The 57037-nt window shown below is 69.4% G+C and carries 50 protein-coding genes, 1 tRNA gene and 1 pseudogene (1 of these 52 cut by a window edge); 26 read left to right on the forward strand and 26 right to left on the reverse strand.

The window, feature by feature from the left end; all coding sequences use genetic code 11:
- Window positions 1-483: type II secretion system protein N (locus F1599_RS01470; protein ID WP_150081938.1), on the reverse strand; the 483-nt coding region annotated here is incomplete at its 3' end.
- A gap of 400 nt (window positions 484-883) precedes the next feature.
- On the opposite strand from F1599_RS01470, the gene gspG reads away from it, so the two are divergent.
- The 11 genes from gspG (at window position 884) to gspF (ending at window position 13091) form a co-directional block, all read left to right on the forward strand.
- Window positions 884-1372, forward strand: a complete 489-nt coding sequence (gene gspG, locus F1599_RS01475; protein ID WP_149317569.1) for a type II secretion system major pseudopilin GspG — start codon at window positions 884-886, stop codon at window positions 1370-1372.
- Between the two features lie 33 nt (window positions 1373-1405).
- Window positions 1406-1945 (forward strand): prepilin-type N-terminal cleavage/methylation domain-containing protein, encoded by a 540-nt coding sequence (locus tag F1599_RS01480; RefSeq protein ID WP_150081942.1) that lies wholly within the window; start codon window positions 1406-1408, stop codon window positions 1943-1945.
- Complete coding sequence (gspI, locus tag F1599_RS01485) at window positions 1942-2367, forward strand: type II secretion system minor pseudopilin GspI (protein WP_149317567.1); 426 nt, start codon at window positions 1942-1944, stop codon at window positions 2365-2367. The genes F1599_RS01480 and gspI overlap by 4 nt, the downstream gene beginning before the upstream one ends.
- The gene (locus F1599_RS01490) at window positions 2345-3028 is read left to right on the forward strand and encodes a PulJ/GspJ family protein (protein WP_149317566.1); all 684 of its coding nucleotides are present in this window, start codon (window positions 2345-2347) and stop codon (window positions 3026-3028) included. The genes gspI and F1599_RS01490 overlap by 23 nt, the downstream gene beginning before the upstream one ends.
- 13 nt (window positions 3029-3041) lie before the next feature.
- Window positions 3042-4061: a type II secretion system minor pseudopilin GspK gene (gene gspK / locus F1599_RS01495; protein ID WP_150081945.1), complete on the forward strand. Its 1020-nt coding sequence runs from the start codon at window positions 3042-3044 to the stop codon at window positions 4059-4061.
- A 420-nt stretch (window positions 4062-4481) separates the two neighbouring features.
- Window positions 4482-5972, forward strand: a complete 1491-nt coding sequence (gene gspL / locus F1599_RS01500) for a type II secretion system protein GspL (protein ID WP_150081947.1) — start codon at window positions 4482-4484, stop codon at window positions 5970-5972.
- A gap of 121 nt (window positions 5973-6093) precedes the next feature.
- Window positions 6094-6720, forward strand: a complete 627-nt coding sequence (locus tag F1599_RS01505) for a type II secretion system protein M (RefSeq protein WP_150081950.1) — start codon at window positions 6094-6096, stop codon at window positions 6718-6720.
- Window positions 6720-7550: a type II secretion system protein N gene (locus tag F1599_RS01510; protein WP_150081953.1), complete on the forward strand. Its 831-nt coding sequence runs from the start codon at window positions 6720-6722 to the stop codon at window positions 7548-7550. The genes F1599_RS01505 and F1599_RS01510 overlap by 1 nt, the downstream gene beginning before the upstream one ends.
- Window positions 7551-7599: 49 nt before the next feature.
- Window positions 7600-9984, forward strand: coding sequence for a type II secretion system secretin GspD (gene gspD / locus F1599_RS01515; RefSeq protein WP_150081956.1), 2385 nt, complete (start codon window positions 7600-7602; stop codon window positions 9982-9984).
- 73 nt (window positions 9985-10057) lie between these two features.
- Window positions 10058-11698 carry a type II secretion system ATPase GspE gene (gspE, locus tag F1599_RS01520; protein WP_223819420.1) on the forward strand — a complete coding sequence of 547 codons (1641 nt, stop codon included), beginning with the start codon at window positions 10058-10060 and terminating at the stop codon, window positions 11696-11698.
- A gap of 172 nt (window positions 11699-11870) precedes the next feature.
- Window positions 11871-13091 (forward strand): type II secretion system inner membrane protein GspF, encoded by a 1221-nt coding sequence (gene gspF, locus F1599_RS01525; protein ID WP_150081958.1) that lies wholly within the window; start codon window positions 11871-11873, stop codon window positions 13089-13091.
- 267 nt (window positions 13092-13358) lie between these two features.
- On the opposite strand, the gene F1599_RS01530 is transcribed toward gspF, so the two are convergent.
- Complete coding sequence (locus F1599_RS01530; RefSeq protein WP_150081961.1) at window positions 13359-14852, reverse strand: NYN domain-containing protein; 1494 nt, start codon at window positions 14850-14852, stop codon at window positions 13359-13361.
- Between the two features lie 311 nt (window positions 14853-15163).
- On the opposite strand from F1599_RS01530, the gene F1599_RS01535 reads away from it, so the two are divergent.
- Entirely contained in the window at window positions 15164-18757 is a 3594-nt protein-coding gene (locus F1599_RS01535; protein WP_150081964.1) for an indolepyruvate ferredoxin oxidoreductase family protein, read from the forward strand.
- An 87-nt stretch (window positions 18758-18844) separates the two neighbouring features.
- Here the strand turns inward: F1599_RS01535 and F1599_RS01540 are convergent, their stop codons facing one another.
- Complete coding sequence (locus F1599_RS01540) at window positions 18845-19459, reverse strand: HD domain-containing protein (protein WP_149317558.1); 615 nt, start codon at window positions 19457-19459, stop codon at window positions 18845-18847.
- A gap of 266 nt (window positions 19460-19725) precedes the next feature.
- Between F1599_RS01540 and F1599_RS01545 the strand changes: the two genes are divergently transcribed.
- The 3 genes from F1599_RS01545 to F1599_RS01555 all read left to right on the forward strand — a co-directional run bounded on the left by F1599_RS01545 (window position 19726) and on the right by F1599_RS01555 (window position 22089).
- Window positions 19726-20073, forward strand: coding sequence for a GFA family protein (locus tag F1599_RS01545; RefSeq protein WP_149317557.1), 348 nt, complete (start codon window positions 19726-19728; stop codon window positions 20071-20073).
- 18 nt (window positions 20074-20091) lie between these two features.
- Window positions 20092-20505 (forward strand): VOC family protein, encoded by a 414-nt coding sequence (locus F1599_RS01550; protein WP_149317556.1) that lies wholly within the window; start codon window positions 20092-20094, stop codon window positions 20503-20505.
- 258 nt (window positions 20506-20763) lie between these two features.
- Window positions 20764-22089 carry an MFS transporter gene (locus F1599_RS01555; RefSeq protein WP_149317555.1) on the forward strand — a complete coding sequence of 442 codons (1326 nt, stop codon included), beginning with the start codon at window positions 20764-20766 and terminating at the stop codon, window positions 22087-22089.
- 16 nt (window positions 22090-22105) lie between these two features.
- Here the strand turns inward: F1599_RS01555 and F1599_RS01560 are convergent, their stop codons facing one another.
- A complete protein-coding gene (locus tag F1599_RS01560) occupies window positions 22106-23077 on the reverse strand; it encodes a DODA-type extradiol aromatic ring-opening family dioxygenase (RefSeq protein ID WP_150081967.1) in 972 nt (323 codons plus the stop codon).
- 325 nt (window positions 23078-23402) lie between these two features.
- On the opposite strand from F1599_RS01560, the gene F1599_RS01565 reads away from it, so the two are divergent.
- Complete coding sequence (locus F1599_RS01565) at window positions 23403-24050, forward strand: DNA-3-methyladenine glycosylase I (RefSeq protein ID WP_149317636.1); 648 nt, start codon at window positions 23403-23405, stop codon at window positions 24048-24050.
- Window positions 24051-24571: 521 nt separating this feature from the next.
- Here F1599_RS01565 and F1599_RS01570 read toward each other — a convergent pair.
- Window positions 24572-25534, reverse strand: a complete 963-nt coding sequence (locus F1599_RS01570; RefSeq protein ID WP_149317553.1) for a DUF808 domain-containing protein — start codon at window positions 25532-25534, stop codon at window positions 24572-24574.
- A 299-nt stretch (window positions 25535-25833) separates the two neighbouring features.
- Between F1599_RS01570 and F1599_RS01575 the strand changes: the two genes are divergently transcribed.
- From F1599_RS01575 to F1599_RS01590, 4 genes are all read left to right on the forward strand, one after another.
- Complete coding sequence (locus F1599_RS01575; protein WP_149317552.1) at window positions 25834-29115, forward strand: hybrid sensor histidine kinase/response regulator; 3282 nt, start codon at window positions 25834-25836, stop codon at window positions 29113-29115.
- Between the two features lie 29 nt (window positions 29116-29144).
- On the forward strand, window positions 29145-29990 hold the full coding sequence (locus F1599_RS01580; protein ID WP_149317551.1) for a CheR family methyltransferase: 846 nt from the start codon (window positions 29145-29147) through the stop codon (window positions 29988-29990).
- A 111-nt stretch (window positions 29991-30101) separates the two neighbouring features.
- Entirely contained in the window at window positions 30102-30770 is a 669-nt protein-coding gene (locus tag F1599_RS01585) for a chemotaxis protein CheB (protein ID WP_149317550.1), read from the forward strand.
- 9 nt (window positions 30771-30779) lie between these two features.
- Entirely contained in the window at window positions 30780-31874 is a 1095-nt protein-coding gene (locus F1599_RS01590) for a hybrid sensor histidine kinase/response regulator (RefSeq protein WP_150081970.1), read from the forward strand.
- A 103-nt stretch (window positions 31875-31977) separates the two neighbouring features.
- On the opposite strand, the gene F1599_RS01595 is transcribed toward F1599_RS01590, so the two are convergent.
- Window positions 31978-32835, reverse strand: a complete 858-nt coding sequence (locus F1599_RS01595; protein WP_150081973.1) for an IclR family transcriptional regulator — start codon at window positions 32833-32835, stop codon at window positions 31978-31980.
- Between the two features lie 154 nt (window positions 32836-32989).
- On the opposite strand from F1599_RS01595, the pseudogene F1599_RS01600 reads away from it, so the two are divergent.
- Both F1599_RS01600 and F1599_RS01610 read left to right on the forward strand, forming a co-directional pair.
- Window positions 32990-34597 (forward strand): annotated as a pseudogene (locus F1599_RS01600) (GMC family oxidoreductase); the annotation flags it as partial.
- Between the two features lie 328 nt (window positions 34598-34925).
- A complete protein-coding gene (locus F1599_RS01610) occupies window positions 34926-36263 on the forward strand; it encodes an MFS transporter (protein ID WP_150081975.1) in 1338 nt (445 codons plus the stop codon).
- Between the two features lie 237 nt (window positions 36264-36500).
- On the opposite strand, the gene F1599_RS01615 is transcribed toward F1599_RS01610, so the two are convergent.
- The 15 genes from F1599_RS01615 to F1599_RS01685 form a co-directional block, all read right to left on the reverse strand.
- Window positions 36501-37271 (reverse strand): DUF6338 family protein, encoded by a 771-nt coding sequence (locus F1599_RS01615; RefSeq protein ID WP_150081977.1) that lies wholly within the window; start codon window positions 37269-37271, stop codon window positions 36501-36503.
- 2 nt (window positions 37272-37273) lie between these two features.
- On the reverse strand, window positions 37274-37453 hold the full coding sequence (locus tag F1599_RS01620; protein WP_023265082.1) for a hypothetical protein: 180 nt from the start codon (window positions 37451-37453) through the stop codon (window positions 37274-37276).
- Window positions 37454-37501: 48 nt separating this feature from the next.
- On the reverse strand, window positions 37502-38404 hold the full coding sequence (locus tag F1599_RS01625; RefSeq protein ID WP_150081979.1) for an Abi family protein: 903 nt from the start codon (window positions 38402-38404) through the stop codon (window positions 37502-37504).
- Between the two features lie 290 nt (window positions 38405-38694).
- A tRNA-Ala gene (locus F1599_RS01630) sits at window positions 38695-38770 on the reverse strand.
- 130 nt (window positions 38771-38900) lie between these two features.
- Window positions 38901-40622, reverse strand: coding sequence for a thiosulfohydrolase SoxB (gene soxB, locus F1599_RS01635; protein WP_150081980.1), 1722 nt, complete (start codon window positions 40620-40622; stop codon window positions 38901-38903).
- A gap of 79 nt (window positions 40623-40701) precedes the next feature.
- Window positions 40702-41211, reverse strand: coding sequence for a TlpA disulfide reductase family protein (locus tag F1599_RS01640; RefSeq protein WP_150082054.1), 510 nt, complete (start codon window positions 41209-41211; stop codon window positions 40702-40704).
- A 63-nt stretch (window positions 41212-41274) separates the two neighbouring features.
- Window positions 41275-41979: a sulfur oxidation c-type cytochrome SoxX gene (gene soxX, locus F1599_RS01645; RefSeq protein WP_150081982.1), complete on the reverse strand. Its 705-nt coding sequence runs from the start codon at window positions 41977-41979 to the stop codon at window positions 41275-41277.
- 19 nt (window positions 41980-41998) lie between these two features.
- Complete coding sequence (gene soxA / locus F1599_RS01650) at window positions 41999-42826, reverse strand: sulfur oxidation c-type cytochrome SoxA (RefSeq protein ID WP_150081984.1); 828 nt, start codon at window positions 42824-42826, stop codon at window positions 41999-42001.
- 105 nt (window positions 42827-42931) lie between these two features.
- Window positions 42932-43390, reverse strand: coding sequence for a DsrE family protein (locus F1599_RS01655; protein WP_149317538.1), 459 nt, complete (start codon window positions 43388-43390; stop codon window positions 42932-42934).
- Between the two features lie 105 nt (window positions 43391-43495).
- On the reverse strand, window positions 43496-43807 hold the full coding sequence (gene soxZ, locus F1599_RS01660) for a thiosulfate oxidation carrier complex protein SoxZ (protein WP_149317537.1): 312 nt from the start codon (window positions 43805-43807) through the stop codon (window positions 43496-43498).
- A 92-nt stretch (window positions 43808-43899) separates the two neighbouring features.
- Complete coding sequence (gene soxY / locus F1599_RS01665; RefSeq protein ID WP_149317536.1) at window positions 43900-44355, reverse strand: thiosulfate oxidation carrier protein SoxY; 456 nt, start codon at window positions 44353-44355, stop codon at window positions 43900-43902.
- A gap of 240 nt (window positions 44356-44595) precedes the next feature.
- Complete coding sequence (locus F1599_RS01670) at window positions 44596-44925, reverse strand: c-type cytochrome (protein WP_149317535.1); 330 nt, start codon at window positions 44923-44925, stop codon at window positions 44596-44598.
- A gap of 127 nt (window positions 44926-45052) precedes the next feature.
- On the reverse strand, window positions 45053-46180 hold the full coding sequence (locus F1599_RS01675; protein ID WP_395894529.1) for a c-type cytochrome: 1128 nt from the start codon (window positions 46178-46180) through the stop codon (window positions 45053-45055).
- Window positions 46181-46223: 43 nt separating this feature from the next.
- The gene (gene soxC, locus F1599_RS01680; RefSeq protein ID WP_150081988.1) at window positions 46224-47630 is read right to left on the reverse strand and encodes a sulfite dehydrogenase; all 1407 of its coding nucleotides are present in this window, start codon (window positions 47628-47630) and stop codon (window positions 46224-46226) included.
- 108 nt (window positions 47631-47738) lie between these two features.
- Complete coding sequence (locus F1599_RS01685; protein WP_149317532.1) at window positions 47739-48137, reverse strand: ArsR/SmtB family transcription factor; 399 nt, start codon at window positions 48135-48137, stop codon at window positions 47739-47741.
- A gap of 316 nt (window positions 48138-48453) precedes the next feature.
- Between F1599_RS01685 and F1599_RS01690 the strand changes: the two genes are divergently transcribed.
- Window positions 48454-49818: a hypothetical protein gene (locus F1599_RS01690; protein ID WP_150081990.1), complete on the forward strand. Its 1365-nt coding sequence runs from the start codon at window positions 48454-48456 to the stop codon at window positions 49816-49818.
- 23 nt (window positions 49819-49841) lie between these two features.
- On the opposite strand, the gene F1599_RS01695 is transcribed toward F1599_RS01690, so the two are convergent.
- The 4 genes from F1599_RS01695 to F1599_RS01710 all read right to left on the reverse strand — a co-directional run bounded on the left by F1599_RS01695 (window position 49842) and on the right by F1599_RS01710 (window position 53505).
- Complete coding sequence (locus tag F1599_RS01695; RefSeq protein ID WP_150081992.1) at window positions 49842-51137, reverse strand: NAD(P)/FAD-dependent oxidoreductase; 1296 nt, start codon at window positions 51135-51137, stop codon at window positions 49842-49844.
- Window positions 51138-51232: 95 nt separating this feature from the next.
- The gene (locus F1599_RS01700; RefSeq protein WP_150081994.1) at window positions 51233-51562 is read right to left on the reverse strand and encodes a c-type cytochrome; all 330 of its coding nucleotides are present in this window, start codon (window positions 51560-51562) and stop codon (window positions 51233-51235) included.
- A gap of 412 nt (window positions 51563-51974) precedes the next feature.
- Window positions 51975-52877: a BON domain-containing protein gene (locus F1599_RS01705; protein ID WP_150081995.1), complete on the reverse strand. Its 903-nt coding sequence runs from the start codon at window positions 52875-52877 to the stop codon at window positions 51975-51977.
- Window positions 52878-53049: 172 nt separating this feature from the next.
- The gene (locus tag F1599_RS01710) at window positions 53050-53505 is read right to left on the reverse strand and encodes a YraN family protein (protein ID WP_223819424.1); all 456 of its coding nucleotides are present in this window, start codon (window positions 53503-53505) and stop codon (window positions 53050-53052) included.
- Window positions 53506-53523: 18 nt separating this feature from the next.
- Between F1599_RS01710 and rsmI the strand changes: the two genes are divergently transcribed.
- Window positions 53524-54423: a 16S rRNA (cytidine(1402)-2'-O)-methyltransferase gene (gene rsmI, locus F1599_RS01715; protein WP_150081997.1), complete on the forward strand. Its 900-nt coding sequence runs from the start codon at window positions 53524-53526 to the stop codon at window positions 54421-54423.
- A 256-nt stretch (window positions 54424-54679) separates the two neighbouring features.
- Here the strand turns inward: rsmI and F1599_RS01720 are convergent, their stop codons facing one another.
- Window positions 54680-55525 carry a septal ring lytic transglycosylase RlpA family protein gene (locus F1599_RS01720; protein WP_395894502.1) on the reverse strand — a complete coding sequence of 282 codons (846 nt, stop codon included), beginning with the start codon at window positions 55523-55525 and terminating at the stop codon, window positions 54680-54682.
- Between the two features lie 301 nt (window positions 55526-55826).
- Between F1599_RS01720 and F1599_RS01725 the strand changes: the two genes are divergently transcribed.
- Window positions 55827-56477, forward strand: coding sequence for an MBL fold metallo-hydrolase (locus F1599_RS01725; protein WP_150082001.1), 651 nt, complete (start codon window positions 55827-55829; stop codon window positions 56475-56477).
- 17 nt (window positions 56478-56494) lie between these two features.
- On the forward strand, window positions 56495-57037 hold the 5' portion of the coding sequence (locus F1599_RS01730) for a 3'-5' exonuclease family protein (RefSeq protein WP_150082003.1). Its footprint extends 243 nt past the window's final position; the window shows 543 of its 786 coding nt (coding positions 1-543); it begins with the start codon at window positions 56495-56497; its stop codon lies off the right edge, out of view.

Raw genomic sequence — 57037 nt, forward strand, 5'->3', positions numbered from 1 at the left:
CGCCAACGGCGCCGGCGTCGCCCGCGGCAGCGTACCGCGCGCCGCCAGCGGCCGGGCCGGCAAGGCAATCGTCTGGCGCGCGCCGTCGCGCTCGATCACGACCGCGCGGTCGCGGATCTCGACCAGCCGGATCTGCGGCGACAGCGCGGCGCCGGCGCGCAGCGCCTTGGGCGGACCGTTGTCGATCGACACCACCGCCGCGCCGCCGCCCACCGGGTCGGCGATCACGCCAAGCAGCTGCACGTCTCGCACGCCGGCTTGCGGACTGCCGCCGAACAGCGTCGCGATGGCGCCGGTCTCGACCGCCTCGGTCTGCGCCACGCGCGCGGTCTTCGGCACGGGGATCGTGTCCATCGCGCTGAAGGTCAGCACCCATCGCGTCGCCAGCGCGCACAGCGCGACGAACAGCAGCAGCGTGGCGATGCGCGGCAGCCAGGCGGCGCCGGCATCGAAACGGAAAGCGGATGGCAGGGACAGTGGCACGAGGTCGCGTCGGGCGGACCGGGATGGCCGCCGCAGGTTGTCGATGGCGGCAAGCGTAACAGAGCGTCATGGCGATTGTCTTGCAACCCGCATGACGGCGGCGGCCGCGGCCGTCGGGGCCGGCGCGGCAACGAACATGGCAGCCGGCGGGGCGACGACGCAGCAGCCGACGTGGCAGCCGGCGGGGCAACGACGCAGCAGCCGACGCGGCAGCCGGCGGCCGCAACGACGTAGCAGCCGACACGGCAACCAACGTGGCCGCCGACGGGGCCGCGATGTCGGTGCTCGTCGGGTACCGAGGCGTCACAAGCCGCGGGTATACTGGACGACCATCCACCGGTGCGCGACGCGGTCGCCGCGCCGGCTTCGACTCCGTCGACAACCTAGGCCTGAAAACCCGATGCGCAGAAACACTCCGTCCAGCTCCGCCCTCGCCCGACCCAGCCAACCCGCCGGCGCCGCCCGCCTGCGCCGCCGCCGTGCCGGCTTCACGCTGATCGAGATCATGGTGGTGATCGTGATTCTCGGCGTGCTGGCGGCACTGGTCGTGCCCAAGATCATGAGCCGCCCGGACGAAGCGCGCATCGTCGCGGCGCGCCAGGACATCTCGTCGATCATGCAGGCGCTGAAGCTGTACCGCCTCGACAACAGCCGCTACCCGACCACCGAACAGGGCCTGGCGGCGCTGGTCACCCGCCCCACCACCGAGCCGATCCCCAACAACTGGAAGGGCGGCGGCTATCTGGAAAAGCTGCCGCGCGACCCCTGGGGCCAGCCGTACCAGTATCTGAACCCCGGCGTGCGCGGGGAGATCGACGTGTTCAGCTTCGGTGCCGACGGCCAGGCCGGCGGCAATGGCAACGACGCCGATATCGGCAACTGGGACTAAGCGTCCCGCCGCCGGCTGACGCCCGTCTTCATCATGGCCACCGGCGCGCACCGCTCGCATCCATCGCAACCACCGTGCCCACCGGGCGCATCCCGTGCGCGGGGTGCATCGCGGAAGGGCTCGCGCGGCTTCACGCTGCTCGAACTGCTGGTGGTGATGGTGCTGGCCGGCATCGTGGTGTCGATGGTGGCGATCAACGCCACGCCCAATGAGCGCGGCCGCATCCTCGACGATGGCCAGAAGGTCGCCCGCCTGTTCGAACTCGCGCAGGAAGAGGCGCAGCTGCGCGCCCGGCCGCTGGCCTGGGAAGCCGATCCGCAGGGCTGGCGCTTCCTCGAGGCCACGCCGTCCGGCTGGATGCCGCTGCTCGACGACGTCTTCGCGCCGGGCCAGTGGCGGCTGCCGCTGGACCAGGTCGCGGTGACCGCCGGCGCCGCCGGCCAGGGCGGCGCCCGGCTGGTATTCGGCCGCGAGTGGATCGACGCGCCGCGGCAGCTGGTGCTGGTACGCGGCAATATCCGCGTAGAGGTGACCGGCGACGGCACCGGCCGCTATTTCGCCAGCGCGCAATGACTCCACACCGCCGCGCCCGCCTTCGCGCGGGAACGCCAAGCCGCCGCCCGCGCGGCTTCACGCTGATCGAGGTACTGGTCGCGCTGACTATCCTGGCGGTCGCGCTGACCGCCGCGATGCGCGCGATGGGCTCGATGATCGAGGCAGGCGGCTCGCTGCAGCAGCGCATGCTGGCCGGCTGGAGCGCCGACAACCAGCTGGTCGCGCTGCGCCTGACCAAGACCTGGCCCGAGCCCGGCACGCGCGGCGCGCCCTGCCCGCAGGGCGGCATCGTGCTCTATTGCGAGCAGACCGTCGCGCCGACGCCGAACCCCGCCTTCCGCCGCGTCGAGATCGCGGTCTATCCGTCCGCCGAGGACCGCTCGGTGCGGCTCGCCTGGCTGGTCACCATCGTCCCCAATGAAACGCGCAACCTGCTCTGAAGCGCGCGGCTTCACGCTGATCGAGATGCTGGTCGCCATCACGCTGCTGGCCGTGATGGCGGTGATGGGCTGGCGCGGTCTCGACGCGATGACGCGCGGCCGCGAGCGCCTGGTCGACCATGACCAGCGGCTCGATGCGCTCAAGCTGCTGTACGGCCAGTTCCAGACCGATTGCGAGAACCTGGCCCGTCCCGAGGCGCTGCAGCAAAGCCCGGTCGAACTCGAGGACGGCCGGCTGCTGCTGGTGCGCGACCGCCGCGAGCCGGGGCTGCCCGGCGCCTGGCAGGTGGTGGCCTACCGGGTCGAGAACGGCGCCGTGGTGCGCGCCGCTTCCCCGCCGCTGGACAACCGCCAGGGCGTGCAGGCGGCGTTGATCGCGCTGCGCCAGCCGGGCGGCGGCGGCGAGCTGGTGCGGCCGCTGGTGCCCAACGCGGAAGGGCTGGTCGCGCGCGCCTGGGTCGAGCCCGGCGGCTGGCGCGATACCAGCGGCGAGCTGCGCGCCGCGCTGCGGATCGGCGCGGCCAGCGCGGTGCCGGCCAGCAATGCGCAGATCGGCGTCCCGGCCGGCGCGCTGCGCGGGCTGGAGCTGGTGGTGCTGGCGCGAATGGGCGACGGCGACACGCCGCGCCGCTTCGACAAGCTGTGCATGACGGGCCAGTGAGCATGAGCACGCCATGAACGGCAGCCCCCGTTTCCCGTCCCTCCGGCCGCGGGCCGGCCGCCAGCGCGGCGCGGCCGTGGTCACCGCGCTGCTGATCGTCACGCTGGCCGTGGTGGTGGTGTCCGGCCTGCTTTGGCGCCAGCAGGTGCAGATCCGCTCGGTCGAGAACCAGCGCCTGGCGGCCCAGGCCGCCTGGATCGAGCGGGCCGCGGTGGATTGGGCGCGGCTGATCCTGCGCGACGACCTGCGCCGCTCCAACGTCGACCATCTCGGCGAGCCGTGGGCCGTGCCGATCGCCGAGACGCGGCTGTCGGACTTCCTCGGCTCCGCGCTGCGCACCGACCGCGCCGGCGAGACCTCCTTCCTGTCCGGCCGCATTCTCGACGCGCAGGCCCGCTTCAACCTGCGCAATCTGATCACCACCACCGCGGGCGCCAACGGCGGCATCTCGGTGACCATCGACCCGGCCGGGCTCGCGGCCTATCGGCGTCTGCTGCGCGTGCTGGGCCTGAACCAGGGGCTGGCGGAGGCGACCGCGCGCCATCTGCTCCAGGCCGAGCGGGCCGGCGCCGGCCGCGCCGGGCTGCGGCCGCCCGACACCCTGGCGGACCTGATGGCCATCCCCGGCTACGAGCCCGACATGCTGCCGGTGCTCGAGCCCTTCGTCGACCTGCTGCCGGACCGCACGCCGGTCAACGCCAACACCGCCGACCCGGAAGTGCTGGCCGCGGTCATCGACAAGCTGCCGCTGGACCGCGCCCGCGAACTGGTGCGCCAGCGCGATCGTGCCTATTTCAACAACGTGGGCGACCTGCAGACGCAGTTGCGCGCGATCGCGCCGCAGGCCGATGCCAGCGTCGGCACCGCGCTGGAAACGCGCTCGCACTACTTCCTGATCTACGGCCTGATCCGCCACGAGCGGGCGATCCGGATGCAGGTCTCGCTGGTGCGGCGCGCGGCGGTCCTGGGCAGCGCCCAGGCGACGCAGGTGGTCTGGACGCGCGACCTCGAGCGGATGCCGGAGTTGCGATGAGGGCGATGACGGCAATGAGCGCGATGAGGGCGGCGACCGGGGCGACGACCGGGGCAACGACCGGGGCGGCGACCGGGCGACGAGCGGGGCGACGAGCGGGGCGATGAAGGCGACGAAAGCGATGGCGCCGATCGACATCCCTTGCCCGGAACACCCGCGCCGCCGGCACTGCGGCCCGCCGCACGCTGCCGAAACGGTTGACGCGAATCCGCCACAAAGGCAAGGTATGCTGATGCCTTGGCGGAAAGGCATTTACCGGCACCCGGCTGTGCGCACGGCGATCGCCGCCGGCACAGCGGGCACCGCCGACACCGGACCGGCCCGTGCCTTCGCACGAAACCGGACCAGCTTGCAGACGCGCCCCCGGGCCGTCGACGATTCCGCCGTCCATCTTTACTGCCGCGCAGCCCCAAGGAAACCTTGAGCACCACCCTGTTCGTCCGCCTGCCGCATCGCCCCCACGATCAACCGCAGCCCTGGCGCTTCGGGGCGCTGCCGTTCGCGCTGGTGCGCGATGCCGCGGCCGCCCAGGGCCGGCGCGAGCGGACCCCGGCCACCGGCCACCTGTTGCGCGAGGGCTACGCGCCGATCGCCGAGCTGCCGCCGGCCGACCGGCTGGTGCTGATCGTCGCCGCCGCCGACGTGCTGGTGACCGCCGCCGCGGTGCCGCCGCTGGCGCCAAACCGGCTCAAGCTCGCGCTGCCGAACCTGGTCGAGGATTCGCTGGCGGCCGATGCGCAGGCCTGCCATATCGCGGTCGGGCCCGAGGCCCCGCAAGCCGGCGCCGATGCCACCAGCGCCGCAGCCGCCGCGCGCGGTCCGCGCCGCCGCCTGCTGATGGTGACCGAACGCGCCTGGCTGCGCGCGGTGCTCGACGCCTTCGCCGAACACCGCCATCGCCGCCGCCATCTGCTGCCCGCGCAGTTCTGCCTGCCGCTGGCTGATAGCGAGTCCGAGGGCGGTGGCACGGCGGCTCCGGCCAACGCATCCGGTCCGGCCGAGCCCTCGGCTGCGCCCGAAGCCGCCTCCCCGTCCGAGCCGCCCGCCACGCTGGCGCTCGAAGCCGCCTCCAGCGCACTGGCCGCCGCCGCGCCCCTGCTCGAAGGGGAAATGGGCACCGGCGGCACCGGCGCCGGCACCGGCCATGCCGCGCCGTTCTGGCAACTGACCGTGCGCACCGAACGCTATCAGGGCTACGGCCTGCTGCTCAGCGACGACGCACTGGCCGCCTGGCAGGCGCTGGCGCCGGCCGGCATCTGGTACGGCGACCGCGAGGCGGCCGCGCTGCCGACGCTGACCTCGGTACGCCCGCTCGGCTGGCCGGTCTGGATCGAAGGGGCGCAGGCGAGCCTGCGCGAGCCCTCGCTGGATCTGGCGCAGTTCGACTTCGCGCAGGGCCGCGCCGACCGCTGGAACCTGCGCGCCTGGCGCGCGCCGCTGGCGCTGGCCGCCGCGCTGCTGGTCGTCCATCTGGTCGCGCTGAACATCCACTGGCTGATGCTGCGCGGCGAACAGGCGCGGCTGCAGCAGGCCCAGACCCAGCTGCTGCGCAGCGCCTTCCCGCGCATGCCGGTGGTGGTCGACCCGCCGCTGCAGATGCGCCGCCAGGTCGAACAGCTGCGCCTGGCCAGCGGCCGCAGCACGCCCGACGATTTCCTGCCGCTGGCCGACCGTTTCGCCCAGGCCGGCCGCCAGTTGCCGCCCGACGCGCTGCTCGCCCTCGAGTACCGCGGCCGCGCACTGCACGCGACGCTCAAGCCGGGCACCGATACCAATGCGCTGCGCCAGGCCGCGCGCCAGGCGGGACTGTCGATGGAAGAAGACCGCGCGCCGGCCGACACGGGCCGCTCCGGCGGCGGCCCCGCGCCCGCCGGCTCGCGCTGGATCATCAAGCCGGGATCGCTGTCGTGATGCGCGCCATTTGCTCCCTCCCCGCCATGTCCGCCATCCCAGCCATGCCCGGCCTCCGCGCCATGTCCGGCCTTTTTGCCATGGCCGCCCTCCCGGCCATGTCCGCTCACCAGGCAACACCATGAACGACCGCGCGCACGATCGGCCCACGTCCGCCGCCGCCTCGCGGACCCGCTCAACCGCCGGCCTGGCCGCGCGGCTCGGCAAGCTGCGCCCGCGCCTGCCCGCCCGCTGGCGCGAGCAGGCCGAGGCCTTCTGGACCGCCCGCAACCCGCGCGAGCAGACCCTGCTGGCGGTCGGCGGCGCGCTGCTGGCGCTGACGATCGGCTACAGCGTGTTGTGGGAACCGGCCGCCGAAGGCCGCGAGCGGCTGCAGAGGAGCCTGCCGCAACTGCGCGCCGAGCTGGCCGAGATGGAAACGCTGGCGCAAGAGGCGCGCGGCCTGTCGGCAAGCCCCGCGCCGGCGTTGCGCGGCGAGGCGCTGGTGCAGGCGCTGCGCGACGGCCTGTCCCAGCATGGCCTGACCGCCAGCCGGGTCGCGCCGACCGGCGACAACACGGTGCAGGTCCAGCTCGACAAGGTGCCGTTCGGCGCGGTGGCCGCCTGGCTGTCGGACGTGCGGCAGCAGCAGCGGCTGAAGGTCACCGACGCCCGCATTGTCTACGTCGGCGCCACCGCCGTCGTCAACGTCACCGCCACCTTGCAGGGACCCGCCGCCGGGCCCGAACGTCCGGGTGGACGTGGCTGATGGCGCGCCTGGAAGCCCTGCGCCTGCGGCGACGCGAGCCGCGGCCTGCCCGCCGCCGCGGCATGCTGCGCTGGGCGCTGCTGGGCCTGGCCACGGTCGCGGTGACGGTGATTGCCGCGCTGCCGGCGGCCTGGATCGCCGACACCGTCGCCAGCCGGACCGAGGGCCGGGTGCTGCTGGCCGATGCCGCCGGCTCGCTCTGGCGCGGCAGCGCCACGCTGGCGCTGTCGGCCGGCGCCGGCAGCCGCACCGCCACGGTCCTGCCCGGCCGCCTGCAGTGGCAGGTCGCGTTCTGGCCGCTGCTGACCGGCTCGCTGCGGCTGGTCGCGCAGCACACCGAGGCGATGCCCGCCCCCGTCACCGTCACGGTGACGCCGGCCGGCTGGCACGCCCAGTCGGGCTCGATGCGGCTGCCGGCCTCGCTGCTCGAGGGCATCGGCGCGCCGTTCAACACGCTGCGCCCGGACGGCGCGATGCGGCTGGACTGGAGCGCGCTGGAGGGCCGCTTTCGCGGGGACAAGTCCGATGGCGGCCGGCCGGCGGGGATGTACGGCCACCTGACGCTTCGCATCGACCAAGTATCATCGGCCGTCAGCCGTCTGCGGCCGCTCGGCAGCTACCGCGCCGAAATCGACTGGAGCGGCGCCACTGGCATGCTCAGGCTGTCGACCGTGGCGGGCCCGCTGCACCTGGAGGGCGGCGGACCGCTGGGCCGCCAGGCGCGCTTCGAGGGCACCGCCCACGCGGACCCGGACGCCGCCAATCAGTTGGCCTCCCTATTGAGCCTGCTGGGAAGACGTGAGAACAATGTGACCAGGCTGCGCTTCTGACCCGGCGCAAGGCACCGCCAAGCACCGGAATGCGCAACCAACCGAGCTTATGACGACAACAGACCGACGCCCCATCCTGCCTACCGCCTGCGCGCGCGCCGTCACGGCGCTGTGCGCCCTGTCGCTGATGGCGCCGGCCCCGCTCTGGGCGCAGGCACCCGGACCGGCGAGCCCCGCCGTGCCGGCGCCGCCCGACGTCACGCCGCGCAACCGCGACCAGGTCGTGCTCAACTTCGTCAACGCGGATCTGGAGGCGGTCGTGCGCGCCGTGGGCCAGGCCACCGGCAAGAACTTCGTGATCGACCCGCGCGTCAAGGGCACCGTCAACCTGGTGACCGAGGCGCCGGTGTCGCGGGCGCAGGCGCTGGAGACGCTGGGCTCGGTGCTGCGGATGCAGGGCTATGCGATGGTCGAGGCCAACGGCTTCACCAAGGTCGTGCCCGAGGCCGACGCCAAGCTGCAGGGCTCGCCCACCGTGGTCGGCGCGGGCGCCAGCCGCGGCGGCCAGGTGGTGACGCAGGTGTTCCGGCTGAACTACGAGTCGGCCAACGCGCTGGTGCCGGTGCTGCGGCCGATGATCGCGCCGAACAACACCATCACGGCCTATCCGGCCAACAACACGCTGGTGATCACCGACTATGCCGACAACCTGCGCCGCATCGCGCGGATCATCTCGGCGATCGATGCGCCCGCGTCGGGCGAGGTCGAGCTGATCCCGCTGAAGTACGCGATCGCGAGCGACGCCGCGGTGGTGCTGCAGCGCCTGCTCGATCCGGGCGCGGCCGGCGGCGCGCCGGGCGGCGCGGCGGGCCCCGCCGTCGATGCCAGCCTGCGCACCTCGGTGGTCGCCGAGCCGCGCAGCAACGCGCTGCTGGTGCGCGCCACCAGCCGGGCGCGCCTGCAGCAGGCGCGCCAGCTGATCGAGAAGCTGGACCAGCCGCACGCGCGCCCCGGCAACATCTGGGTGGTGCCGCTGAAGAACGCCGATGCGGTCAAGCTGGCGCCGACGCTGCGCGCGATCGTCGCCGCCGACGCCAGCTTCAATGTCGCGCAGCAGGGCCAGGGCGGCATCGGCGGCATCGCCGGCGCCGTGGGCGGGGCCGCCGGCATGGCCGGCACGCAGAACATCGCGGCGCCGACCGGGCAGTTCACCGGCGGCACCAGCGGGATGGGCGGCTACGGCCGCACCGGCAGCACCGGCGGCGGCTTCGGCGGCGGCACCGGCGGGACCGGCTCGGCCTTCTCGGCCTCGTTCGCGCCGAACCAGATTCCGACCACCGGCGGCATCATCCAGGCCGATCCGTCGACCAACTCGCTGATCATCACCGCCAGCGAGGCGGTCTACCGCAGCCTGCGCGCGGTGATCGACGACCTCGACGCGCGCCGCGCGCAGGTCTACATCGAATCGATGATCGTCGAGGTGACCTCGACCCAGGCGGCCGAGCTCGGCATCCAGTGGCAAGGCATCCTGAGCTCCTCGGGCGGCAACAACAACTTCTTCGCCGGCACCAATTTCGGCACCGGCGGCAGCAACATCATCAACCTGAGCGGCGCGGTCTACGACATCTCGCAGAACGGCGCGGCGGGGATCGAACGGGCGGCCCAACTGGTGCCCGACATCGGCGGCCTGAACCTGGGCGTGGTCAACCGCGCGCTCGGCCTGGGCGCGCTGCTGCGCGCGCTGGGCAGCCAGGGCAGCGTCAACCTGCTGTCGACGCCGAACCTGATCACGCTGGAGAACGAGGAAGCCAAGATCCTGATCGGCCAGAACATTCCGATCACGACCGGCTCGTACGCGCAGAACAACGCGGTCGGCGGCGGCACGCCGTTCAACACGTTCGACCGCAAGGATGTCGGCATCACGCTGCGGGTCAAGCCGCAGATCACCGACGGTGGGCTGGTCAAGCTGCAGATCTACCAGGAGTCGTCGTCGGTGGTGCCCGGCACGACCAACCTGATCCAGGGTCCGACCACCAATGTGCGTTCGATCGAGACCAATGTGCTGGTCAATGACGGACAGATCATCGTGCTGGGCGGCCTGATCGAGGACAACTACGGCGACGGCGTGCAGAAGGTGCCGGGCCTGGGCGACCTGCCGTGGATCGGCGGGCTGTTCCGCTACGAGAACAAGTCGCGCGCGAAGACCAACCTGCTGGTCTTCCTGCGCCCCTACGTGATGCGCACCTCCGGCGCGACCGACCGCATCACGCAGGACCGCTATGGCTATATCCGCGGCGAGCAGCAGGGCTTCGTCTCGCCGAACATGATGATGCGCGACACGCAGACGCCGGTGCTGCCGCCGGCCGAGGCGCCCACCGCGCCGTTCGTCGACCCGCGCAACAACGGCCCGGTGCCCGGTCCGCTGCCGCTCGAGCAGACGCTGCCGCCGCCGGGCCCGACCTCGCGCGCGCCCAACCAGGGCGAGGGCGCCTGAGCGGCGGGCTCGACCACAGAGGCAAACCACGATGGCGACACTGCCCTCCTCCGTTCCCGGCGCAGCTTCCGGCATGGCTTCCGGCGCAACTTCCGGCGCAACTTCCGGCGCGACTTCGGGCGATATCCTCGGCGATACCCCGGCCGGCACGGTCGGGGGCACGCTTGCCGGTGCCGGTGCCGGTGCCGGTGGCGCTGCAGTTGCCGCTGCCGTTGCCGAAACGCCGCTGTCCTCGCCGATCGCCGCGCGCCTGGTGCCCTACGGCTTCGCGCGCGAGGCAAAGCTGCTGGTCGCGCATCAGCGCGCCGACGGGCTCGAGGTCTGGGTCAGCCGTTCGACCTCGCCGGCGGCGCTGGCCGAGCTGGCGCGCGTGCACGGACCGCTGCATCTGCGCGTGCTTGACCCGCAGGCGCTGGAACACGCGATGTCCGACGCCTACAACCGCCAGGACGGCACCGCCGCGCAGGTGGTCGGCGAAGTCGAGGGCGAGGTCGATCTGTCGCGGCTGATGCAGGACATCCCCGCGGTCGAGGACCTGCTCGAATCGGAAGACGACGCGCCGATCATCCGCATGATCAACGCGCTGCTGACGCAGGCCGCGCGCGAAGGCGCCTCGGATATCCACATCGAGCCGTTCGAATCGGCCTCGGTGGTGCGCTTTCGCGTCGACGGCACGCTGCGCGACGTGGTGCGGCCGAAGAAGGCGCTGCATGGCGCGCTGATCTCGCGCATCAAGATCATGGCGCAGCTCGATATCGCCGAGAAGCGGCTGCCGCAGGATGGCCGCATCACGCTGCGCGTGGGGGGGCGCCCGGTGGACGTGCGGGTGTCGACGCTGCCGACCGGCCATGGCGAGCGCGCGGTGCTGCGTCTGCTGGACAAGGAGGCCGGCCGGCTCGACCTGGCCAAGCTGGGCATGGCGCCCGGCACGCTGACCGCCTTCGACGACCTGATCCGCCAGCCGCACGGCATCGTGCTGGTGACCGGCCCGACGGGCTCGGGCAAGACCACCACGCTGTACGCGGCGCTGTCGCGGCTCGATGCGCGCACCACCAACATCATGACGGTCGAGGACCCGATCGAGTACGACCTCGACGGCATCGGCCAGACCCAGGTCAACGCGCGCATCGACATGACCTTCGCCAAGGCGCTGCGCGCGATCCTGCGGCAGGATCCGGACGTGGTGATGATCGGCGAAATCCGCGACCTGGAGACCGCGCAGATCGCGGTGCAGGCCTCGCTGACCGGCCACCTGGTGCTGGCGACGCTGCACACCAACGACTCCGCCTCGGCCGTGACCCGCCTGGTCGATATGGGGATCGAGCCCTTCCTGCTGTCGTCGTCGCTGCTGGGCGTGCTGGCGCAGCGGCTGGTACGGCGGCTGTGTCCGCACTGCAAGCGCGAGGAGACCATCGCGGTGACGCCCGCCGAGGCGGACACGCTGCTGGCCGAGGGCAAGCCGCTGCAGAAGCTGTGGCACCCGGTCGGCTGCGACAAGTGCGGGCAGTCGGGCTACCAGGGGCGGATGGGCGTCTACGAGCTGCTGGTGGTCGACGACCGCATCCGCACGATGATCCATCGCCAGTCGCCCGAATCGGAAATCAAGCAGACGGCGCTCGCCAACGGCATGCACACGATGCGCGGCGATGCGCAGCGCTGGATCGACAGCGGCGCGACCTCGCTGGAAGAGGTGCTGCGCGTGACGCGCGATTGAAGCCGCGATGGAACGCTTGCGATCGCGCCCCGTGCCGGGTTCCGTGCCTTCGACCTCCGTGGCTTCGACCTCCGTGCCTTCGACCTCCATGCCTTCGACCTCCGTGCCCTCGATCCACGTGCCGTCGAGTTCCGTGCCGGACTCCGCGCCACCGAGCCCCGTGACCTGAGCCATGCCAGCCTATCGCTACGAAGCCGTCGACGCCGCCGGCAAGACCGACCGCGGTGTGATCGAGGCCGACAGCCCGAAGCAGGCCCGCACGCATCTGCGCACCCGCGGGCTGACCCCGCTGACCGTCGACGCGCTCGGCAGCGCGGCGCAGGCCGCGCGTGGCGGCAGCGCGGTGGGCTTCGGCCGCCGGCTGTCGACGCAGGAGCTGGCGCTGTTCACGCGGCAGCTCGCCAGCCTGATCGTCGCCGGCCTGCCGCTGGACGAGGCGCTGGCCGCGCTGGCCGACCAGGCCGAGCGCGCCTATGTGCACGAGCTGCTGGCCGGCGTGCGCGCCGAGGTCATGGGCGGCAGTTCGCTGTCGGTCGCGCTGATGCAGCATCCGCGCGACTTTCCCGATATCTATCGCGCGCTGGTCTCGGCCGGCGAACACTCGGGCCATCTGGGCCTGGTGCTGGAACGGCTGGCCGGCTATATCGAGACCCGCAACACGCTGACCGCCAAGATCCGGCTGGCCTTCACCTATCCGGCCATCGTCACGGTGGTGGCGTTCGCGATCGTGATCTTCCTGCTGTCGTACGTGGTGCCGCAGGTCGTCAGCGTGTTCGCCAACACCAAGCAGAAGCTGCCGATGCTGACGGTGGTGATGCTGGCGCTGTCGGACTTCGTGCGGCAATGGTGGTGGGCCGCGCTGATCGTGCTGGCGCTGGCGGTGATGGCGATCCGCGCGCTGCTGCGCCAGCCCGGCGTGCGGCTCGAATGGCATCGCTGGCTGCTGACCGCGCCGCTGGCCGGCAAGCTGATCCGCGGCTACAACACCGCGCGCTTTGCCAGCACGCTGGCGATCCTGGTGTCGGCCGGCGTGCCGATCCTGCGCAGCCTGCAGGCGGCCGGAGAAACGCTGGGCAACGAGGCGCTGCGCGCCAACGTCGAGGACGCCACCACACGCGTGCGCGAGGGCTCGTCGCTGGCCCGCGCGCTGGCCGCGCAGAACCAGTTTCCGCCGGTGCTGGTGCACCTGATCCGCTCGGGCGAGGCCACCGGCAATCTGCCGACGATGCTGGAGCGCGCCGCGCAGGGCGAGGCGCAGGAACTGGAACGGCGCACGCTGTTCCTGACCAGCCTGCTCGAGCCGCTGCTGATCCTGACGATGGGCGTGGTGGTGCTGCTGATCGTGCTGGCGGTGCTGATGCCGATCATCGAGATCAATCAGCTGGTGCGGTAGCGCGGGGCGTTGCACGGAGCAACACCACCTCCCTCTCCCCGGCCCTCTCCCCCTGAGGGGGAGAGGGAGAACACCGTCGATGTGCATCACGATGTCCCACTCTCTCCCGCTTCAGAAAGCTGACACTCGGTAGAACACCACCGGTTTTCTCCCCTCTCCCGCTTCAGGAAGCTGACACTCGGTAGAACACTGCCGGTTTTCTCCCCTCTCCAGCTTGCGGGAGAGGGGCGGGGGGAGAGGGCAAGCGGCGCCCGCCCCGCGAACGGCTTATTCCGCTGCCGCCGTCTTCTTCGCCGCGCGCTTGCGCGGGGCCGGGCTGCGGCGCTTGCGTGCCGGCGGCGCGGCCTCGGCGGCCTGCACCGCGTCGGCGGTTTCCATCGGTTCCTCCGGCTCCGCCATCGCCGGCGCTTCCGCGCCCGGAACCTCCAGCGCTTCGCTTGCCGCTGCCGGTGCCGCAAATACCGTGCTGTCGATCGGCCATGGCGTGTCGCTCAACTTCACGTCCGGACGGCGCGAGGCGCGGCGGCCGCGCGACGAGCGCGGCGGCGCGGCGGGTTCGGGATTGCCATGGGCGCCATGGCCAGGCTGCTCGGCCGCGGCGGCTACCGCCGGCTCGTCGAACTGCACCGGCTCGGGCGCAGGCACGGGTTCGCTGACGGCCGGCACCGCTTCTGCCGGTTCCGGTGCCGGTGCCGGAGCCGCGTTGCCGCGTCCGCGCTGACCGCCCCGCCCCTGGCCACCCTGGCCCTGACCGCCTTGACGCTGGCCACCCTGCCCCGCGTGGTCCTGTCTGTCGCCCCGCTGCTCGCTTCCGCGCTGTTCACCACCTGGCTGCTCGCTACCGCGCTGCTCGACGCCTCGCTGCTCACTACCGCGCTGCTCAGCACCTCGTTGTTCGGTACCGCGCTGCTCGGCACCCCGCTGCTCGGCACCCCGCTGCTCGCCGCCGCGCTGCTCACCGCCACGCTGCTCACCGCCACGCTGTTCGGTACCACGCTGTTCGCCGCGCCGCTTGAGCCGGACCCAGATGGTCTTGTTGTTGCCGCCGTTGCGGGTCTCGACCTCGAACAGGCCGGTCGCGGCGACCAGCTCCGACAGCTTGCCGTAGCCGTAGTTGCGCGAATCGAACTCGGGCGCCTGCTTGGCGATGTGGGTGCCCATGCTGCCGAGCGTGGTCCAGCCTTCCTCGTCGGACACCGCCTGCGCGGCCGACTGCAGCAGCCGCACCAGTCGCGTGTCCTGCCGCAGCTCGCCGCCGCTGCGGCGGCGGGCCGGCGCGCTGGCCTCGTCGGTTTCGTCGCTGCCGACGTCGCCGCGCAGCAGGTCCGAGTAGATGAACTTGTCGCAGGCGGTGACGAAGGGCTTGGGCGTCTTGCGTTCGCCGAAGCCATAGACCGTCAGGCCCTGCTCGCGGATGCGCGAGGCCAGCCGCGTGAAATCGCTGTCGCTGGAGACAATGCAGAAGCCGTCGAAACGGCCGGAGTACAGCAGGTCCATCGCGTCGATGATCATCGCGCTGTCGGTGGCATTCTTGCCCACCGTATAGCGGAACTGCTGGATCGGCTGGATCGAATGCGACAGCAGGCATTCCTTCCAGCCCGCCAGATTGGGCTTGGTCCAGTCGCCATAGATGCGCTTGACGGCGGCCACGCCGTACTTGGCCACTTCGGCCAGCAGGCCTTCGACGATGCCGGGAGCGGCATTGTCGGCGTCGATCAGAACGGCCAGGGTCGCGGTGCCCTGGCGGGGATTGGTATTCATCGGTTGTCCTGGGGGAGCGCTCGCTCCAGCAGTGGGGGGTTGCACCACCGCGGCCCGGGCGGCATCCCTTGGACGCCGCCCGCTGCCGGGCTTGGATGCAGTGCAGTGTACACGCCAGGGCTTGTCCATTCGGGAAATCGCCGAGCCGGAAGGGGCCCGGGATGCTGCGCCGCAGGGTGCCGTGTCAACGCCGCCGGTGCTACCATGCCGGGCAGAGACACGGTCGCTTCCGCCTTCACAAGAGGCCTGCGCGGCTGCCCACCACTGAAGTGTGTCGGCGATCCCGACAACATGCCCGAAGAGGAGCACATATGAATGCCCCCCTGACCGCCCCGGTCAGCGACGCCATCCGTCGCGCGCTCGCAAACGTTACCCTGGACGACAAATATACGCTCGAACGCGGCCGCATCTACATCAGCGGCACGCAGGCGCTGGTTCGTCTGCCGATGCTGCAGCAGGAACGCGACCGCGCCGCCGGCCTCAATACCGCCGGCTTCATCTCGGGCTATCGCGGCTCGCCGCTCGGCGCGCTGGACCAGGCGCTGTGGAAGGCCAAGTCGCACCTGGCCGGCCACAACATCGTGTTCCAGCCGGGCCTGAACGAGGACCTGGCCGCGACCGCGGTGTGGGGCTCGCAGCAGGTCAACATGTACCCGGGCGCCAAGTACGACGGCGTGTTCGGCATGTGGTACGGCAAGGGCCCGGGGGTGGACCGCACGGGCGACGTCTTCAAGCATGCTAACTCGGCCGGCTCGTCGAAACACGGCGGCGTGCTGGTGCTTGCGGGCGACGACCACTCGGCCAAGTCCTCGACCCTGGCGCACCAGTCCGAACACATCTTCAAGGCCTGCGGGCTGCCGGTGCTGTTCCCGGCCAACGTGCAGGAATATCTCGACTACGGGCTGCATGGCTGGGCCATGAGCCGCTACTCGGGCCTGTGGGTGGCGATGAAGTGCGTCACCGACGTGGTCGAATCGTCGGCTTCGGTCGAACTCGATCCGCACCGCGTGCAGATCGCGCTGCCGCAGGACTTCGCGATGCCGCCGGGCGGTCTCAATATCCGCTGGCCCGATCCGCCGCTGGAACAGGAAGCGCGGCTGCTCGACTACAAGTGGTACGCGGCGCTGGCCTATGTGCGCGCCAACCGCATCGACCGCATCGAAATCGATTCGCCGCACGCGCGCTTCGGCATCATGACCGGCGGCAAGGCCTACCTCGATACGCGCCAGGCGCTGACCGACCTGGGCCTGGACAAGGAGACCTGCGAACGCATCGGCATCCGGCTGTACAAGGTCGGCTGCGTCTGGCCACTGGAAGCGCAGGGCGCGCGCGCCTTCGCCGAGGGCCTGCAGGAAATCCTGGTGGTCGAGGAAAAGCGCCAGATCATGGAGTACGCGCTGAAGGAAGAGCTGTACAACTGGCGCGACGACGTCCGGCCCAAGGTCTACGGCAAGTTCGACGAGAAGGACAATGCCGGCGGCGAATGGTCGATTCCGCAGAGCAACTGGCTGCTGCCGGCGCACTACGAGCTGTCGCCGGCGATCATCGCCAAGGCGATCGCCACGCGCCTGGACAAGTTCGACCTGCCCAGCGACGTGCGCGCCCGCATCGCCGCGCGCATCGCGGTGATCGAGGCCAAGGAGCGCGCGCTGGCCACACCGCGCGTGGCCGCCGAGCGCAAGCCGTGGTTCTGCTCCGGCTGCCCGCACAACACCTCGACCAACGTGCCCGAGGGTTCGCGCGCGCTGGCCGGCATCGGCTGCCACTACATGACGGTCTGGATGGACCGCAGCACCAGCACCTTCAGCCAGATGGGCGGCGAAGGCGTGGCGTGGATCGGGCAGGCGCCGTTCGCCGGCGACAAGCACGTGTTTGCCAACCTCGGCGACGGCACCTACTTCCATTCGGGCCTGCTGGCGATCCGCGCGTCGATCGCGGCCGGCGTCAATATCACCTACAAGATCCTGTACAACGATGCGGTCGCGATGACCGGCGGCCAGCCGGTCGACGGCCAGCTGTCGGTGCAGGACATCGCCTTCCAGGTCGCCGCCGAGGGCGCCAAGCGGATCGACATCGTCACCGACGAGCCCGAGAAATACAGCGGCGCGATCAAGCTGCCGCAGGGCGTCACGGTTCACCATCGCGACGAGCTGGACCGCATCCAGCGCGAACTACGCGAGGTGCCGGGCTGCACCATCCTGATCTACGACCAGACCTGCGCCACCGAGAAGCGCCGCCGCCGCAAGCGCGGCAGCTTCCCCGATCCGGCGCGCCGCGTCTTCATCAACGACACGGTGTGCGAAGGCTGCGGCGACTGCTCGGTGAAGTCCAACTGCCTGTCGGTCGAGCCGCTGGAAACCGAGCTCGGCACCAAGCGCAAGATCAACCAGTCGTCCTGCAACAAGGACTTCTCCTGCCTGAACGGCTTCTGCCCCAGCTTCGTGACCGCCGAAGGCGCGCAGCTGCGCAAGCCCGAGGCGCACGGCGTGTCGATGGCGAACCTGCCGCCGCTGCCCCAGCCGGCGCTGCCCGCGCTGCAGCGGCCGTACGGCGTGCTGGTGACCGGCGTCGGCGGCACCGGCGTGGTGACCATCGGCGGCCTGCTCGGCATGGCGGCCCACCTGGAGCAGAAGGGTGTCACCGTGCTCGACATGGCGGGCCTGGCGCAGAAGGGCGGCGCGGTGCTGTCGCACGTGCAGATCGCCGCGCGGCCGGAGGATATCCACGCCACGCGCATCGCGATGGGCGAGGCCGACCTGGTGATCGGCTGCGACGCGATCGTGTCGGCGACCGACGAGGTCCTGTCCAAGGCGCAGGCGGGCCGCACGCGCGCGATCGTCAATACCGCGCAAACCCCGACCGCCGAGTTCATCCGCAATCCGAAGTGGCAGTTCCCCGGGCTGTCGGCCGAGCAGGACGTGCGCAACGCGGTCGGCGAGCAATGCGACTTCATCAATGCCAGCGCGCTGGCGGTGGCGCTGCTCGGCGACGCGATCTACACCAACCCGCTGGTGCTCGGCTATGCGTGGCAGAAGGGCTGGGTGCCGCTGTCGCTGGACGCGATGGTGCGCGCGATCGAACTGAACGGCGTGTCGGTCGACAAGAACAAGGCCGCGTTCGAGTGGGGCCGCCATATGGCCCACGACCCCGAGCACGTGCTGTCGCTGACCGGCGAGCTCAAGCGCACCGCCGAGGGCGCCGACGTGGTCAAGCTGCCGACCTCGTCGGGGGCGCTGCTGGAGAAGCTGATCGCCCATCGCGCCGAGCACCTGACCGCGTACCAGGACGCCGCCTATGCGCAGACCTATCGCGACGCGGTCAACCGCGTGCGCGCGGCCGAGAGCGCGCTGGTGGGCAGCGGCAAGCCGCTGCCGCTTACCGAGGCGGTAGCCCGCAACCTCGCCAAGCTGATGGCCTACAAGGACGAGTACGAGGTCGCGCGGCTCTATACCGATCCGGTCTTCCTCGACAAGCTGCGCAACCAGTTCGAGGGCGAGCCGGGCCGCGACTACCAGCTGAACTTCTGGCTGGCGCCGCCGATGATCGCGAAGCACGACGAGCAGGGCCGCCTGATCAAGCGCCGCTTCGGCCCGTCTACGATGACGATCTTCAAGCTGCTGGCGAGACTGAAGGGACTGCGCGGCGGTCCGCTGGACGTGTTCGGCAAGACCGAGGAACGCCGCACCGAGCGCGCGCTGATCGGCGAATACCGGGCGCTGCTCGACGAACTGGTGGCGGGGCTCAATGCCGCCAACCACGGCACCGCGGTGGCGCTGGCCAATCTGCCGGACGACATCCGCGGCTTCGGCCACGTCAAGGCCAACAACCTGAAGGCGGCGCGCTCGCGCTGGCAGACGCTGCTGGCGCAGTTCAGGAATCCGCAGGCGGGGCAGCAGGCGGCGTGAGTTTGAAAGGCTGATCTCGCCTGCGATGTGCTCCCCTCTCCCGCACAGCGGGAGAGGGGAGCCGATTCTCCCAGTCAGCTTGCCGCCCTACTCCACCTGCGCCAGCTTGTCCTCGCCCTTCTTCACATACATCGAGTTCTTCGGCTGCGCGAACACGCGCCGCACCATCGGCTCGAAGAACGACAGCGGCAGCGTGTCGTAGTCGGTCATGAAGGCCGCGGCGTCGTACTTCGCGCAGAACTCGGCGGTACGCTCGAACAGCTCCGGCTGGCAACGGAATTGCTCGCGCAGGTTGCGGTCCAGGCCCAGGTGATGGAAGAAGTAATAGCCCTGGAATACGCCGTGCTTTTCCACCATCCACAAGTTCTCGGCGCTGACGAAGGGCTTCAGGATCGCCGCGGCGATGTCGGGATGGTTGTAGCTGCCCAGCGTGTCGCCGATATCGTGCAGCAGCGCGCAGACCACGTATTCCTCGTCGCGGCCGTCGCGGTGGGCCAGCGTGGCGGTCTGCAGGCTGTGGGTCAGCCGGTCGACCGGAAAGCCGCCGCAGTCGCCGTCGAGCAGCCGCAGATGGGCCAGCACGCGGTCCGGCAGCGCCGCGGCATAGGGCATGAACTCGGCCGAGATCGCGGCCCAGTCCTCGCGGGTGCCCTGTTCCATATGGCTGAAGCGCGCACGCGGCGCGGGGTGGGATTCGCTCATGGTGGTCTCCTGGTGGGGTCGGCGCTGATGCGCTCTGGGGATTGCGGCATTGTGACATCGGTTGATGCCGCTACACTGTCAGGATACCGACAGTCGCCGGCAGGATACTGAAGCAAACCCCAGTCTGAAGCCAACCCGCCGAAACCGACCCGCTGAAGCGAAGTCGCTGAAGCGAAGTCGCCGAAGCGAAGCCGCCGAAGCCAAGGCGCCGAAGCCATCCCCCTGGAGCACCGGCGGCACCCTTTCACCGAACCGAGGAGAACACCATGCCATACCAGGGCAGCTGCCACTGCGGCCGCATTGCATTCGAGGTCGAGGGCGAGATCGAGGCCGTGCTGTCGTGCAATTGCTCGATCTGCCAGCGGCGCGGCCATCTGCTGTGGTTCGTGCCGCGCGACCGGTTCCACCTGAAGACGCCCGAGTCCGACTACTCGACCTACCGCTTCCACACCATGAAGATCGCCCACCATTTCTGTCCGGTGTGCGGCTGCGGGCCGTTCGGCGAAGCCATCGATCCGAAGGGCCAGCCGACGGCGGCCGTCAATGCGCGCTGCCTGGAGGGGATCGACCTGGACAAGCTGAAGGTCATCCCCTTCGACGGGCGGCGCCTGTAACGCCGCCGCGCCGACGCCATGCTGTCGATCCGGGGTATCGATCATCTGGTGCTGCGCAGCGCCGACGTGCCCGCGCTGCTGCGCTTCTACGTGGACGTGCTGGGCTGCACGCTCGAGCGCGAGCAGCCGAAGCTGGGGCTGACGCAGCTGCGCGCCGGCGCGAGCCTGATCGATCTGGTCACGCTCGACGGCCCGCTCGGCAAGGCGGGCGGCGCGGGACCGGGTCCGGAGGGCCGCAATCTGGACCACTTCTGCCTGCGCGTCGAGCCCTTCGATGCGCAGGCCATCGCCGCCCATCTGCGCGCGCACGGCGTCGAGGCGGGGCCGGTCGAATCGCGCTACGGCGCCGAAGGCACGGGGCCGTCGATCTACCTGCGCGATCCCGATGGGAATGTGGTCGAGCTGAAGGGACCGCCCGACGCCAGGGTGTAGGGGCCGCGGAAGGGAGGAGACGCGAAGGCTCGGGGAAAGCGCGAAGGCCGCCGGGAAGGCGCGAAAGCCCGGGAAGGGGTGAAGGCCCGGGGAAGGCGCGAAGTCTCGGGGAGAGCGCGAAAGCCGGGAACGCGCGATGCCGCCGCGCAACGCCCCGCGCACGCTGCGGCGAGCCGCCGCTACAATCGGGTTTCCCCCAAACCATGCGCCGCCGGCATCGCATCGGCGGCCACGGCGCCGGCCTTCCCGGCGCATGCCATGACGACACCCGACCTCTCTTCCGGTCCCCGCCCCGACACCGCCGGCTCCGCCCCCGGCATGGCGGCCGACAGCGACGCCGCCGGCCCCGCCGAACCACAGTCCCAATCCGCCCCCTGGTCCGAACCGCCCCGCCATCTGGCCTGGGTACTCGGTCTGACCGAAACCATCTCCTGGGGCACGCTGTACTTCGCCTTCACCGTCTTCATCGAGCCGATGAGCCGCACGCTCGGCTACGGCAAGCCCTTCCTGGCGGGCGGCTATTCGCTCGGCCTGCTGGTCTGGGCGCTGTGCTCGTTCGCCGTCGGCCGGCTGCTCGATCGGGCGCCGGCGCGCTGGGTGATGGGCACCGGCTCGGTGCTGGCGGGATTGGGACTGATGCTGTGGGCCTGGACGCCGAACCCGACGCTGTTCCTGCTGATGTGGGTGCCGCTGGGCCTGGCGATGGCGACCACGCTGTACGAGCCGGCCTTCGTCGTGCTGCGCCAGGCCTATGGCGACGGCTACCAGAAGTCGATCGTCATCGTGACGCTGGTGGCGGGCTTCGCCAGCACCATCTTCATTCCGCTGGCGCAATGGCTGGTATTGCATATCGGCTGGCGCGGCACGCTGCTGATCTTCGCCGCGCTGAACCTGCTGGTCTGCGCGCCGCTGCATGCGCGGCTGCGCTTCACGCCGCATCCGACCTATGCCAGCGTGCAGCCAGTCGCGCCGCTGGGCGGCGGCTCCCCGGGCATCGCCACGCTGGCGCTGCGCGATCCGGTGTTCTGGGCGGTGGTGCTGGCCTTCACCGCGCTGGCGGTGGTGGCCTCGCTGCTGGGCGCGCACCTGATTCCGATGCTCAACGAAAAGGGCCTGCCGGTCGGCGAGCAGCTGATGGTGGCGGCGCTGATCGGCCCGGCGCAGGTCATCGGCCGCCTGGCGATGGCACGCATGCCGTCGCGCCAGCCGGTGCGGATCGCGATGCCGGTCTATCTGGTGATGAGCCTCGGCCTGCTGACGCTGGCGCTGGGCCACGGCAAATGGCTGATGCTGGCGGCGGTGCTCTACGGCTGCGCCAACGGCATCAACACGATGCTGCGTGCGATGGCGATGCCCGAGCTGATCTCGCGGCACCACTATGCGACGCTGAACGGGCTGATGATGACGCCGGTGCTGTTGATGCAGGCGATCGCGCCGTGGCTCGGCGCACTGATGTGGACGGCGGCCGGCGGCTATTGGCTGATGCTTTGGGTGATGGTGGTGCTGGCCATCGCGGCGCTCGGCGCGTTCGCCTATGCGCTGCGCCGGCGCGGCATGCTGGGGGCGCCGCCGGCGGCCGCCTAGCTGTACCCCGCCGGACTCACGCCGCGGCGGCCACGCCCATGCCTTCGAAGACGAAGGTATCCATCGCCAGTACGCCGTAGGTGACCGCATCGGTCGCACGCGCGACCTTGGCGGCCCCGGCGACCTTGGCGACCTGTGCCACCTCGGCAGGCTCTGCCGTCTCTGCCGTCTCTGCCGTCTCTGCCACCTCGGCCGTCTCTGCCACCTTGGCCGGCACAGGCGCGCCGGCCGTTCCCGCCGCGGGGCCTAGCGCCGCCCCCAGCGCGACGAAGAACGGCAGCAGATGCTCGTCGGTCGGATGGGCCCGGCGCGCATGCGGCGCCTCGCTGCGATAACGCGAAATGCGCGCGGTATCGCCGGTGCGCAGCGCCTCGTCCAGCGCGCCGGCCATCCAGCCGCGAAACGCCTCGACATAGGGCTCGGCCGCGCCGCCGTGCTGCACGGGCCGTTCCCCGCCGAACACTTCGCGCAGGTTATGCGTGAAGCTGCCCGAGCCAACCACCAGCACGCCCTCGTCGCGCAGCGGCGCCAGCGCGCGGCCGATCTCGATCTGCACGGCCGGGTCCAGGTAGGGATTCAGCGCCAGCTGCACCACCGGCACGTCGGCATCGGGGAAGAAATACCGCAGCGGCAGCCAGGCGCCGTGGTCGAGCGGCCTGGCATCGTCCAGCGCGACAAACCCGGCCCCCGGGATGCCGGCGGCCTCTACCAGCGCCTTGACGCGCCCGGCCAGCGCCGGCGAACCCGGCGCGTCGTAGCGCAGCGCATAGAGCTCCGGCGGGAAGCCGCCGAAGTCGTGCCAGGCCTGCTGGCGCTCGGCCGTGGTCACGGCCAGCGTGCTGTAGATCCAGTGCGCCGAGATCACCAGCACCGCGCGCGGCTGCAAGGCGCGCAGCCGCTCGCCCAGCGCATCGAACGCCGGGCCCACCGGGCCGGGTTCGATCGCCAGCATCGGCGAACCGTGGGAGACATAGAGCGCGGGCAACATGGGGATCCTTTCTTCGACAGCGTGGATGCGGGGAATACGGGCCTAGTTTGACAAATCCCCACCGTCGCGGCGTCAAGCGTTGCGGACGCCTCGGTCAAATATTTTGAAATTCAGCGTTGCGGCGTTGTCCCCTGCAAGCGGCGGCGAACTCGCACTAACATGGCGGCTTGCTTGCGGGGTCGCGACCTCGTCCCAACCTGGCCCCACCCAGCCCCACTTGGCTCAACCCGGCCCAACGTGGCCCAAACCGGCCCAAACCGGCCCAAACCGGCCCCAACCCTGCCCCACCGGCCCCAATCGAGACAACGGAGACACGATGACCACCATGCCCGCCACCACCCGACCCAAGCAGGCCGCACCGGCGCCCGACACGCCGCTGGTGCGCTGCGGCTGGTGCGGCACGCTCGAGGACTATTGCCACTATCACGACAACGAGTGGGGCTATCCGGTCGACGACGACCGCCGCCTGTTCGAGAAGCTGTGCCTCGAGGGCTTCCAGGCCGGCCTGAGCTGGCTGACGATCCTGCGCAAGCGCGAGGCCTTCCGCAAGGCATTCGCCAACTTCGACGTCGAGAAGGTGGCCCGCTTCGGCGAGCGAGACATCGAGCGGCTGCTCGGCGATGCCGGCATCGTGCGCCACCGCGGCAAGGTCGAGGCGGCGATCAACAACGCCCAGCGCGCGCTCGAACTGCTGGAGACCGAGTCCTCGCTGGCCGCCTATCTGTGGCGCTACGAGCCCGACCCGAAGAGCCGGCCTGCCGTGCTGACGCCGGAGGTACTGCGCACGATGACGACCTGTCCGGAGGCGACGGCGCTGTCCAGGGACCTGAAGAAACGTGGCTGGCGCTTCGTGGGGCCGACCACGATGTATGCGCTGATGCAGGCGATGGGCATGGTCAACGACCACCAGCAGGGATGCTGGGCGCGCGAGGAAGCGCAACGTAAACGGGCGGCGTTCAAGGTGCCGCGGTAGCGGGACCGCGGTTGGGGCGGCTGGGGCGGCTGGGGCGGTTGGGACGGTCTGGGCGGTCGGCGCGGTTGGGGCGGACGGGCTGCGTGCCTGGGACGCATGAGCATCCCAAGGTACATGGCGTCTCCAACCTGCCGAACGTGCCCAAACGTGCTTGGCGGCCCTACGTACGTAAACGCACATCCAGTCGCCGCTCCGCGCAACGGTGCCCCATGGTCTTTAAAGATTGTTTACGTATACGTAGATAGTAGTAGGTAAACGGCGCCCTCCACAGTGGATAAGGGCGCCGCGCCCTTGCGGCACAAGGGCTGGCGGACTGTATAAGGCTTAGGGGAAAACCCGACGTATACGGGATAACCCGATGCCCTCGGGGAAACGGGTTCGGAGCGCGCCGGACTTGTCCGTCCGCGGTCCACAGGCGCCCCACAGGCTGCCCAGCGCTTGTCCCTTGCGCGGCGCACAGGGCGGGCACAGGGTTGTCCCCGGAGTTATCCCCAGGGCGCCGTGAAAACGCCTTGCGCGGATCAGTGCGAACTCGGCCGCAACGCCCGCCGGCCGCGCTGCACCAGCATCACGCCGGCCAGCACGATGGCGCCGGCGATCACGCCGCCGACCAGATTGATCAGCAGCGGCCCCAGCCAGGACAGGAAGGGTCCGACGCCGGGGATGGCCGCGAGCCATTGCGCGGCGGTCTCTTCCAGATGGTGCGCCCACGGCAGGCCGTGAACGAGGATGCCGCCGCCGACCAGGAACATCGCGATCGTGCCGGCCACCGACAGCGTCTTCATCAGGATCGGCGCCAGCCGCAGCAGGCCATCGCCGATGCGGCGCGCGAAGCCGTTGCCGCGGCCGCTCAGATAGAGCCCGGCATCGTCGAGCTTGACGATGCCCGCCACCAGCCCGTAGACCCCCACCGTCATCAGCAGCGAGATCGCGGTCAGCACCGCCAGCCGCGTGCCGAACGGCGCGTTGGCGACCGTGCCGAGCGAGATCACGATGATCTCGGCGGACAGGATGAAGTCGGTGCGCACCGCGCCCTTGATCTTTTCCTTCTCCAGCGCGACCAGGTCGACCGCGGGATTGGCCGCCGCCTGCCGCAGCGCGGCGCGCTCGACCGCCTCCCGGGCGCGCTCGGTCGGTTCGGCGTGGCCGGGCAGGTAGCGGTGGGCGAGCTTCTCGAAGCCCTCGTAGCACAGGAAGGCGCCGCCGATCATCAGCAGCGGCGTCACGGCCCACGGCGCGAAGGCGCTGATGGCCAGCGCCGCCGGGACCAGGATCACCTTGTTGCGCAGCGAACCCAGCGCCACCGCCCACACCACCGGCAGCTCGCGCTCGGCCTTCAGGCCGGTCACCTGCTGCGCGTTCAGCGCGAGGTCGTCGCCGAGCACGCCCGCGGTCTTGCGCGCGGCGACCTTGCTCATCGTCGCGACGTCGTCGAGGATCGTCGAAATATCGTCGAGCAGCGCAAGCAGGCTGGCACCGGCCATCTCAGCGGCCTCCCTGCAGCAGCTGGCCTGCAACGGTACGGCGATCGAAACTCGGCATGGTTCGGGCTCCTGTGGGGTTGGAGAATCGGCAAGGCGCCGCGGGCCGCGGCCGGGACCGCGAGTGGCGCCGCCATCGCGCCATACTGCCATAGCCGCTCCCGCTTCCAGCATGGCGGGCATGTCGGATTTTGTCTGATTTTTTTACGTCACTTGGATCTGTAGCATGGGGCGTCATGCGCAGGCACCGGGCGGCTGTTGCGCCGGCGCCCCCGCCTCTCCCCAATTCCACCCGGTCGCCCATGCCCCAAACCCTTGCGCGCAGCGATCTGCTGCGTACGCTCGTCATTCCCCTGCTGCTTGCGGCGCTTCTTGTCGCGGACCTGCTGACCCCGCTCGGCGTCGCCGAGTGGATCTTCTATCTGCTGCCGATCTGCCTGTGCGTGTTCGTCGACCGGCCGATGATGCCGCTATGGACGGCCGCCGGGGCGACCCTGCTGATGGCGGCCGGCTATATCTTCTCGCCGGGCGGGGGCGATCCGACCATCGGCCTGATCAACCGCCTCTGCGGCACCGTGGTGATGTGGTTCCTCGCCGCGGCGATCTACCGCTATATCGCCAGCCAGCTGCAGATGCGCCGCTTCGTCTGGCTGCAGGAGGGCCAGGTACGCGTGGTCCAGCAGACCCGCGGACTCGATACGCCGGCCGAGGTCGGCACCGCGCTGCTGCGCGCGCTGGTGCCGCTGGTGCAGGCCCAGGCCGGCGTGGTCTACCGGCTCGAGGACGCCAGCCTGAAGCGGCTGGCGGGCTGGGCCGCGCCGGCGGACACGCCGGAGAACCTGGCGCTCGGCGAGACGCTGGCCGGACAGGCCGCCAGCGAGAACCGGCCGCTGCTGGCGCGCGGGCTGTCCTCGCACTATCTGCGCATCGGCTCGGCGCTGGGGCGCGACGTGCCGCAGGCGGTGCTGGCCGCGCCGCTGACCTCGGACGGCCATGTGGTCGGCGTGGTGGAGCTGGCCTTCGCCAGCGCGCAGCCGAAGCTGGACGATGCCGTCGAACTGATCGGGCGCGTTGCCGAGGCGGCCGGCGTGGCGCTGACCGCCTCCGCCTATCGCGCGCGTCTGGAGACGCTGCTGGCTCAGACCCAGCGCCAGGCCGAGGAACTGCAGGTCCAGCAGGAGGAGCTGCGCGTTTCCAACGAAGAACTGGAGGAGCGCGGCCGCGCGCTGATGGAATCGCAGGCGCGGCTCGAGACGCAGCAGGCCGAGCTCGAGCAGAGCAACGTCCAGCTGGAGGAACACACCCAGCTGCTGGAGGCGCAGAAGCGCGACCTGCTGCAATACCAGGCCGAGCTGGCCGCCGGCGCGCGGGCGCTGGAGCGCGCCAACCAGTACAAGTCCGAGTTCCTGGCCAACATGTCGCACGAGCTGCGCACCCCGCTCAACAGCGCGCTGATCCTGGCCAAGCTGCTGCAGGACAACAAGGAAGGCAACATGACGCCCGAGCAGGTGCGCTATGCCGCCACCATCCATTCGGCCAATACCGACCTGCTGAACCTGATCAACGACATCCTCGACCTGTCCAAGATCGAGGCCGGCCATCTGACGGTGCAGCCCGAGCCGGTCGACATCGAGGCGTTGGTCGGCGGCCTCGCGCAAGGCTTCGCGCCGATCGCCGCGCAGAAGTCGGTGCAGTTCCGCATCGAGCGCGCGCCGGACCTGCCCGCGACGCTGGTGACCGACAACGTGCGGCTGCAGCAGATCCTGCGCAACCTGCTGTCCAACGCCTTCAAGTTCACCGAGCGCGGCGAGGTGACGCTGTCGGTCACGCGCGATGGCCACGACGGCATGCGCTTCGCCGTGCGCGATACCGGCATCGGCATTGCGCGCGACAAGCAGGCCATCATCTTCGAGGCCTTCCAGCAGGCCGACGGCACCACCAGCCGGCGCTATGGCGGCACGGGCCTGGGCCTGTCGATCTCGCGCCAGCTGGCGCAATTGCTCAACGGCACGCTGACGGTCGACAGCGAACCGGGGGCCGGCAGCACCTTCACGCTGACGCTGCCGCTGGAATTCATCGGACCGGCCGCGCCGGCGGCGGCCGTCTCGTCGGTCCCCCCTGCCCCGGCGGCGGTGCTCGAAGCGGCGGCCCAGGTCGCGGCCGAAGGCGGCATCGACGTGACCGAGGCGCTGACCTCGCCGCAACCCGCGCCGGTGCCCGAGGCGGTCGCCGCGATGTCCGCGCCGACACATGCCGCCGGCGCAAGACAAGGGCACACGGCGCAGATGTCGCACACCACCCCCACGACGCAGAGCGCGTCTCCGATCACGATCAGCGCGCCGCCGCTCCACACCATGCTCGGCCCGGCGCCGATCGACGACGACCGCGACCGGCGCTCGCGCGGCAACCGCCTGATCCTGGTCATCGAGGACGACGTCGCCTTCGCGCGGATCCTCTACGACCTGGCGCACGAACTCGACTTTGACTGCCTGCACGCGACCACCGCGCAGCAGGGGCTGGAGCTGGCGCGCGAATACCAGCCCTGCGGCATCCTGCTCGATGTCGCGCTGCCCGACCATTCGGGGCTGACGCTGCTCGACTGGCTCAAGCGCGACCCGGCCACGCGGCATATCCCGACCCACCTGGTGTCGATCAGCGACCATGCCGAGGCGGCGCTGCACCGCGGCGCGATCGGCTACACGCTCAAGCCGAGCGGCCGCGACGACCTCGCCAGCGTGATCCGCGAACTGGAAGCGCGCATGGCGCGAGGCGGCATGCGCACGGTGCTGGTGGTCGAGGACGACGCCACGCTGCGCGAGAGTATCCGCGCGCTGCTGCAATCGGCCGACATCGACATCGTCACCGCCGACACCGTGTCGGCGGCGCTGGCCCGGCTGTCGGAACGCCGCTTCGATTGCGTGGTGATGGACCTGGCGCTGCCGGACGGCTCGGGCCACGACCTGCTCGAGCAGATGGCGGCCGATGCCTCGTATTCGATGCCGCCGGTGATCGTCTACACGGGCCGTCAGCTGTCGGCCGAGGACGAGCAGCAGCTGCGCCGCCATTCCAAGTCGATCATCATCAAGGGCGCGCGCTCGCCCGAGCGGCTGCTCGACGAGGTCACGCTGTTCCTGCACAGCGTCGAATCGGCGCTGCCGCCGGAACACCAGCGCATGCTGCGCGCGGTACGCAGCCGCGACGATGCCTTCGAGGGCCGCCGGCTGCTGCTGGTGGAGGACGACGCGCGCAATATCTTCGCGCTGTCCAAGGTCATCGAACCGCTCGGCGCGCAGGTCGAGATCGCGCGCAACGGCCGCCAGGCCCTTGAAATTCTCGACGGCCGCGACGATATCGACCTGGTGCTGATGGACATCATGATGCCGGAGATGGACGGACTGACCGCGATGCGGCATATCCGCCAGGATGGCCGCCACGCGCAATTGCCGATCATCGCGCTGACCGCCAAGGCGATGTCGTCCGATCGCGAGGCCTGCCTGCTGGCCGGGGCCAACGACTACATCGCCAAGCCGATCGATATCGACAAGCTGCTTTCGCTGTGCCGGGTATGGCTGCACGCGCGCTGACCCCTCCCGTCCGCCCTTCGACCGGCCCCATGCCGGCCGACGACGCCTTCGCGGCCGTGTCCGCCGACGACTTCGAGATCGAGCTCGAATTGCTGCTCGAGGGCATCTTCCGCAAGTACCAGCACGATTTCCGCGGCTATTCGCGCGCGTCGCTGCGGCGCCGGCTGTCGCAGGCGCTGCGCGACCTGAGGCTCGACACGCTGTCGCAGTTGCAGGACCGCATGCTGCGCGATCCCGCGCTGTTCGGGCGGCTGTTCCAGTACCTGACGGTGCAGGTCAGCGAGATGTTCCGCGATCCCTCGTACTTCCGCGCGATCCGCGAACATGTGGCGCCCGTGCTCAAGACCTATCCGTCGATCACGGTGTGGGTCGCCGGCTGCAGCACCGGCGAGGAGCTGTGGTCCCTGGCGATCCTGTTCGCCGAGGAGGGCCTGCACGAGCGCACCACCTTCTATGCGACGGACATCAACCCGGCGGCCTTGGCCGAAGCGCGCGCCGGGGTCTACGACGCCGGCCGGCTGCGCGGCTTCGGCCGCAATTACCTCGCCGCGGGCGGCCGGCATTCGCTGGGCGACTACTATCACGCCGCCTATGGCAAGGCCAAGTTCGATGCCGGCCTGGTCTCGCGCGCGGTGTTTGCCGACCACAGCCTGGCGACCGACAGCGTGTTCCAGGAAGCGCAGCTGATCTCGTGCCGCAACGTGCTGATCTACTTCGACCGCGCGCTGCAGGACCGCGCGCTCGGGCTGTTCCGCGACGCGCTGGTGCGCCACGGTTTTCTGGGGCTGGGCAGCAAGGAAACGCTGCAGTTCAGCGCGCACGCGGAGGCGTTCGAGGCGGTGATGCCGTCGGACCGGTTGTATCGCAAGCGGTGAAGTCGCGCCGGCATCGCCGCATCGACATCGCTCTATCGACATCGCCATATCAACATCACCGCATTGACATCGACGCATTGACACCACCGCATTGACACGACTTATCGCCGCATGAACGCCTCCATCGCCAACCCGTCCCCCGCGCCCGACGCCGTCGTCATCGGCGGCTCGGCCGGCGGCATTGAGGCGCTGAACGTGCTGCTGCCGATGCTGCCGGCGGCCTTCCGTCCGGCGCTGATCGTGGTGCTGCATCTGCGGCCGGATACACCGAGCCTGCTGCCGCAGCTGTTCTCGCTGCGCTGCGCGCTGCCGGTCTGCGAAGCCGAGGACAAGATGCCGGTGCGGCACGGCCACCTGTACCTGGCGCCGCCCGACTATCACCTGCTGGTCGAGCGCGACAGCCGCCACGGTGGCGCTTACTCCGGCAGTCACGTCGGTACTCCCGTTGGAAATCTCGGCAGCGAGCGCGCCGAAGGCGTGCATTTCGCGCTGTCGGTCGATCCGCCCGAGCGCTTCTCGCGCCCGTCGATCGACGTGCTGTTCGAGTCCGCCGCGCATGCCTGGCGCGAGGCGCTGCTCGGCATCCTGCTCAGCGGCGCCAACGACGACGGCGCGCGCGGGCTCGAGACCATCCGCCACTGCGGCGGACGTACCTGGGTGCAGGCCCCGGACACCGCGTCGGCCGAGACCATGCCGGCCGAGGCGATCGCGCGCGGCGCGGTCGACGAGGTGCTGACCCTGGAAGCGATCGGCAGCCGGCTGCGGCGCGCCGTCCACTGAAACCTTGCCATGTCCGATCCCATCAAGATCCTGACCGTCGACGACATCGCCAGCAATCTGACCGCGCTCGATGCGGTGCTGGCGCGACCCGATGTCGAACTGGTGCACGCCAACTCCGGCCCGCAGGCGCTGGACCTGCTGCTGCAGCACGAGTTCGGCCTGGCCATCCTCGACGTGCACATGCCGGGCATGGACGGCTTCGAGCTGGCCGAGCTGATGCGCGGCAGCACCCGAACCAACCATATCCCGATCCTGTTCCTGACCGCGGCCGGCTACGACAGCCAGCGCACGTTCAAGGGCTATGCGACCGGCGCGGTCGATTTCCTCTACAAGCCGCTGGACGCCAACATCCTCGCCGCCAAGGTCGATGTGTTCGTGCAGCTGGCCCGGCAGAAGCAGCAACTGGCCGAGCAGCTCGCCACCACGCAGCGGCTGCTGAAGGCCAACGAGATGCTGATGGCGGTGCTGGCGCACGACCTGCGCACGCCGCTGTCGGCGATCCTGGCTTCGACCTCGTTCCTCGAGCGCTTCTGCCACGATCAGAAAACCGCGCCCGCGGTCGAGCGCATCCGCCGCAGCGGCACGCGCATGGTGCGGATGGTCGATCAGCTGCTCGACGTCGCACGGCTGCACGGCGGCCGCATGCAGCCCGCGGTGCAGCGCGAGGACCTGCATGCGCTGTGCGCGGCGATCGTCGACGAACACGAGAGCCGGCACGGCAAGGGCCGGCTGCTGCTGGAACGTTTCGGCGATACGGTGGCGACGGTGGACCCCGGGCTGCTGTCGCAGGTGCTGGCCAACCTGATCGGCAACGCGCTGCAGCATGGCGACCCGGCGGTGCCGGTGCGCGTGCGTGTCGAGGGCACGGACGAGCGCGTGACGGTGGCGGTCAGCAACGGCGGCGCGATCCCGCCTGACCTGCTGCCGCATCTGTTCGACGCCTTCCGCTCGGGGCGCTCCGCCACCGAATCCGAGGGGCTGGGGCTGGGCCTGCATATCGCGCGCGAGCTGGCGATGCTGCATGGCGGCGATATCGAAGTCGTTTCGCGCGAGGGGACGGGAACGACCTTCACGGTGTGGGTGCCGCGGCAGGGGGGTGTGTAGCCGTTCGCTGGTCGTTTGGGGGCGCCCGTCGTCGGGTACCCTGCTCCCGTGACGCTGGTCCTCTGCGCACTGTTCATTCGGCGCGCGCGTCATTGGGCGCTGGTCATTCGGTCCGTAATACCCTCGCCATCTGCTGCGCCGCCTCCTGCAGCACCGGCACCGCGCGCAGCAGCCCTTCCAGCGGCACGCGCGCGGTCGGCGCGTGGCAGGCTATCGCCGCCAGCACCGGGCGCGCGTTGGCCGCCGCCGTACCGTTGGCCTCCGGCCCCAGCTCGCGCACCGGCACCGCCACCGCGGTCATGCCGCGCACGAATTCCTCGTTGTCGACACCGATGCCGCGCGCGCCGAGCCGATCGAGCTCGGCCTCCAGCAGCGACAGGTCCGCCAGCGTGCGCGGCGTATTGCGCGTCAGCACCAGACGCTGCAGCGTCTGCTGCCGTTCCAGCCGGCTCATCGCCGACAGGAACAGCTTGCCGCTGGCGGTGCAATGCAGCGGCACATGGATGCCCGGCGACAGTTGCAGCCGCAGCGGCTCGTGGGTTTCGACGCGTTCGACGTAGAGCACGCGATCGCCGTCCAGCGCGGTCAGATTGCAGGTCTCGCCCAGGGCCGCCACCAGCCGGCCCAGGATCGCGCGGCATTCGCGCAGCACCGGCGGACTGCGCAACGTCTGCAGCGCCAGCCCCGCGGCCCGCGGTCCCGGCACGAAGCCGCGTTCGGCCGGCATCTGCAATACGAACCCGGCGCTCTCCATCGCCGCCAGCAGGCGCATCAGCGTGGTCTTCGGCACGTGCAGGCGCTGCGACAGTTGCGCGAGGGTCTGCGGATGCTGGGCGCGGGCGAGCGCATCGAGCACCATCAGCACGCGCAGGCTGCGCGCGTCCTCGTCGGTCACCCGCAGGTCTGCCGGACTCTCTGCTGCACTGCGATTCTGAAACGGAATTTGCACGTTCTGTTTCACTTTCCGCGCCTCCACGCGTATTACCTTTTCATTCCCGGGTCGGCAAATAAAATCGGGACAAGTCGTTCCATTATAAGAACGTTGCTGACAGGACCCGCGGCCAATGCGCCCCGGACAAACCCTGCCCGCAACACCCGATCAGGAGACAGCGACGATGTCGCAAACCGTTGACTACATCGTGGTAGGCGCCGGCTCGGCCGGCTGCGTGCTGGCCAACCGGCTCAGCGAGGACGGCCGCCATGCGGTGTGCCTGCTCGAAGCCGGACCGCCGGACCGCTATCCGTGGATCCATATCCCCATCGGCTACGGCAAGACGATGTTTCACAAGGAGGTCAACTGGGGCTTCCATACCGACCCCGACCCAAACATGCTGAACCGGCGCATCTACTGGCCGCGCGGCCGCACGCTGGGCGGCAGCAGCGCCATCAACGGCCTGATCTACGTGCGCGGGCAGCGCGAGGACTACGACCACTGGGCCGCGCTCGGCAATCGCGGCTGGAGCTGGGACGACTGCCTGCCCTACTTCCGCAAGCTCGAGAACAACGACCTCGGCCCCGGCCCGACGCGCGGCACCGATGGACCGCTGAACGCGACCTCGATCGATCGGCGTCATCCGCTGGTCGATGCCTTCATCGAGGCCGGCGAAGCGCTCGGCCTGCCGCGCAAGGCCGATTTCAATACCGGCGACCAGGAAGGCGTCGGCTACTACCAGCTGACCACGCGCAAGGGCTGGCGCTGCTCGACCGCGGTGGCCTATCTGCGGCCGGCGCAGTCGCGTCCCAATCTGCGCATCGAGACCGGCGCGCATACGACCGCGATCCTGTTCGAAGGGCGGCGCGCGGTGGGCGTGCGCTATATGCAGAACGGCCGCCAGCACGCGCTGCGCGCGCGCCGCGAAGTGCTGCTGTGCGCCGGCGCGCTGCAGTCGCCGCAGCTGCTGCAGCTGTCCGGGATCGGACCGGCGAGCCTGCTGCGCGAGTTCGGTGTGCCGGTGGTGCACGCGCTGCCCGGCGTTGGCGAGAACCTGCAGGACCATCTGCAGATCCGGCTGATCTACCAGGTGGCGCGGCCGATCACCACCAACGACCAGTTGCGCTCGCTGTTCGGCAAGGCCCGCATGGGGCTCGAATGGCTGCTGTGGCGGCAGGGACCGCTGGCGATCGGCATCAACCAGGGCGCGATGTTCTGCCGCGTGCTGCCGCAGGAGAGCGCCACGCCCGATACGCAGTTTCACTTCGCCACGCTGTCGGCCGACATGGCCGGCGGCCAGGTCCATCCGTTCTCGGGCTGCACGTATTCGGTCTGCCAGCTGCGGCCGGAGTCGCGCGGCACGGTGCGGATCCGCTCGACCGATCCGTTCACGCCGCCGTCGATGCAGCCGAACTATCTGTCGGCCGAGCTGGACCGGCGCAGCGCGATCGCCTCGGTCCGCTTCGCGCGCCGCGTGGCGCAGACCGAGCCGATGCGCTCGCTGATGCAGGCCGAGTTCCGGCCCGGCGACGCCGTGCAGTCGGACGACGAGATCCTGCATTTCTGCCGCGAATACGGCGCCACCATCTTCCATCCGTCTGGCACCGCCAAGATGGGGCCGGCCAGCGATCCGTTCGCGGTGGTCGACGAGCGGCTGCGCGTGCATGGCGTGGCGGGCCTGCGCGTGGTCGATTGCTCGGTGATGCCGACGCTGGTGTCGGGCAATACCAATGTGCCGGTCGTGATGATGGCCGAGCGCGCAGCGGACTTCATTCGCGAGGATGCGCGCGCGGAGACGGTCGGCGAGATCGTCGGCGCGGGGGCGGTGGGGCCGGTTCAGGATGAACGCGAGACCGAGCGCGAGACCGAGCGACAAACCGCACGCGAGACCGAGCACCAAACCGAGCGCGATACCGAGGGCCAAGGCGAGCACCAGGCCCGTCACCAACCCGAGCGCGGCATCACCGAGCCGGTCTGACCCCGGCCCGCCATCGCCCCGCCAACGCATAGCGGCAGCGAACCCGGGCTCGGTTCGCTGCGCCACCCACGGCCGAGCCCAGCAGCGCGCGCGCCCGCATACTCATTCCACCAAGGGCGCCGTCAATCCAAAGGAGACAAGCATGGCAAGCCCCAACGAGCAGGCGGTACGCAAGGTCGCGATGGCATCGGTGATCGGCGCCACCATCGAGTGGTACGACTTCTTCCTCTACGGCGTCGTCGCCGGCATCGTGTTCAACAAGCTGTATTTCCCGGCCGGCGATCCGGTGGTCGCCACCATGCTGGCCTACACCACCTTCGCGGTGGGCTTCGTCACGCGGCCGCTCGGCGGCGTCATCTTCGGCCACTTCGGCGACCGCGTCGGCCGCAAGAGCATGCTGGTGATCACGCTGATGATCATGGGCATCTCGACCTTCCTGATCGGCCTGGTGCCCACCTACGACAGCATCGGGCTGTGGGCGCCGATCCTGCTGCTGTTGCTGCGCGTGCTGCAGGGCATCGGGCTCGGCGGCGAATGGGGCGGCGCGGTGCTGATGGCCTACGAATACGCGCCGCCGGGCCGCAAGGGCTTCTATGCCTCGCTGCCCCAGATCGGGCTGTCGATCGGCCTGTGCCTGGCCTCCGGCGTGGTGGCGCTGCTGTCGCTGACGCTGACGGACGAGCAGTTCCTCAGCTGGGGCTGGCGCGTGGCCTTCCTGGTGTCCGCCGGCATGGTCTTCGTCGGCATGTATATCCGGCTGTCGATCAAGGAAACGCCCGAGTTCACCGCGGTCAAGCAGCGCAACGCCGAGACGCGCATTCCCTTCGTCGACATGATGCGGCGCTACCCCGGCAATATCCTCAAGGGCATGGGCGCGCGCTATATCGACGGCGTCTTCTTCAATGTCTTCGGCGTGTTCTCGATCAGCTATCTGACCCAGACGGTGAAGATCAGCCGCACCGAGGCGCTGACCGGCGTGATGGCCGCCGCCATCGTGATGTGTTTCTTCATCCCGTTCTTCGGCCACCTGTCGGACCGCATCGGCCGCACCCGCGTCTACTTCTGGGGATCGCTGATTACCGCGTGCTCGGCCTTCCCCGCGTTCTGGCTGATGCTCAACGGCGGCGGCAACGTGATGCTGCTGTGGCTGGCCATCATCGTGCCGTTCGGCATCTTCTATGCCGCGGTCTACGGGCCGGAGGCGGCGCTGTTCTGCGAACTGTTCGATGCCAAGGTCCGCTATACCGGCATCTCCTTCGTCTACCAGTTCTCGGGGATCTTCGCGTCGGGGATCACGCCGATCATCGCCACCGCGCTGCTGAAGTCGGGCGAGGGCAAGCCTTGGCAGATCTGTGCTTACGTGATGTTTGCCGGCTTGGTATCGGCGGTGTCGGCGGCGTTGATCGGACGGTCGTCGGGGTCGGGAGAGGCGCGGGAGGCGGGGCCGGTCGTGGCGGCTTCGGCCAGGCAGATGCGCTGATCGTTCGCGAGGGACGAAAGCCGAAGCTTCGGCCAGGCAGATGCGCCAATCGTCCGCGAGGGCCGGAGCTGAAGCTTCGGCCAGGCAGATGCGCTGATCGTCCGCGAGAGCCGGAGCCGAGGCTTCGGCCAGGCAGATGCGCTGATCGTCCGCGAGGGCCGGAGCTGAAGCTTCGGCCAGGCAGATGCGCTAATCGTCCGCGAGGGCCGGAGCCGCAGCTTCGGCCAGGCAGATGTGCTAATCGTCCGCGAGGGCCGTAGCCGCAGCTTCGGCCTTTTCTTCCACCAGGAACTTGACGTTCAAGGTCGTCCACTCGCTGGAGCGGATCACCAGCCGATTGCCCTCGATCGGGTAGAAGCGCCCGTGCTCCTCCAGGCCGCGCCCACGGTCGTCGGTCAATTTGCGCCGGGACGCGGCCGACAGGATGATTCGCTCCAGCTCCCCATCGCTCTTGAACTCGAAGTCCTCCAGCAGGCCGGTGTAGAGATACGACTGGTCCTTCATCGGCACCACGGCGCTGATGACCACCATGGCGCCGTCGCTGATGCCCGAATCGATGCCGCTGAAGAGGTAGTACCAGGGCGCCTGCTGCCGGAAGAAGCCGCTCGCCCAGCTGTTCGGGTGGTCCAGATGGAACCGGCTGACCAGCCAGCGGCGCAGCATGGCCAGCGCGAAGGCGAGGCCAAACGTCCCGGCGAAGAAGCCGAACACCGGCCAAGGGTGTTCGTTCAGCCATTCATAGCGGTGCGGCGGGACGCTGGCCGCCGCGGCACCGCCGGACAGCATGCGCAGCGCGTCGCCGAGATAGAGCTGGTAACCGAAATATTCCGTGGCGGCGAGGCCGACCACGGCATCCACGATCAGCGCCAGCACGATGGACTTGATCGCCGTCGCCCCGAAGGGCGTCATATCGGCTTCGCGCGCCTCTCTGGCCTGGCTGTAGTGGTGGTAAAGAAAGCCCGGCGCGACCAGGAAAAACAGCAGGATCGCGGGCAGCGCGATGTTCAAGGTCAGCCCTGGGCGGGAATCAGCTTCAGCTTGACCTCGCGCTCAACGCCCTTGGCGGCGTCCCGGATCTTGAACGTCCTGGTGGAGTTCAGCTTCCCGGTGGCGATGAACTCGCGCAGCGCCTTGTCGCTCTCGGGATCGTTGCGGATCAGCTTGACCGTGGTCCTGACAGTGGCTTTCATCGCTTGTCCTCCAATGGGAAAAGTATAGTAGGTCCGACTCGTTCGACCTCAAGCTGTTATTTCACGCCAGATTTCCATGCGTTCCCAGCCGTGCGGAAAGCCCATTGCCTGTACCGGAACGGCATATTGGGTAATCAGCTTCTTGAGATCGGCACACCAGCTTTGCTTGGGCGAAATCCGCCGCATACAGTGCGTCAGGATGACAAGGGAGTTGTAGAGCTTACGGGAGCCATGCTGGAATCCATCGCGCAGCGCAGCGGGCTTGTTCCGAGGCAAAACCGGGGTAATCGTGAACTCCCGGTTCCAGAGCCGGCAGTGATGCGCGCAGGTGTTGCGTACCAATGAAAGGTGACGCAGCCACGATTCCCATACCTTCTCGTCCACCCCATATTCCATCGCAATGGCCCGGCGGGCCGGCATCGGCTTGAGGTTGTTGTACCAGCGAGAAAGCAGTCCGAGCGTCATTACCTCACAGACCGCCCACACTGGGGGCAAGGGCTCTGCGTAAGTCGCTTTCAAATGTTTGATGAACACTTCGTCGGACCGGCCTACTTCTTCGGCAAGCTTATCGAGGTTCAGTCGCCATAGGTGGGGCTTGAACGCCAATGCGACATCGAGATGGGCGTGAGGCCCGTATCGGTGAGCCAATTGATAGGCCCACTGGCTGCGCATGGAAACCTCCAGGCGTTCGATGGCATCGAGGACATGCAGCCGCAAGGCGCGATCGAATGCGTAGAGATTCATCACGTCAGCAAAGCGGCTGCCGGGCCTGAAAATATGGTTGGTGTGGTCCTGTTCGAATGGCAGCCAGTACGCCGCCAGGCGGTAATAATTCAGATGTCGCAGGCAGGCTTCTGCTTCCGCCGGATCGTCGATCATCATGCCCCGCCGTTGCAGCAAGGCCACCTGCTGCGCGTGAGTCGTAGCCGGCTTGCCAAAGGGGATTTTCATCGTTGTTCCGATGCAGCCCTGGCCAGACTCTGCCGCACAAAAAAGTAACCCGCCGGTTTGAGGGTACGCTCGCGCGCATAGCCTTGGCGGGTTTTGTTGCCGCGTAGTATAGGGGCGGGCCGGAGCCCGGTGCAAGAGGTTCGCTTCATGGCACGCATATCAGCATGCCTGCTCCACAGCGTCGACTTCAACGCTGCAGCAAGCTGTCGGTTCTTGCATTCGGCGTTCTGGCGGCCCCAAAAGGCCCCAAAAAGCAAAAGGCCAGAGCGCACGCTCTGGCCTTTGAATCTTGGTGGACCGAAGGAGGATCGAACTCCCGACCTCTGCATTGCGAACGCAGCGCTCTCCCAGCTGAGCTATCGGCCCGTAGCGGGCGATTATAGCGCGAGCTTTGCGGCGATTTCAAGCCGTCGTGGCGGGTTGGCGTGACCGCCGTCGACCCAGCCATGACGCCGCCTCTAGCCGCCTCAAGGCCCTCAAGCCACCTCACGCCAGCTCAAGCCGCCATGCCCGGGTTTCCGCCCATTCCCTTGACCGACGGCAGGTTCAGCGGCGCCGCGGCCACTTCCTTGCGCTGGCGCAGCCAGCCGGCCATCAGGTCCCAGATCGGCGGGCCGCCGTTGTGGCGGGCTTCCTCGGCGACCGGGGCCCAGCCGGCGACCTTGTAGGTCTTGCCGGCCTCGATCGGCTTGCCCTTCAGGCGCATCTCGGTGATCCGCTTGCCCATCGGCGCCGCCGGGTCGATGGTGTACTGCAGGCCGCCGACGCGGACCATGTCGCCGCCCTGCTGGTAGTAGGGGTCGGGGTTGAACAGGTTGTCGGCCACGTCCTCGAGCACGGTCTTGATGGTCTCGCCGCTCATCTGCGTCACCGTGGTGTACGGGTAGGTGATCGCGGTCTGGTCCATCAGCTTTTCCATCGTGATGCCCTCGCCGGGCAGCAGCGTGGTGCCCCAGCGGAAGCCGGGCGAGAACGCGATCTCGGCGCCCTGCACGTCCATCAGCCCGTCCAGGATCAGCTGGTCGAAGGTGCCGTTGAAATTGCCGCGGCGGTAGAGCAGTTCCTTGTTGACCGCCAGCACCTCGCCCAGCTTCTGCTCGTAGGGCGCGCGGACCTTGCGGATCAGCACGTCCATCGCCGGATCGGCGGGCAGGTAGTCGGCGAACACAGGCAGCAACCGGTAGCGGAAGTCGGCGACCTTGCCGCCGCGCACGTCGAAGTCGAGCACGCCGAGGAACTTGCCGTTCGAGCCGGCGTTGGTGACCAGCGTGGTGCCGCCCGCGTTGCGCACGCGCACCGGGGCCGGCACGCCGTCATGGGTGTGGCCGCCAAGGATGGCGTCGAGTCCGCGCACGCGCGAGGCGAGCTTCACGTCGACGTCCATGCCGTTGTGCGACAGCAGCACCACCGCCTGCGCGCCCTTGGCGCGGGCCTCGTCGATGATGCGCTGCAGGTTCTCTTCCTGGATGCCGAAGGTCCAGTCGGGCACCAGGTAGCCGGGGTTGGCGATGGGTGTATAGGGGAAGGCCTGGCCGATGATGGCGACCGGCACGCCATTCATCTCGCGCAGCGTGTAGGCCTCGAAGACCGGGTCCTCGAAGTCCTTCGTCTTGACGTTCTGCGCCAGGAAGGCGACCTTGCCCTTGAAGTCGCGGTCGACCACCTCGCGCACGCGTTCGGCGCCGAGGGTCATTTCCCAGTGCGGCGTCATCGCGTCGACACCGAGCGCGAGCGCGGCATCGACCATGTCCTGGCCGCGCGTCCACAGCGCGGTCGCCGAGCCCTGCCAGGTGTCGCCGCCGTCGAGCAGCAGCGCGCCGGGGCGGCTGGCCTTCAGCTGCTTGACCAGCGTGGCCAGATGGGCGAAGCCGCCGACCTTGCCGTAGCGGCGCGCGGCCTCGGTGAAATCGAGATAGGTGAAGGCGTGCGCCTCGGCGCTGCCCGGCGCGATCCGGTAGTGCTTCAGCAGGGCCTGGCCGACCAGGTGCGGCGGCTTGCCGGCATAGTCGCCGATGCCCAGGTTGACGCTGGGTTCGCGGAAATGGACCGGCAGCAGTTGCGCATGGCAGTCGGTGAAATGCAGCAGGTGCACGTTGCCGAAGCGCGGCACGTCGTACAGCCTGGCGGCGGCCTGGGCCGCCTGCGCGTCGCGCGTGGGGAAAGCCATGCCCGCGGCGCTGGCGATGGCCAGCACCTGCAGGAACTCGCGTCGGTTCATTGTCGTCTTCCTCTCGATGGCGGCCGCGCCGTCCGGGCAGGATCGGTGCAGGACCGGGACGGGCCGCTTTGCCGCCGCGCTAGGGCCTGGCGTACTTGGCCAGCGCGGCGACTTCCTCCTCCAGCATCTCGCCGACTTCCTTCTGTATGACCTTGCCCCTGGCGTCGATCACGTACAGCTCGGGCAGGCCCTTGCGCGGACCGATCGCGGCGCGCAGCGCCGGCGTGTCCATCGCCGCGGGGAAGGTATAGCCGCGCTGGCGCAGATAGCCGACGGCGTCCTTCTGGTCCTTGTCGATGCTGATGGTCAGCACCTGCAGCGGCGTGCCACGCGTGCTGTCGTAGAGCTTCTGCAGGCGCGGGTTCTGCAGCGCGCAGAACGGGCACCACGAGGCCCAGATCTGCACCACCAGCGGCTTGCCGGCCCAGTGCTCGGGCGGCACGGTGCGGCCGTCGAGCAGCTGGACCGCGGGCAGGCGCACGGTGTCGCCGACTTCGAGGGCGGCGGCCGGGGCGGCAAATGCCAACGCCAACGCCAACGCCACGGTGGACGCGATGGCCGCGACGATGCCCGACGCCGCGGCGCGCATCGCGCGATGCGGCCCCTGCCTCCAGCCGACCGTCACCACCGCCGCGGCCCGCATCCCGCCCTCTTACTGGTTGACCGGCGACGCCGGGTCCAGCAGCAGCGCCATCACGTCGCGAATCTGCTGCTCGGTCAGGATGCCCTTATGGCCAAAGCGCGGCATGTTCGAGCACGCGGCGAAGGCGTTCGAGTCCCAGATCTTGCCCCAGGTGTACTTGAGCACCGCTTCCGAGTTGCCGCGCAGCTTGCCGTACTGATACAGCGACGGGCCGATGTTGCCGAACGAGATCTCGGCCTTGGTCATCTGGTGGCAGGCATAGCAGTTGCCGCCGTTGACGCCGCCGGGCGGGTCGGAGAACTGCATGCCGCGGCCGAGCTGGGCCACCTTCTCGCCTTCCTTCCAGTCGCCGAGCCAGCGGTTGTCGGCCGGATAGCGGATCTTCTGCTGTTCGGCGGCCTCGACCTTCTTCGCCACCGCGGCCGGCACCTTGCTGCGGTCCGGATAGTCGCTGCAGACCTTCTGCATGTCGTCGCGCTCGATGACGCCCTGGACCGTCGCCGGCCCCTTGGAGCTGAACGATGTTGCAATCATCCGCATCATGTCGGCGTCGCTGACCGACGGGATGTCGGCGACCTTCGCCGGCGTCTTCGATGCCGCGCGCGGGGACGCGGCGCGCTCCTGGGCCATCGCCGGCGCCGCGATCACTGCCAGCGCGGCGCTGACCGCCACGGCCGCGGCGCCGCGCAGGCGCGATTGTTTTGTCTGGATCATGTCGTGCTCTCCCCCTGGTTCAGCGCTTCAGGCCGGGGCCGTCGTAGGTGCCGCCGTTGGCATTGCGCGCCAGGAACATCGTGAGCGCGGTGATCACATCGGAGCCGTAGGCGGGCTCGGGGAAGCGCTGCTGGCGCAGGCAATCGTAGAGCCGGTGCTGCATCGTGCGAACCTCGCCCTGCGAGACGCGGTACGCCGGCCAGGTGGTGTAGGCCGCCTGGGCGCCCTTGTCGGTCAGCAGATTGGGCAGGTCCTGCAGGCGGATGCGCTGGCCGTCGACCGCATGGCAGGTCGCGCAGGCGAAGTCGTAGGCGCCGCCACGGTAATAGAACATCTTCTGGCCAAGCGCGTAGACCTGCTTCTCTTCCGGATGGTCCAGCTTGACGTTCATCTTGACGCCGCGCGACTCGCCGGTGACGAAGGCCACCAGCCGCTCGATGTCGGAACGCTTGCCCGAGGACGAGAACGGCGTCACCTTGGCCTGCTGCTCGGTCAGCCCCTGCAGCGTCGTGCGGCACCACACCAGCCGCTGCTCCAGGTCCATCACCTTGCCGGCGTCGGCAAAATAGCGCGGCAGCTCGGCGTAGGCGCCCTTGGTCACGCCGGGGCCCTTGCCGAGGTCGCACCGCTCGAGCGATACGTTCTTCGGCCCGGCCGGCTTTTTCCACAGCTCCTCGCCGGCGGCTTCCCACAGCTCTGCGGGATTGCCCTCGGCCAGCATCTGCCGGTACTTGGCGATTTCGTCGGTGGTATTGCTTTCGCCCTGCGCCTGCACGGCCATCGCGCCCGTCAGCGCGACGGCGCCGGCCAGCACGGCCCAGCCAGAACGGCGTCGGTTCGGTCTCATGGGGTTTCTCCTCTCGGTCTCGCCGACCAGGCGGGCCGCTGTTGTTCTATGCGCGCATCGTTCCCTGCGCGGATCTTCCCTGCGCGGATCGCGCCGCGCAGCACGCTACGGCTTGATATAGGCGTAGCCTTCGTCCTGCTGCAGCCGCGCGATCTCGACCACGCCGGCCTGCACTATCCTGGTCTCGAGCAGCAGCTTGTTCTCGGGAATCTGGCGGGCGGTCAACGTGTTGCGGCAGACGCGGAACTCGACGCCCATGCCGGCCAGCGCGCCGACCGCGGCATCGAAGGTGTTGCCGCGCGCGTCGCGGGCGCCCTCGACCAGGAAATCCACGCCGTAGCCGAGCGCGACCACGACGATCTTCGTATTGGGCGCGCCGGCCAGATGGTTGCGCAGATTCCCGATCGCGCGCACCGCCTGGTCGTTGCCTTCCGACAGCTGGTACACCACCCGGTGGCGTCCGCCCCCGCTCCGCGGCGCGCCCGCCGTCTGGGCCGCGGCCCGGCTACCGAGTCCGACCGCCGCCAGCGCGGCGGCCGCCTTTGCAAAGAATGCTCGACGCATGATCTTCCTTCCGCCGCGTCCGCCGCGCCTCGTGCGCGGCCGCCGACCCGGCTACCGAAGGGGCACCTTACCAGAGCGGCCGGCAACCTGCCGTCCGCGCCGGCATCACGAGATGGTGGCCTCGTCGGTCCGCTTGTCGCCCCGATTGTCGACCCAGGTCACCGTGACCTTGTCGCCCTTGGCGCCGCCCTTGAACTTGAAGTTCAGGAACGGGTCCTTGGACACCGCCGGGCCGAAGTTGGCGTGGAAGACCTCCTTGCCCTTGCACTGGGCGATCACGGTCTGGATGTGCCAGGCCGGGATGGTCTTGCCGGACGCGTCCTTGCGCTGGCCGGTTTCCATATCGTGTTTCATCAGAATCTTGACGTCGACCACGCCGCCGTTCTCGGTGGCGCGTACGCGCATCGGGTCTGCCATGACGTTCTCCTGTTGCGATGGTTGCGATGGGCAGTCTGGGAAAGCGGGACGCCGCGGCGGTCAGCGCGGCGCCTGTGCCTGCGATCGGCTTGTCAGCCGCCGCAGCCGCCCAGCGTCACCTTGATCTCCTTGGAGGCGACATACCACTTGCCGCCGGCCTTGACGGCCGCATGCACCACGGAGGTCTGGCCCATCTTCACGCGCGTGGAGACGAACGGTTCGGTGCCGGCCGGGATCACGAAGTCCGCGGCCAGCGTATTGGGATTCTTCTCGACCAGGATCGCGATCTGCTCGGTGTCGGGCAGGTTGCTGGTGACCGCCACCGGCACCACCGCGCCGTTCTCGGCGATATCGGGCGCGTTGAAGGCGATCGAGCCGCTCTTCTCGGGCGCACCGCCGCCCAGGGCCTTGATCACGTCGTTGACGCTCTTGCCCTCGAAGGCCGCCTTGTTCCATTCGGCCGCCTGCGCCTCGCCGATCAGGCCGGCGGCCGCCATCAGCGACACGACGGCGCTGACGCGCAGCATCTCTCGTCTTGTGATGTTCATGGTGTCCTGCACTCCTGCTTCTACCCGCCCCGCGGTATTCGTTTTGGTCGCCAGGCCGGCCGGCCTGGCGCGGGCGGTGCATCGCCGCCCGGTGAGCGGCCCCTGACGCGAGGCGCCGGGACCGTCCGCTTACTGCCGTTGTTGCTGTTGTTGCTGCAATGACTGCTGTTGCTCTCTTGCAGTGGCCGGCGTATCGGCGCAATCACGATTGCCGCCGATACGCCGGCCCGTCACCAGGCATTACTTGGCCGGTGCGCCCGCCAGGATCCACTCCAGCACGGTCTTCACATCGGCATCGCTGATATTCGGGTTGGCCGGCATCGGCACCGGGCCCCAGACGCCCGAACCGCCCTTCTTGACCTTGTCGGTCAGCTTAGCCATGGCGGTCTTGTCGCCCTTGTACTTGGCGGCGACTTCCTTGTAGGCCGGCCCGACCAGCTTCTTGTCCACCTGGTGGCAGCCCATGCAGGCGTTCTTGGTGGCGATCTCCTGGGCCTTGGCCGCATCGACGGCGGCGTGGGCGGAGGCCGCACCGGCCAGCATCATGGCTGCAATCACGAACTGCTTCATTGTTCTCCTCTCCGAACTGGAATGAGCCGTGGGGACGGCACGGCCGTGTGGCAGCGAATCTGCCCGGCACGGCGGCGTATTGGTCCGGCCCGGCCCCTTCGATGGGGGCGCCAGGCGGCCCAATACGCTATTTTGCCTCAAGTATCCACTTCACCATGGCTTGAATATCCGATTCTGGAACCTGCGGTTGCGGCGGCATCGGCACTGGCCCCCACGCGCCCTGCCCGCCGCTGCGGATTTTCTGCGCCAGCGGACCGTGCGCGTCCTTGCCCTTGTAACGCTGGGCGATCTCGTGGAACGACGGTCCGACCAGCTTGCGGTCCTGCGCGTGGCAGGCCAGGCATTGGTACTGGCCGGTCAGCTTGGCGCCGAGGGGCTGGGCGGCGGCGGTGGCGGCCGGGTTGGCCGCCGCGTTGCCTACAGTCGCGGCCGCGGCCTTGCCCTCCGGCTTGTCCTTCGCCTCGTCCTCCGGCGACCCGGTCGCGACGCCGCGCACCGGGCCGAAGCCGCGCTGCTGCGCCGCCAGGTCCCCATGCGTGCCGCGCGCGTATTCCGGGATCAGCGAACTGACCTCGACCTTGCCGGCGCAATTGGTCATGCAGGCGGTATTGCGCGTGTCCGGCTTGCCGCGGCCCGGCCACAGGCCGTGCTCGGTCGTCATGCCGTTGCGGTTCGGCAGCTTGCGCTGGACCTCTCCGATATTGGCGTCCGACAGCGTGAAGTCGGACGGCACGATGTCGCCCAGGTTCAGGATGTAGGCGGTCACCGCGTAGACCTCGTCGACGGTCAGGCTCTTTGGCGCGTCCCACGGCATCGCGCGGTGGATGTAGTCCCACAGCGTGCTGACGGTGCTCAGCTTCATCAGCGAGGTGCGGTAGGGCTGCGAGCCGGTCATCGCCGCGACGCGTCCGCTGGCGATATCGGCCGCGGTGGTGCCGCCGGCGATCGGCGTGAAGACCGCATTGGATTCGCCGAAGTCGCCGTGGCAGGAGGCGCAGCGCGCATCCCAGACGGTCTGGCCCTGCGCGACGGTGCCGCGCCCGGGCGGCAGGCCCTGGAAGTCGGGGCGGACGTCGATGTCCCAGGCTTTCACTTCGGCGGCGGTGGCGGTGCGGCCGAGCTGGGCGCGGGCGGCCCTGGTGTTCTTGTTGTCCTTGTTGTCCCTGGCCGCCGCGCCGCTCGGCCAGGCCTGCGCGGCTTGCACCGTGCCCAAGCCCGGCACCGACAGGGCCGCGCCGCCCGCGACACCGAGCAGCAGGCAGGCCAAGGTGGCGCCACGGCGCCAGCCCAAGCGGGGGCTATCGCACCTGGACATTGGACACCTCGCCGCTGGCCGCGACCAGCCAGCTCTGGATCGCGTTGTTGTGGTAGATCGAACGCGTGCCGCGCACCGCGCGCAGTTGCGCGATGGTCGGCTGCACGTAGCCGGTCTCGTCGATCGCGCGGCTTTGCAGGATTGCCGGCGAGCCGTCCCAGACCCAGTCGAGATTGAAGCGGGTCAGGCATTTGGACAGCACCGGCGTCTCCAGCCGCGCGGTGCGCCAGTTGCGCCCGCCATCGACCGAGACATCGACGCGGCGCACCTTGCCGCGGCCCGACCACGCCAGCCCGCTGACGTTGTAGAAGCCCTTGCCGGTCAGCCGCTGGCCGCCCGACGGCGTGGTGATCACCGACTTGCACTCCTGGATCGACGTGTACTGGCGCAGCATGCCGTCCGGCATCATGTCGACGTAGTGCAGCGTCTCGTCCTTGGTGTTCCAGGGCCGGTCGCCCAGCTCCAGCCGGCGCAGCCATTTGACCCACGACACGCCCTGCACCCCGGGCACCACCAGCCGCAACGGGTAGCCGTTCTCGGGCCGCAGCATCTCGCCGTTCATGCCCCAGGCGACGATGATCTCGTCGGCCAGCTCCATCGGGATGGTGCGCGTCATCGCCGAGCCGTCGCCGCCTTCGGCCAGCAGATAGCGGCCGCGGCGCTGGTCGGCGCCGGCGTCGTCGAGCAGCACGCGCAGCGGCACGCCGGTGAATTCGCAGCAGGACAGCATGCCGTGGGTGTACTGCACCGTCGGCACCGCGACATTGCCCCATTCCATGCCGGTATTGGCGCCGCATTCGATGAAGTGCATGCGCGACACCGACGGCAGCCGCATCAGCTCGTCCATCGTATAGACGCGCGGCGCCTGGACCAGGCCGTTGATCATCAGCCGATGGCGGGTCGGGTCGATGTCGTGCCAGCCCTGGTGATGCCGCTCGAAATGCAGGCCGTTGGGCGTGATGATGCCGAACAGGCCCTGCAGCGGCGCGAAGCTGACCGAGGCGGCCGACACGCGCGTCAAACCCGGCGATTCGCGCCGCACCAGCGCGGTTTCGTGGCTGGAGGGCTGGCCGTAGGGGCGCGCGGCAACTGGCTGGCCGAGCGAGGTCGCCCAGGGTTGGGGTTTCAGGATCGCGGGATCGCCGTCGGCGGCGGTGTGGGTGGCCGTAGAGGTTGTCGTAGAGGCCGTGGCATTGCCGGTCGCGGCGCGGGCCGGCTTGACCAGCCCCACAGCGGCCGCGGTGGCGCCCGCCGCCGCAAGAAAACTGCCGCGCAGCAGATCGCGCCGGCGGCTGTCGATGCCGTGGCGCCCGATCTGCTGCCGCAGGTCGGCACTGACGAAGTGTTCCGGCGCGGGCACGATGCGACCCGGGCGACTGCGGTCCGGCACGTTCGGTCTCCTCCGGCCGCTCGCCGCGCTCCCGTGCGGGCGCGGTCGGCATGCCTGTTCGTATTGGGGCGCGCGCCGGTGGGGACCGCTGCGCGCTTCGTGCTGCTGTCAGCGCACCGCGCCGGCTCCGCCCGTCTTGCGCGGCGACGCGCCGCGCCGCTTCGGCTCGGTGGGCATGAAGCGGTCCACCATCGCGACCTGCTGCGCGTCGTCCTCGATCCGCGCGGCCACCTGCACGCACACGGTCCGGCACAGCTCCACCACGCTCTGGTCGGCGATCGCGTAGTACACCAGGTTCGCTTCCTTGCGCCGCGCCAGCACGCCGGAGCGGAACATCGCGTTCAGATGCCGCGACACATTGGCCTGCGACGAGCCGACGGTCTCCACCACGGCCCCGACCGGCTTCTCGCCGTCGCACAGCGCGTGCAGGATCTTCAGCCGCGTCGGCTCGGCGAGCAGCGCGAAGTAGTGCGACACCTGTTCGAAGACGCGATCCAGTTCGTTCATGCGATTCACTATATGCGTATATGCGTGAGGACGCATATATCGTTTACCCCCGGCTCCCGGCAACGGCGGCGCTCGGGCCACGCTCGCCATATCGCGTCATGTCGGGGCCATTTTCCGCGTCATGTCGTTGCGATGTCGGGCGCCGTCGGCCGGGGTCGTGAGAATGTGAGCCACCCACGCAACCTTGCTAAAGTCCGCGCCGTTAGACGATCGAGCCGGGATAGCCCGCGCCCATACATTGCGTCCCTCCACCACGACGAAGGAGCAACGAAGCATGGCCTCGGTTTTTCCTACCCTCTGTTCCCACAAGGCGCTGATGACAGCCGCCGAAGGCGCGGCCGCGGCCAGGGACGCTGCTGGCGCGATGCGTTCCACGGCGCCGTACTTCGAAGCAACGGGCTCCGTGCAGATCGGTCCCTATTCGGGCCATCTGCGCTATCTGACCCCACCGCGTGCCAATCGGCCCACGCGCGCGATTGCAGAGCTCGACGAAGCGGTGCAGAAGCAGCGCAGCCTCTGCAGGAAGCTGTTCGACAAGGTGTTTCGTGGCATCGGCCTGGACGGCCAGGTATCGCTGAGCGAGACACAGTTCCACGCGTTCCGCTACGTGGACGGCCTCTATGACACTGCGGTGAATTGGCTCGGGCAACAGAAGTGGGCCGAGGCAAGCGAGGACATTGCGTTCATGGCTTCCTCGATGGAGGTCTTCAGGAATGCATCGGCGGCATTGGCGCGAATTCGGACGGCCGCCAGAAAGGGCGATCAATCGGCGCTGCAGGGTATCGCCCTGTCGATCTCCGTGCCGGTCGTCGCCGAGGCAGCGTGGCGCGACCCCGGCACCATTCGGCGGCTCGTGGCGTTGTGCGGCACCAGCCGGGACATCCTCTGCCTCGCGGGAACCGGTGATCCGATGCACCAGGGGAGCGCCGTGGCGGGCTTCAGCCGCATGCTCGATGACGATGCCACCGTCCAGTGCATCGCCGACACACTTGCCAACGAAATCCGCGGCATGTCGTTCCACGATGCCCGCAAGCGGGTGCTGTCCTTCATGATCCAGGGGCGGTACAGCTCCTTTGCCAGGGATCGCGCAGGCCGCGACCGCGTTCCGCAATTGTGGATCGCACTGCGCGACACCGTGGCGACGAGCGAGGACGCGGCCATCCTGGCGAACGATCACGTCGCCTGCGGCCTCGGGGCGTATCACCGCGCGATGAACTTCGTGCTGTCGGACAAGTCGGCCATCCATCGGATACGGCTGTCCCTGCTGGACCTGCTCCACATGAATCCGCCCGACGACGGCTGGCGCATCAGCCCGGAAAACGGGCGCAAGGTAGCGGCATTCCTGATGGGCACTGCCGTGGACCAGCAAGCGCAACCGGGCACGATACTGTCGCGCAGTGCGCTGCAGCTGGTCTGGGGCCACTCGGTCATCGCGACGGCCATCGACCGGACGGCGCGGGACACCCTGGCGGCCGGCGGCGACATCAGACCGCTGCAGCCGCTACTGCGGACGCACCCGAACAAGACCTACGTCGCGCAGTACTGCCGTATTTCGCCCGTCATCGGCACATGGGGCCGGGCATGGACCAGTCGCTATGGCGCACGCGAGGAGATTCCGGCCGATGCGGGGAGCGCACCGCGTCGTTCCCCGGCAGCGGCACGGTCGTTTGCGGTGGCCTGACGCCGGCCTTGCCGAGTCATTGCTTACCCCAGCGCGTCCGCCCAGATCGCATTGGCCCAGGCGAAGGCGTAGGTCGCTTCCAGCGTATTGGGCGCCGTCGACACGCCGCCGGAGTCCGGCACCGTCACCATGGTCTTCTTCTGTGCGTCGTAGCGATGCACGCTGGCGACGTGGATCACCTCGCGATCGGAAGTGAAGCTGTAGCAGGTGTTGTTGTACAGCGGCTCGGGATTGGGCTGCCGGCCGGACAGCAGCGCGACGATTGCCGCCGCCGCGATCTTGCCGTGCTGGTTCGCCATGTGTCCGGACTTGGGCATCAGCGGCGCGATCTGGATGGCGTCGCCGAGCACGTGGATGTTCGGCACGGCCTTCGATTCGAAGGTCAGGAAGTCGACCTCGCACCAGCGGCCATTGGCGGTCGCGAGGCCGGTGTTGACGGCGATCGCGCCGGCGCGCTGGGCCGGCACCACGTTGGCGACGTCGACCCGCTCGTCGTCCTGGACCTCGAACTTCAGCGTGCGCGTGGCGGGGTCAATGTCGACGGTGCGGTATTGCGGCCGGTATTCGACGATGCCCTTGTACTTGCTGGCCCACACCTGCTTGAACAGCGCGGCCTTCGATGTCACGTCGGGATTGGCGTCGAGGATCAGCACCTTGCTGCGCGGCTTGGCCTGGCTGAAATAGTGCGCCACCTGGCAGGCGCGCTCGTACGGCCCCGGCGGGCAGCGGTAGGGCGCCAGCGGCACCGTCAGCGCATAGGTGCCGCCGTCGCGCATCGCTTCGAGCTGGCGGCGCAGCGCCACCGTCTGCGGGCCGGCCTTCCATGCGTGCAGGATCTGGTCGCCGCCGGGCCGCTTCAGGCCGGGCACGTCGTCGGGCATGAAGTCGACGCCCGGCGACAGCACAAGCCGGTCATACGGCAGCGTGCCGCCGCCGGCCAGCCGTACCTGGCGCTTCGACGGGTCGATCGCGGCGACGGTGTCACGGACCACCTTGACGCCGTGGCGCCGGCTCAACGCATCGTAGGACACCGTCAGGTCCTCGATCCGCTTGCTGCCGCCGAGCACCAGGTTCGACAGCGGGCAGGAGATGAAAGTCGGATTTGGCTCGACCAGCGTCACGTCGATGGTGTTGTCGCTCCATTCGCGCAGATAGCGCGCGGCGGTCGCGCCGCCGTAGCCGCCGCCGACCACCACCACCTTGCCACCGCTGGCGCGCGCCGTGCCGGCGCTGCCGCAGCCGCCGAGCAGCGTGCCGACGGCCGCCGGCCCGATGGCCGCGGCGGCCGCTGCCGCGCCGAGAAATTCGCGTCGTTGCATGTCAGCTTCCCCTCGCTTGTTTGACCGCACTACTGGATCGCACTACTGGATCGCATCGCTGGATCGCGTTCCCTGGACCGCATGACTTGTGCGTATTACTTGACCGCGGCGAACCACTTCGCCATCGCCGCGATCTGCTCGTCGGTATAGCCCTTGGCGATCTGGTGCATCACCGTGGCCTCGCGCTTGCCGGTCTTGAACGCCTGCATCTGCTCGATCAGATAGGACTGCGGCCGGCCCGCCAGACCGGGCACCGGGCTGCCGGCGGGCGCGCGGCCGGAGGGGCCGTGGCAGCTGGCGCAGGCCGCGGCCCAGTTGCGCGCCTGCTCGGTGGTGGGATCGGCGGCGCTGGCCGGCGCGATGACGAACATCGCGAGGGCGGCCACACCAGCCGCGGTGCTTCGCAGGGGATTGTTGTTTTTCATGGTCTCGCTCCTCGCTGGGATCGGCACTTCGGCGCATCGATCGGCCGCACGGCGCGGACCGGACGAGCGACCGGCCGGGGCGCGTGAGTGACGCGCAAGGCAGGGCAACCCTATCACATCGGCCGGCGCGGGCGTACTGCGGTTTTCGCAGATGATCGGACGGCGAGCGCCATTGGGCCGCCGCAACATCAGCGTAGGTCAGCCGCGGGCAACGCGGGAGCAGCCGGACGGTGGAGGAAGGAAGGCGAGGAGCGCGCGGCCGGCGGGTGGGAGCGAGGAAGACGCGGAGGGCGCGGCAGACGGGTGGGAGCGAGGAAGACGCGGGGGAGCGGCAGGCGGGTGGAGGGAGCATGGGAGGCGCGCCGGGCCGGATGGCCGGCGCGCCTGAACGTCGGGAGACGGAGCGAGCGGATCAGGGCAGGTTGCGGCCCGGAGGCAGGCCGACCGCACCGGGCACCGGCGCGGTCGTCGGTGCCGTCGTCGGCGCCGTCACCGGCGAAGACAGATCGGGGCCGATGGGCGCGGGGGTCGAGTTGGTCGGCACCGCGGCGCCAGGGGTGCTCTGCACCGGCGCCGGCGTGCCGCCGACCGGTTCGCCGGGCGCGGCGTTCTGCGACGATGCGGCCGCGTCCAGGCGGGCGCGCTCGGCCTCGTCGATGTAGTCGAACACCTTGACCACCTTGCTGACGCCGCCGACATTGCGTGCCGTCTCGGTGGCGCGATCGCCCTCGGGACGGGTGACCAGGCCCATCAGATAGACCACGCCCCGTTCGGTGGTGATCTTGGTGGAATTCGACGGCACGCCTTCGGCGGTCATCAGCATCGTCTTGACCTTGCTGGTCACGAAGGCGTCCTGGCTCTGCTGGGCGAACGACGGCGACGACACCACCTCCAGCTCGTTGATGACCTCGCGCGCGTTCGGCAGCCCGCGCACGTACTGCTCGATCTGCTGGCGCAGATTGGCGTCCTTGACCTCGCCGGTCAGCAGCACCTTCTTGTTGAACACGGTGACGTTGACGCGCGCGGCGCCGCTGTAGCGCGTCGCCAGCGTGTTCTCGATCTCGAGCTGCAGGCCGCGATCGACCGCCTGGATCGACGTCGGCCGGCGGTCGGTGGCGCTCATCACGCCGGCCCCCATGGCGCCGGCGATCACCGGGAAGCAGCCGCTCAACTGCGTCGCGGCGGTCAGCATCAGCGTGGCGGTGGCGGCGGCACGGGCGATGGCGGCGAGCCGGCTGGCGCCACGGGCCTGGGCGGGGGCGCGGACCGGCGTCGGTTCAGCGAGCGCGTCGCGCGAAAAAAGCGAAGTCTTCATGCGTTCCTTGCTGTAGCGGTAATGCGAAAGAGGATTGGCAGTCGGCAGGGCGGCCTGCGCCGCGCCAGGGCAATGCCAGTTGGCCGTGCGCCGCAACGCGCATTATGACGGACAGCCTGGCGGCCGCGGCCCCCGGCGAATGCGCTGGTTCGATGTCGATGGCGCCGTCCTGTCATTCCGACTCGCCCGCGCCGAACGCATCGCGCAGCCATTCGAGCCGTCGCGGTCCGATCGCCACCACATCGAGCCGGCAGCGCGGCGCATGGTCCAGCGTCGCCAGATAGTGATTGGCGGCCTGCAGGATGCGCTGGCGCTTGGTCGTCGTGATGCTGGCCAGCGCGCCGCCGAACGCGTCGCTGCTGCGCGAGCGGACCTCGACGAAGACCAGCGTACCGTCGGGCGCGCGCATCACCAGGTCCAGCTCGCCGCCTTTGCAGCGATAATTGCGGACCACCAGCGCCAGACCCTGGCCCTGCAGATAGGCCAGCGCCCGCGCCTCGGCGCGTTCGCCGCGCGCTTTCGACGTGTCCTTCGTCCCGGTGTTCGAAGTGTCTCTCGCCGAATCCCTCGCCGAGTCCTTCGCCAGGTCGCGTGCCGAGCCTCGTGCCGTGGTTTTGAATGTGCGCATCAACGGAAGTTCTCAAGCATGACTGACTGGATCTCGCTGGCAACCGGCCAGTCCTATCCCACCGGCACGCTGTACGTCGTCGCCACGCCGATCGGCAACCTTGCCGACCTGACGCTGCGGGCGCTGCATGTGCTCGGCCTTGCCGACGCGATCGCCTGCGAGGACACCCGCAATACCGGCCAGCTGTTGTCGCGCCTGGGCCTGCAGCGGCCATTGCTGGCGGTGCACGAGCACAACGAGCGCGAGGCCGGCGTGCGCGTGGCCGAGCGGCTGGCCGCCGGCGAACGCATCGCCTATGTTTCCGATGCCGGCACGCCGGGCATCTCCGACCCGGGCGCGCGGCTGGTCGAGGCGGTGCGCGCGGCGGGCCATCGCGTGGTGCCGCTGCCCGGTCCGAGCGCCGCGGTGGCCGCGCTGTCGGTCGCCGGCGAGATGCTCGATACCGGGGCGGGGCGCTTCACCTTCGCCGGCTTCCTGCCCAGCAAGGCCAAGGCGCGCACCGAGGCGATCGCCGCGCTGGCGACGCTCGAGCATGCCTGGGTCGTCTACGAAGCGCCGCACCGCATTGCCGACACGCTGGCCGCACTCGCGCAGCAATTGCCGCCGACGCGCCGCCTGCTGATCGGCCGGGAACTGACCAAGCTGTTCGAGCAGGCCGAGACGATGGCGGTCGCCGACGCGCCGGCCTGGCTGGCGGCCGATCCGGCGCGCGCCAAGGGCGAGTTCGTGCTGGTGATCGAAGGGGCAGGCGCACCGGCAAAGGGTGAGGCGGCGCTGGACGCGAACGCGCAGCGGGTGCTGGCGCTGCTGCTGGAGGAGTTGCCGGCCAAGCGCGCCGCCAAGCTCGCGGCGGCGATCACCGGGGCCGATACCGCGGCGCTCTATGCGATGGCGCTGGCGCGCCGCGAGCAGGAGTAAGACCGGAACGATGCAGACCGGGAAGATGCGGGGCGAAGCCATGCGCGCCGGCATCAGGGTCGGCGCCGCTCAGGCGCTCCGGTGGGGAAGCCGGGTGGAACGGGGAGCTGTGCAGCGGGCCGCGTAGCCGCTCACTGGAGCGGTGACTGTGGCTCCAGCAGGGGCTCGGACCGTGGCCCTGACGATGGCTCTGACTGCGGCGCAGTCGGAGGCGCGCCGATGCGCGAGGAAGGAGGCGAGGAAGGAGAAACCGGCCTCAGCGCGCATTCGCCTTGCTGGCCGTCTTGCGGGTCTTGAGTACCACGCGCTTGGCCTTGGCCGGCCTGGCCACGGTGTCGTCGTCGTCCACACCGTCGCCGCCGCCGTCGGTGGCGCCCGTGTCCATGCCGGGCTCGCGCAGCGGTCCCAGCGCGGCCAGTTCGGTACGCGACAGCCGGCGGATTTCGACCTGGGTATGCCCGCGGTCGACGAAGCCCAGCCTCTTGGCGGCGCGATACGACACGTCGAGCACGCGGTTGCCGTGATACGGGCCGCGGTCGTTGATGCGCAGTACCGCCACCTTGTCGTTGCGCAGATTGCGTACCAGCACCCAGCTGTCCAGCGGCAGCGACGGGTGGGCGGCGGTCATCGCACCCATGTCGAAGCGCTCGCCGTTGGCGGTCTTGCGGCCGTGGAATTGCTTGCCGTACCACGACGCCGTGCCGCGCTGCTCGAACGTGCCGATATCCGCGCGCAGGCCTTCCAGCGACGAGCCGCGCGGCGTGCCGCGGGACGCCGATTCGCTGTCGCTGCTGTCGTCGTCGCCCCAGCTGAACAGGCGCCACGAGCCGGTCGGGGCCGGCGTCTCGGTGCTTGCCGCGGCTGGCGCCTCGTTGCGGGCGTCGGCACGGTTGTCGTTGTTCGCGGACTTGGGCTTGCGTGCCTGTGCCTGTTTTGCGGCGGGCGTGGCAGCGGTCGGCGCCGCATTCTGGTCGGCCGCGGCGCTGTTGGGATCGTCGTTCGGCGACACCGCACAGGCGGCCAGCGTCAACGCACAGACGGCGTGAAAGCCGTAGCGGAGCGCGCGGCGAGCATGAGTAAGGGGGTGGGTCGGCCAAAGCATCGCGCGAGTCTAACATCGGTCGTGCGCGCGATTTACAGCGATTTTGTTACGAATTGTCTGGCTACGGCGTGCAATTGCTCGCAATCCCCGAACTGACAACGGATTGCGGCGATTCTCCCGACTATCCCGGCCGTTGACGTCGATGCAACGAAAAGGCATCACAGTTCACATATTGGGTACGTCGCCATGTCTAACAAAGGCCGACGCTACAATGCGACGACATAGGCTGGCACATCCACCAGAACGCCGATCCAACCCCATACGCCGCGCATCGCCGGCGATCGTCCGACACCCCTCAACGATGAAAGTCCTGCTGATTCCCGTCACGCCCTTCCAACAGAATTGCTCGCTGCTGATCGACGAGCGCACCGGGCGCGCCGCGGTTTGCGATCCCGGCGGCGATCTGGACCGGATCCAGGCCGCGCTGAAGGAACAGGACGTGACGCTGGAAAAGATCCTGCTGACGCACGGCCATCTGGATCACTGTGCCGGCGCCGCCGCGCTGTCGCGCGAGTTCGGCGTGCCGATCGAAGGGCCGCATCGCGACGAGCAGTTCTGGATCGACCAGCTGCCCGAGCAGACCAAGCGCTTCGGCTTTGGCCACGCGGAGGCGTTCGAGCCCGATCGCTGGCTGGATCAGGGCGATACGGTGCAGTTCGGCGACGAAACGCTCGAGGTCTACCATTGCCCCGGGCATACGCCTGGCCACGTGGTGTTCTTCTCGCGGCCGCACCGCCTGGCCATCGTCGGCGACGTGCTGTTCGCCGGCTCGATCGGGCGCACCGATTTCCCGCGCGGCAACCATGCCGACCTGATCCGCTCGATCCGCACGCGGCTGTGGCCGCTGGGCGACGACGTGACCTTCGTGCCGGGGCACGGTCCGGTGTCGACCTTCGGCGACGAGCGGCGCGACAACCCCTTCGTCGCCGATCATCTGATCAACGTGGCCTGACGGCCCACCCTCCGACCATGGCCAAGCGACAGCTGCCCGATACCCGCCCCGAGATCTACGTCAGCACGGACGTCGAGACCGACGGTCCGATCCCGGGCCCGCATTCGATGCTGTCGTTCGCCTCGGTGGCGATGCTCGCCGACAAGACCGTGCTCGGCACCTTCTCGGCCAATCTGGAGACGCTGCCCGGCGCGGTCGGCCATCCGGTGCAGATGAAATGGTGGGAAACCGAGCCCGAGGCCTGGGCCGCCTGCCGGCGGGACCTGCAGCCGCCCGAGCAGGCGCTGGTGCGCTATGTCGAATGGGTCGAAGCGCTGCCGGGCAAACCCGTGTTCGTGGCCTTCCCCGCCGGCTTCGATTTCACCTGGATGTTCTGGTACATGATGCGTTTCGCCGGCCGCTCGCCGTTCGGCTGGGCCGCGCTCGACATCAAGACGCTGGGTTTCTCGCTGACCGGCCTGCGCTACCGCCGCACCGTCAAGGCCGCGCTGCCGCAGGCATGGATCGATCCGCTGCCGCATACCCATGTCGCGCTGGACGACGCGCTCGAACAGGGGGCG

It is taken from the genome of Cupriavidus cauae (assembly GCF_008632125.1).
Taxonomy (GTDB): Bacteria; Pseudomonadota; Gammaproteobacteria; order Burkholderiales; family Burkholderiaceae; genus Cupriavidus; species Cupriavidus cauae.

Excerpts from the sequence above, each read along its gene's own strand:
- gspG (WP_149317569.1), top strand. The coding sequence starts at position 884 with ATGCGCAGAAACACTCCGTCCAGCTCCGCCCTCGCCCGACCCAGCCAA.
- F1599_RS01480 (WP_150081942.1), top strand. The coding sequence starts at position 1,406 with ATGGCCACCGGCGCGCACCGCTCGCATCCATCGCAACCACCGTGCCCA.
- gspI (WP_149317567.1), top strand. The coding sequence starts at position 1,942 with ATGACTCCACACCGCCGCGCCCGCCTTCGCGCGGGAACGCCAAGCCGC.
- F1599_RS01490 (WP_149317566.1), top strand. The coding sequence starts at position 2,345 with ATGAAACGCGCAACCTGCTCTGAAGCGCGCGGCTTCACGCTGATCGAG.
- gspK (WP_150081945.1), top strand. The coding sequence starts at position 3,042 with ATGAACGGCAGCCCCCGTTTCCCGTCCCTCCGGCCGCGGGCCGGCCGC.
- F1599_RS01505 (WP_150081950.1), top strand. The coding sequence starts at position 6,094 with ATGAACGACCGCGCGCACGATCGGCCCACGTCCGCCGCCGCCTCGCGG.
- F1599_RS01510 (WP_150081953.1), top strand. The coding sequence starts at position 6,720 with ATGGCGCGCCTGGAAGCCCTGCGCCTGCGGCGACGCGAGCCGCGGCCT.
- gspD (WP_150081956.1), top strand. The coding sequence starts at position 7,600 with ATGACGACAACAGACCGACGCCCCATCCTGCCTACCGCCTGCGCGCGC.
- gspE (WP_223819420.1), top strand. The coding sequence starts at position 10,058 with ATGGCTTCCGGCGCAACTTCCGGCGCAACTTCCGGCGCGACTTCGGGC.
- gspF (WP_150081958.1), top strand. The coding sequence starts at position 11,871 with ATGCCAGCCTATCGCTACGAAGCCGTCGACGCCGCCGGCAAGACCGAC.
- F1599_RS01530 (WP_150081961.1), bottom strand. The coding sequence starts at position 14,852 with ATGAATACCAATCCCCGCCAGGGCACCGCGACCCTGGCCGTTCTGATC.
- F1599_RS01535 (WP_150081964.1), top strand. The coding sequence starts at position 15,164 with ATGAATGCCCCCCTGACCGCCCCGGTCAGCGACGCCATCCGTCGCGCG.
- F1599_RS01540 (WP_149317558.1), bottom strand. The coding sequence starts at position 19,459 with ATGAGCGAATCCCACCCCGCGCCGCGTGCGCGCTTCAGCCATATGGAA.
- F1599_RS01545 (WP_149317557.1), top strand. The coding sequence starts at position 19,726 with ATGCCATACCAGGGCAGCTGCCACTGCGGCCGCATTGCATTCGAGGTC.
- F1599_RS01550 (WP_149317556.1), top strand. The coding sequence starts at position 20,092 with ATGCTGTCGATCCGGGGTATCGATCATCTGGTGCTGCGCAGCGCCGAC.
- F1599_RS01555 (WP_149317555.1), top strand. The coding sequence starts at position 20,764 with ATGACGACACCCGACCTCTCTTCCGGTCCCCGCCCCGACACCGCCGGC.
- F1599_RS01560 (WP_150081967.1), bottom strand. The coding sequence starts at position 23,077 with ATGTTGCCCGCGCTCTATGTCTCCCACGGTTCGCCGATGCTGGCGATC.
- F1599_RS01565 (WP_149317636.1), top strand. The coding sequence starts at position 23,403 with ATGCCCGCCACCACCCGACCCAAGCAGGCCGCACCGGCGCCCGACACG.
- F1599_RS01570 (WP_149317553.1), bottom strand. The coding sequence starts at position 25,534 with ATGGCCGGTGCCAGCCTGCTTGCGCTGCTCGACGATATTTCGACGATC.
- F1599_RS01575 (WP_149317552.1), top strand. The coding sequence starts at position 25,834 with ATGCCCCAAACCCTTGCGCGCAGCGATCTGCTGCGTACGCTCGTCATT.
- F1599_RS01580 (WP_149317551.1), top strand. The coding sequence starts at position 29,145 with ATGCCGGCCGACGACGCCTTCGCGGCCGTGTCCGCCGACGACTTCGAG.
- F1599_RS01585 (WP_149317550.1), top strand. The coding sequence starts at position 30,102 with ATGAACGCCTCCATCGCCAACCCGTCCCCCGCGCCCGACGCCGTCGTC.
- F1599_RS01590 (WP_150081970.1), top strand. The coding sequence starts at position 30,780 with ATGTCCGATCCCATCAAGATCCTGACCGTCGACGACATCGCCAGCAAT.
- F1599_RS01610 (WP_150081975.1), top strand. The coding sequence starts at position 34,926 with ATGGCAAGCCCCAACGAGCAGGCGGTACGCAAGGTCGCGATGGCATCG.
- F1599_RS01620 (WP_023265082.1), bottom strand. The coding sequence starts at position 37,453 with ATGAAAGCCACTGTCAGGACCACGGTCAAGCTGATCCGCAACGATCCC.
- F1599_RS01625 (WP_150081979.1), bottom strand. The coding sequence starts at position 38,404 with ATGAAAATCCCCTTTGGCAAGCCGGCTACGACTCACGCGCAGCAGGTG.
- soxB (WP_150081980.1), bottom strand. The coding sequence starts at position 40,622 with ATGAACCGACGCGAGTTCCTGCAGGTGCTGGCCATCGCCAGCGCCGCG.
- F1599_RS01640 (WP_150082054.1), bottom strand. The coding sequence starts at position 41,211 with ATGCGCGCCGCGGCGTCGGGCATCGTCGCGGCCATCGCGTCCACCGTG.
- soxX (WP_150081982.1), bottom strand. The coding sequence starts at position 41,979 with ATGATCCAGACAAAACAATCGCGCCTGCGCGGCGCCGCGGCCGTGGCG.
- soxA (WP_150081984.1), bottom strand. The coding sequence starts at position 42,826 with ATGAGACCGAACCGACGCCGTTCTGGCTGGGCCGTGCTGGCCGGCGCC.
- F1599_RS01655 (WP_149317538.1), bottom strand. The coding sequence starts at position 43,390 with ATGCGTCGAGCATTCTTTGCAAAGGCGGCCGCCGCGCTGGCGGCGGTC.
- soxZ (WP_149317537.1), bottom strand. The coding sequence starts at position 43,807 with ATGGCAGACCCGATGCGCGTACGCGCCACCGAGAACGGCGGCGTGGTC.
- soxY (WP_149317536.1), bottom strand. The coding sequence starts at position 44,355 with ATGAACATCACAAGACGAGAGATGCTGCGCGTCAGCGCCGTCGTGTCG.
- F1599_RS01670 (WP_149317535.1), bottom strand. The coding sequence starts at position 44,925 with ATGAAGCAGTTCGTGATTGCAGCCATGATGCTGGCCGGTGCGGCCTCC.
- F1599_RS01685 (WP_149317532.1), bottom strand. The coding sequence starts at position 48,137 with ATGAACGAACTGGATCGCGTCTTCGAACAGGTGTCGCACTACTTCGCG.
- F1599_RS01690 (WP_150081990.1), top strand. The coding sequence starts at position 48,454 with ATGACAGCCGCCGAAGGCGCGGCCGCGGCCAGGGACGCTGCTGGCGCG.
- F1599_RS01695 (WP_150081992.1), bottom strand. The coding sequence starts at position 51,137 with ATGCAACGACGCGAATTTCTCGGCGCGGCAGCGGCCGCCGCGGCCATC.
- F1599_RS01700 (WP_150081994.1), bottom strand. The coding sequence starts at position 51,562 with ATGAAAAACAACAATCCCCTGCGAAGCACCGCGGCTGGTGTGGCCGCC.
- F1599_RS01705 (WP_150081995.1), bottom strand. The coding sequence starts at position 52,877 with ATGAAGACTTCGCTTTTTTCGCGCGACGCGCTCGCTGAACCGACGCCG.
- F1599_RS01710 (WP_223819424.1), bottom strand. The coding sequence starts at position 53,505 with ATGCGCACATTCAAAACCACGGCACGAGGCTCGGCACGCGACCTGGCG.
- rsmI (WP_150081997.1), top strand. The coding sequence starts at position 53,524 with ATGACTGACTGGATCTCGCTGGCAACCGGCCAGTCCTATCCCACCGGC.
- F1599_RS01720 (WP_395894502.1), bottom strand. The coding sequence starts at position 55,525 with ATGCTTTGGCCGACCCACCCCCTTACTCATGCTCGCCGCGCGCTCCGC.
- F1599_RS01725 (WP_150082001.1), top strand. The coding sequence starts at position 55,827 with ATGAAAGTCCTGCTGATTCCCGTCACGCCCTTCCAACAGAATTGCTCG.